The 55,989-nt window shown below is 66.6% G+C and carries 55 protein-coding genes and 1 pseudogene (2 of these 56 cut by a window edge); 34 read left to right on the top strand and 22 right to left on the bottom strand.

Annotation, left to right across the window (positions count from 1 at the left end; genetic code table 11):
- The 5 genes in view from QQW98_RS04935 to QQW98_RS04915 are tightly spaced (at most 45 nt apart) and all read left to right on the top strand, a layout consistent with a single transcriptional unit that may run on beyond the window.
- Positions 1-748 carry the 3' portion of a M23 family metallopeptidase gene (locus QQW98_RS04935; protein WP_290136427.1) on the top strand. 839 nt of this gene lie to the left of the window's left edge, so 748 of the gene's 1,587 nt are visible here — the last part of the coding sequence; its start codon lies beyond the left edge, outside the window; its stop codon occupies positions 746-748.
- Positions 749-793: 45 nt separating this feature from the next.
- Positions 794-1,786 carry a porphobilinogen synthase gene (gene hemB, locus QQW98_RS04930; RefSeq protein ID WP_290136426.1) on the top strand — a complete coding sequence of 331 codons (993 nt, stop codon included), beginning with the start codon at positions 794-796 and terminating at the stop codon, positions 1,784-1,786.
- Positions 1,779-2,369 carry a GNAT family N-acetyltransferase gene (locus QQW98_RS04925; RefSeq protein WP_290136425.1) on the top strand — a complete coding sequence of 197 codons (591 nt, stop codon included), beginning with the start codon at positions 1,779-1,781 and terminating at the stop codon, positions 2,367-2,369. Before hemB ends, QQW98_RS04925 begins: the two co-directional genes overlap by 8 nt.
- On the top strand, positions 2,366-4,579 hold the full coding sequence (locus QQW98_RS04920; protein WP_290136424.1) for a spermidine synthase: 2,214 nt from the start codon (positions 2,366-2,368) through the stop codon (positions 4,577-4,579). The genes QQW98_RS04925 and QQW98_RS04920 overlap by 4 nt, the downstream gene beginning before the upstream one ends.
- A 1-nt stretch (position 4,580) precedes the next feature.
- Positions 4,581-5,147, top strand: coding sequence for a gamma carbonic anhydrase family protein (locus QQW98_RS04915; protein WP_290136423.1), 567 nt, complete (start codon positions 4,581-4,583; stop codon positions 5,145-5,147).
- Positions 5,148-5,173: 26 nt separating this feature from the next.
- On the opposite strand, the gene QQW98_RS04910 is transcribed toward QQW98_RS04915, so the two are convergent.
- From QQW98_RS04910 to QQW98_RS04890, 5 genes are all read right to left on the bottom strand, one after another.
- Positions 5,174-6,769 (bottom strand): cisplatin damage response ATP-dependent DNA ligase, encoded by a 1,596-nt coding sequence (locus QQW98_RS04910; protein WP_290136422.1) that lies wholly within the window; start codon positions 6,767-6,769, stop codon positions 5,174-5,176.
- Between the two features lie 117 nt (positions 6,770-6,886).
- Positions 6,887-7,918, bottom strand: coding sequence for a ligase-associated DNA damage response exonuclease (locus tag QQW98_RS04905; RefSeq protein ID WP_290136421.1), 1,032 nt, complete (start codon positions 7,916-7,918; stop codon positions 6,887-6,889).
- A 37-nt stretch (positions 7,919-7,955) separates the two neighbouring features.
- A complete protein-coding gene (locus QQW98_RS04900; protein ID WP_290136420.1) occupies positions 7,956-9,692 on the bottom strand; it encodes a M1 family metallopeptidase in 1,737 nt (578 codons plus the stop codon).
- A gap of 100 nt (positions 9,693-9,792) precedes the next feature.
- Positions 9,793-12,180, bottom strand: a complete 2,388-nt coding sequence (clpA, locus tag QQW98_RS04895) for an ATP-dependent Clp protease ATP-binding subunit ClpA (RefSeq protein WP_290136419.1) — start codon at positions 12,178-12,180, stop codon at positions 9,793-9,795.
- 158 nt (positions 12,181-12,338) lie between these two features.
- Positions 12,339-12,554, bottom strand: a complete 216-nt coding sequence (locus QQW98_RS04890; RefSeq protein WP_290136418.1) for a DUF1192 domain-containing protein — start codon at positions 12,552-12,554, stop codon at positions 12,339-12,341.
- 109 nt (positions 12,555-12,663) lie between these two features.
- Here QQW98_RS04890 and QQW98_RS04885 point away from each other — a divergent pair, with 109 nt between their 5' ends.
- A complete protein-coding gene (locus tag QQW98_RS04885) occupies positions 12,664-13,665 on the top strand; it encodes an NAD(P)H-quinone oxidoreductase (RefSeq protein ID WP_290136417.1) in 1,002 nt (333 codons plus the stop codon).
- Between the two features lie 40 nt (positions 13,666-13,705).
- On the opposite strand, the gene QQW98_RS04880 is transcribed toward QQW98_RS04885, so the two are convergent.
- On the bottom strand, positions 13,706-14,410 hold the full coding sequence (locus QQW98_RS04880) for a hypothetical protein (RefSeq protein ID WP_290136416.1): 705 nt from the start codon (positions 14,408-14,410) through the stop codon (positions 13,706-13,708).
- Between the two features lie 175 nt (positions 14,411-14,585).
- Between QQW98_RS04880 and QQW98_RS04875 the strand changes: the two genes are divergently transcribed.
- Together QQW98_RS04875 and QQW98_RS04870 are read left to right on the top strand one after the other, a co-directional pair.
- Positions 14,586-15,284: a DUF1013 domain-containing protein gene (locus QQW98_RS04875; RefSeq protein WP_290136415.1), complete on the top strand. Its 699-nt coding sequence runs from the start codon at positions 14,586-14,588 to the stop codon at positions 15,282-15,284.
- Between the two features lie 89 nt (positions 15,285-15,373).
- The gene (locus QQW98_RS04870; RefSeq protein WP_290136414.1) at positions 15,374-17,071 is read left to right on the top strand and encodes a long-chain-fatty-acid--CoA ligase; all 1,698 of its coding nucleotides are present in this window, start codon (positions 15,374-15,376) and stop codon (positions 17,069-17,071) included.
- Positions 17,072-17,148: 77 nt separating this feature from the next.
- Here the strand turns inward: QQW98_RS04870 and QQW98_RS04865 are convergent, their stop codons facing one another.
- Complete coding sequence (locus tag QQW98_RS04865) at positions 17,149-17,547, bottom strand: bactofilin family protein (protein WP_290136413.1); 399 nt, start codon at positions 17,545-17,547, stop codon at positions 17,149-17,151.
- Positions 17,548-17,551: 4 nt separating this feature from the next.
- Complete coding sequence (locus QQW98_RS04860; RefSeq protein ID WP_290136412.1) at positions 17,552-18,628, bottom strand: M23 family metallopeptidase; 1,077 nt, start codon at positions 18,626-18,628, stop codon at positions 17,552-17,554.
- Positions 18,629-18,976: 348 nt separating this feature from the next.
- Between QQW98_RS04860 and QQW98_RS04855 the strand changes: the two genes are divergently transcribed.
- The 11 genes from QQW98_RS04855 (at position 18,977) to QQW98_RS04805 (ending at position 28,069) form a co-directional block, all read left to right on the top strand.
- Complete coding sequence (locus QQW98_RS04855; protein WP_290136411.1) at positions 18,977-19,639, top strand: nicotinate-nucleotide adenylyltransferase; 663 nt, start codon at positions 18,977-18,979, stop codon at positions 19,637-19,639.
- A 108-nt stretch (positions 19,640-19,747) separates the two neighbouring features.
- Positions 19,748-20,134, top strand: coding sequence for a ribosome silencing factor (gene rsfS, locus QQW98_RS04850; RefSeq protein ID WP_290136410.1), 387 nt, complete (start codon positions 19,748-19,750; stop codon positions 20,132-20,134).
- 44 nt (positions 20,135-20,178) lie between these two features.
- A complete protein-coding gene (locus QQW98_RS04845) occupies positions 20,179-20,601 on the top strand; it encodes a 23S rRNA (pseudouridine(1915)-N(3))-methyltransferase RlmH (RefSeq protein WP_290136866.1) in 423 nt (140 codons plus the stop codon).
- A 4-nt stretch (positions 20,602-20,605) separates the two neighbouring features.
- Complete coding sequence (locus tag QQW98_RS04840; RefSeq protein WP_290136409.1) at positions 20,606-21,826, top strand: murein hydrolase activator EnvC family protein; 1,221 nt, start codon at positions 20,606-20,608, stop codon at positions 21,824-21,826.
- A gap of 115 nt (positions 21,827-21,941) precedes the next feature.
- Entirely contained in the window at positions 21,942-23,303 is a 1,362-nt protein-coding gene (locus QQW98_RS04835) for a S41 family peptidase (RefSeq protein ID WP_290136408.1), read from the top strand.
- 24 nt (positions 23,304-23,327) lie between these two features.
- A complete protein-coding gene (locus QQW98_RS04830) occupies positions 23,328-23,804 on the top strand; it encodes a disulfide bond formation protein B (RefSeq protein WP_319023303.1) in 477 nt (158 codons plus the stop codon).
- Positions 23,801-24,331, top strand: coding sequence for a demethoxyubiquinone hydroxylase family protein (locus tag QQW98_RS04825; RefSeq protein ID WP_404800867.1), 531 nt, complete (start codon positions 23,801-23,803; stop codon positions 24,329-24,331). Before QQW98_RS04830 ends, QQW98_RS04825 begins: the two co-directional genes overlap by 4 nt.
- Positions 24,332-24,444: 113 nt before the next feature.
- Positions 24,445-25,089, top strand: coding sequence for a hypothetical protein (locus QQW98_RS04820; RefSeq protein WP_290136407.1), 645 nt, complete (start codon positions 24,445-24,447; stop codon positions 25,087-25,089).
- Positions 25,090-25,165: 76 nt separating this feature from the next.
- Positions 25,166-26,305 carry a non-hydrolyzing UDP-N-acetylglucosamine 2-epimerase gene (gene wecB / locus QQW98_RS04815; protein WP_290136406.1) on the top strand — a complete coding sequence of 380 codons (1,140 nt, stop codon included), beginning with the start codon at positions 25,166-25,168 and terminating at the stop codon, positions 26,303-26,305.
- 70 nt (positions 26,306-26,375) lie between these two features.
- A complete protein-coding gene (gene wecC, locus QQW98_RS04810; protein WP_290136405.1) occupies positions 26,376-27,683 on the top strand; it encodes a UDP-N-acetyl-D-mannosamine dehydrogenase in 1,308 nt (435 codons plus the stop codon).
- Positions 27,684-27,694: 11 nt separating this feature from the next.
- Positions 27,695-28,069 (top strand): hypothetical protein, encoded by a 375-nt coding sequence (locus tag QQW98_RS04805; protein ID WP_290136404.1) that lies wholly within the window; start codon positions 27,695-27,697, stop codon positions 28,067-28,069.
- Positions 28,070-28,079: 10 nt separating this feature from the next.
- Here QQW98_RS04805 and fabI read toward each other — a convergent pair whose 3' ends face one another.
- Genes fabI through QQW98_RS04790 form a run of 3 tightly spaced genes read right to left on the bottom strand, consistent with a single transcriptional unit; the run spans position 28,080 to position 30,839 of the window.
- Complete coding sequence (gene fabI, locus QQW98_RS04800; RefSeq protein WP_290136403.1) at positions 28,080-28,883, bottom strand: enoyl-ACP reductase FabI; 804 nt, start codon at positions 28,881-28,883, stop codon at positions 28,080-28,082.
- Positions 28,884-28,902: 19 nt separating this feature from the next.
- A complete protein-coding gene (locus QQW98_RS04795) occupies positions 28,903-29,874 on the bottom strand; it encodes a YihY/virulence factor BrkB family protein (protein WP_290136402.1) in 972 nt (323 codons plus the stop codon).
- The gene (locus tag QQW98_RS04790) at positions 29,874-30,839 is read right to left on the bottom strand and encodes a DnaJ C-terminal domain-containing protein (protein WP_290136401.1); all 966 of its coding nucleotides are present in this window, start codon (positions 30,837-30,839) and stop codon (positions 29,874-29,876) included. Before QQW98_RS04790 ends, QQW98_RS04795 begins: the two co-directional genes overlap by 1 nt.
- A 191-nt stretch (positions 30,840-31,030) precedes the next feature.
- On the opposite strand from QQW98_RS04790, the gene pdxH reads away from it, so the two are divergent.
- From pdxH to QQW98_RS04775, 3 genes are read left to right on the top strand one after another with little or no spacing between them, the layout of a single operon-like run.
- Positions 31,031-31,657, top strand: a complete 627-nt coding sequence (pdxH, locus tag QQW98_RS04785; RefSeq protein ID WP_290136400.1) for a pyridoxamine 5'-phosphate oxidase — start codon at positions 31,031-31,033, stop codon at positions 31,655-31,657.
- The gene (locus QQW98_RS04780; protein WP_290136399.1) at positions 31,630-32,607 is read left to right on the top strand and encodes a cation diffusion facilitator family transporter; all 978 of its coding nucleotides are present in this window, start codon (positions 31,630-31,632) and stop codon (positions 32,605-32,607) included. Before pdxH ends, QQW98_RS04780 begins: the two co-directional genes overlap by 28 nt.
- The gene (locus tag QQW98_RS04775; protein WP_290136398.1) at positions 32,604-33,398 is read left to right on the top strand and encodes a PhzF family phenazine biosynthesis protein; all 795 of its coding nucleotides are present in this window, start codon (positions 32,604-32,606) and stop codon (positions 33,396-33,398) included. Before QQW98_RS04780 ends, QQW98_RS04775 begins: the two co-directional genes overlap by 4 nt.
- On the opposite strand, the gene QQW98_RS04770 is transcribed toward QQW98_RS04775, so the two are convergent.
- A complete protein-coding gene (locus QQW98_RS04770; protein WP_290136397.1) occupies positions 33,383-34,519 on the bottom strand; it encodes a serine hydrolase domain-containing protein in 1,137 nt (378 codons plus the stop codon). The two genes, QQW98_RS04775 and QQW98_RS04770, sit on opposite strands and share 16 nt — an antisense overlap.
- Before the next feature lie 32 nt (positions 34,520-34,551).
- Between QQW98_RS04770 and QQW98_RS04765 the strand changes: the two genes are divergently transcribed.
- Positions 34,552-34,908 (top strand): hypothetical protein, encoded by a 357-nt coding sequence (locus QQW98_RS04765; RefSeq protein WP_290136396.1) that lies wholly within the window; start codon positions 34,552-34,554, stop codon positions 34,906-34,908.
- On the opposite strand, the gene QQW98_RS04760 is transcribed toward QQW98_RS04765, so the two are convergent.
- The gene (locus QQW98_RS04760; protein WP_290136395.1) at positions 34,909-35,844 is read right to left on the bottom strand and encodes a hypothetical protein; all 936 of its coding nucleotides are present in this window, start codon (positions 35,842-35,844) and stop codon (positions 34,909-34,911) included.
- Positions 35,841-37,022, bottom strand: a complete 1,182-nt coding sequence (gene mnmA, locus QQW98_RS04755) for a tRNA 2-thiouridine(34) synthase MnmA (protein ID WP_290136394.1) — start codon at positions 37,020-37,022, stop codon at positions 35,841-35,843. Before mnmA ends, QQW98_RS04760 begins: the two co-directional genes overlap by 4 nt.
- A gap of 135 nt (positions 37,023-37,157) precedes the next feature.
- Here mnmA and QQW98_RS04750 point away from each other — a divergent pair, with 135 nt between their 5' ends.
- From QQW98_RS04750 to QQW98_RS04720, 7 genes are all read left to right on the top strand, one after another.
- Entirely contained in the window at positions 37,158-37,475 is a 318-nt protein-coding gene (locus QQW98_RS04750) for a hypothetical protein (protein WP_290136393.1), read from the top strand.
- Entirely contained in the window at positions 37,472-37,771 is a 300-nt protein-coding gene (gene sciP, locus QQW98_RS04745) for a CtrA inhibitor SciP (RefSeq protein WP_290136392.1), read from the top strand. The genes QQW98_RS04750 and sciP overlap by 4 nt, the downstream gene beginning before the upstream one ends.
- A gap of 176 nt (positions 37,772-37,947) precedes the next feature.
- Positions 37,948-38,211 carry a GlsB/YeaQ/YmgE family stress response membrane protein gene (locus QQW98_RS04740; RefSeq protein ID WP_290136391.1) on the top strand — a complete coding sequence of 88 codons (264 nt, stop codon included), beginning with the start codon at positions 37,948-37,950 and terminating at the stop codon, positions 38,209-38,211.
- Positions 38,212-38,443: 232 nt separating this feature from the next.
- Complete coding sequence (locus QQW98_RS04735) at positions 38,444-39,655, top strand: efflux RND transporter periplasmic adaptor subunit (protein ID WP_290136390.1); 1,212 nt, start codon at positions 38,444-38,446, stop codon at positions 39,653-39,655.
- A gap of 7 nt (positions 39,656-39,662) precedes the next feature.
- Entirely contained in the window at positions 39,663-43,106 is a 3,444-nt protein-coding gene (locus QQW98_RS04730) for an efflux RND transporter permease subunit (RefSeq protein WP_290136389.1), read from the top strand.
- A gap of 9 nt (positions 43,107-43,115) precedes the next feature.
- A complete protein-coding gene (locus tag QQW98_RS04725) occupies positions 43,116-44,369 on the top strand; it encodes a DUF445 domain-containing protein (protein ID WP_290136388.1) in 1,254 nt (417 codons plus the stop codon).
- Positions 44,366-44,899 (top strand): GNAT family N-acetyltransferase, encoded by a 534-nt coding sequence (locus QQW98_RS04720; RefSeq protein ID WP_290136387.1) that lies wholly within the window; start codon positions 44,366-44,368, stop codon positions 44,897-44,899. Before QQW98_RS04725 ends, QQW98_RS04720 begins: the two co-directional genes overlap by 4 nt.
- Here QQW98_RS04720 and QQW98_RS04715 read toward each other — a convergent pair.
- The 4 genes and pseudogenes from QQW98_RS04715 to sucC form a co-directional block, all read right to left on the bottom strand.
- Positions 44,894-45,502, bottom strand: a pseudogene (locus QQW98_RS04715) (TIGR00645 family protein). The gene QQW98_RS04720 and the pseudogene QQW98_RS04715 sit on opposite strands and share 6 nt — an antisense overlap.
- Positions 45,503-45,800: 298 nt before the next feature.
- Positions 45,801-46,730, bottom strand: coding sequence for an electron transfer flavoprotein subunit alpha/FixB family protein (locus QQW98_RS04710; protein WP_290136386.1), 930 nt, complete (start codon positions 46,728-46,730; stop codon positions 45,801-45,803).
- A gap of 102 nt (positions 46,731-46,832) precedes the next feature.
- Positions 46,833-47,579 (bottom strand): electron transfer flavoprotein subunit beta/FixA family protein, encoded by a 747-nt coding sequence (locus QQW98_RS04705; protein WP_290136385.1) that lies wholly within the window; start codon positions 47,577-47,579, stop codon positions 46,833-46,835.
- Positions 47,580-47,791: 212 nt separating this feature from the next.
- Positions 47,792-48,991, bottom strand: coding sequence for an ADP-forming succinate--CoA ligase subunit beta (sucC, locus tag QQW98_RS04700; RefSeq protein ID WP_290136863.1), 1,200 nt, complete (start codon positions 48,989-48,991; stop codon positions 47,792-47,794).
- Between the two features lie 136 nt (positions 48,992-49,127).
- On the opposite strand from sucC, the gene QQW98_RS04695 reads away from it, so the two are divergent.
- Positions 49,128-49,913: a 3'(2'),5'-bisphosphate nucleotidase CysQ gene (locus QQW98_RS04695; protein WP_290136384.1), complete on the top strand. Its 786-nt coding sequence runs from the start codon at positions 49,128-49,130 to the stop codon at positions 49,911-49,913.
- Between the two features lie 67 nt (positions 49,914-49,980).
- Here QQW98_RS04695 and QQW98_RS04690 read toward each other — a convergent pair whose 3' ends face one another.
- Complete coding sequence (locus tag QQW98_RS04690) at positions 49,981-50,679, bottom strand: OmpA family protein (RefSeq protein ID WP_290136383.1); 699 nt, start codon at positions 50,677-50,679, stop codon at positions 49,981-49,983.
- Between the two features lie 140 nt (positions 50,680-50,819).
- On the opposite strand from QQW98_RS04690, the gene QQW98_RS04685 reads away from it, so the two are divergent.
- The 3 genes from QQW98_RS04685 to QQW98_RS04675 are packed head-to-tail and all read left to right on the top strand — an operon-like array spanning position 50,820 to position 54,580.
- Positions 50,820-52,124 carry a hemolysin family protein gene (locus QQW98_RS04685; protein ID WP_290136382.1) on the top strand — a complete coding sequence of 435 codons (1,305 nt, stop codon included), beginning with the start codon at positions 50,820-50,822 and terminating at the stop codon, positions 52,122-52,124.
- A gap of 36 nt (positions 52,125-52,160) precedes the next feature.
- A complete protein-coding gene (locus QQW98_RS04680; RefSeq protein WP_290136381.1) occupies positions 52,161-53,096 on the top strand; it encodes an ABC transporter ATP-binding protein in 936 nt (311 codons plus the stop codon).
- Positions 53,093-54,580, top strand: coding sequence for an ABC transporter permease (locus QQW98_RS04675; RefSeq protein ID WP_290136380.1), 1,488 nt, complete (start codon positions 53,093-53,095; stop codon positions 54,578-54,580). The genes QQW98_RS04680 and QQW98_RS04675 overlap by 4 nt, the downstream gene beginning before the upstream one ends.
- 51 nt (positions 54,581-54,631) lie before the next feature.
- Here QQW98_RS04675 and QQW98_RS04670 read toward each other — a convergent pair whose 3' ends face one another.
- The 3 genes in view from QQW98_RS04670 to ileS are tightly spaced (at most 8 nt apart) and all read right to left on the bottom strand, a layout consistent with a single transcriptional unit that may run on beyond the window.
- Positions 54,632-55,048, bottom strand: a complete 417-nt coding sequence (locus QQW98_RS04670; RefSeq protein ID WP_290136379.1) for a DUF3035 domain-containing protein — start codon at positions 55,046-55,048, stop codon at positions 54,632-54,634.
- On the bottom strand, positions 55,045-55,587 hold the full coding sequence (gene lspA, locus QQW98_RS04665) for a signal peptidase II (RefSeq protein ID WP_290137079.1): 543 nt from the start codon (positions 55,585-55,587) through the stop codon (positions 55,045-55,047). The genes QQW98_RS04670 and lspA overlap by 4 nt, the downstream gene beginning before the upstream one ends.
- An 8-nt stretch (positions 55,588-55,595) precedes the next feature.
- Positions 55,596-55,989: the 3' end of an isoleucine--tRNA ligase gene (gene ileS, locus QQW98_RS04660; protein WP_290136377.1), read on the bottom strand. The gene runs 2,618 nt beyond the window's last position; the window shows 394 of its 3,012 coding nt (coding positions 2,619-3,012); the start codon falls outside the window, past its right edge; the stop codon is at positions 55,596-55,598.

Here is a 55,989-nt window from a genome sequence, read left to right as displayed (position 1 = left end):
CGCCGGCCGCATCGGTTCGGGCGACACGTTCGACATGGTGATCGATTACAAGCGCGCCGAAACGGGCGAGACCCAGACCGGCCAGCTCCTTTTCGCCGGGCTCTTCGGCGCCGACGGCAAGCCGCGCGCGCGGCTGATGCGCTGGGGCAGCGAGGGCCGTTTCTTCGAAGCTTCGGGCGTCGGCGAGCAGCGCGAAGGCCTCGTCGCCCCCGTATCGGGCCCGATCAGTTCCAATTACGGCATGCGCCGCCACCCGGTGCTCGGCTATCGCCGGATGCATGCGGGCATGGACTTCAAGGCAAGCTACGGCACGCCCATCGTCGCCGTGACCGATGCCACCGTGACGTCGGCCGGGCGCGCCGGGGGTTGCGGCAACGCGGTGCGGCTGGACCACGGCAACGGCCTGTCGACCCGCTATTGCCACATGAGCCGGATGGCCGTCAGTCGCGGGCAGCGGGTCCGGCGCGGGCAGGTGATCGGCTATGTCGGCTCGACCGGCCTCTCCACCGGCCCGCACCTCCATTATGAAATGTACAGCGGCGGGCGTGCCATCAATCCGGCCAGCGTCCGCTTTGTCACCCGCGCCCAATTGAGCGGCAGCGAGCTCGAGGCATTCCGCAGCAAGCTGACCGGGCTGATGCGGATCGAGCCGGGCTCTGCGCTCGAAAGCCTTGCCCCCGCCAAGCCCGCCGATACCGCACCGGTGCGTGAAATCGACCGGGTGCAGAAAGCCCGCGAGATCGGCTGACGCGCGCTTGTGCACCTGTGCCGATTGCGGCAGGAACCCGCCAGCATGACCCGCAGCTTTCCCAACACCCGCCTTCGCCGCACGCGCGCCCATGGCTGGAGCCGTGCGATGGTGCGCGAAACTACCATGACCAGCGCCGACCTCATCTGGCCGCTGTTCGCCACCGAAGGGGGCGAGGAGCAGCCCATCGCCAGCCTGCCCGGCGTCTCGCGCTGGCCGCTGGCCGATCTTGCCAGGCGCGCGAAAGAGGCCGTGGATCTCGGCATTCCGTGCATCGCCCTGTTCCCGAACACGGCACCGGACACGCGCAGCGAGAACGGGGCGGAGGCCTACAACCCAGACAACCTCATGTGCCGCGCGATCAAGGCCGTGCGCGATGCCTGCGGCGACGATATCGGCATCCTGACCGACGTCGCGCTCGATCCCTATACCAGCCACGGCCAGGACGGGGTGCTGGACGCGTCGGGCTACGTCGCCAACGACGATACGGTCGCCATCCTCGTCGACCAGGCGATCGTGCAGGCGGAGGCCGGGGCGGACATCGTCGCTCCGTCCGACATGATGGACGGACGCATTGGCGCCATCCGCGTGGCGCTGGAAATGGCCGGCCACCACAATGTCCAGATCATGAGCTACGCCGCCAAATATGCGAGCGCATTCTACGGGCCGTTCCGCGATGCCGTTGGCAGCGGCGGGCTGCTGAAAGGCGACAAGAAAAGCTACCAGATGGACCCGGCCAACGGTGACGAGGCGATGCACGAAGTCGCGATGGACATTGCCGAAGGCGCGGACAGCGTGATGGTGAAGCCGGGCCTCGCCTATCTCGACATCGTCTGGCGGGTGAAGCAGCGCTTCGAAGTGCCGGTGTTCGCTTACCAGGTGAGCGGCGAATATGCGCTGATCGAAGCCGGCGCGGCGGCCGGGGCGGGCGACCGCGACGCGCTGCTGGTGGAAAAGCTGCTCAGCTTCAAGCGCGCCGGGGCGAGCGGCGTCTTGACCTATCACGCCCCGGTCGCGGCGCGCATCCTCAATGGCTGAATCGGCAAGCGATGCTTTCCGGCACGAGACCGAACGACTGTTGCTGCGCGACTGGCGCGAAGACGACTGGCCGCGTTTCTGGCAGCTGACCAACACGCCCGCCGTCATGCGCTGGCTCGGCGACGAGGCTGACGAAGCCACCAAGGCAGGCGCGCGGGAGCGGCTGGAAGGCTACCGGCGCGACCACGGCCACACGTTCTGGGTGCTGGAGCGCAAGGACGACGGCGGCCACCTGTCCGGCGAAATGCTCGGCTTTTGCGGCCTCAAGCGCTCGAATGTCGAAGGGGAAGCGGTCTTCGGCATGATGGAGGTCGGCTGGCGGCTGCGCGAGGATGCGTGGGGCCACGGCTATGCCAGGGAGGCCGCGATCGCTTCGCTTGACCTCGGCTTCGATCGCTTCGGCGCGGACGAGATCGTCGCCCTGACCGTGGACGGCAACACCGCCAGCTGGGGCCTGATGAAGCGATTGGGCATGACCCGGCGCGAGGATCTCGATTTCGAGGATCCGCGCTGGGGGCCGCACCTCAACCCGTCGATCGTCTATTCCATCACGCGTGACGCTTGGCAGAGCCAAACGCGATGACCGGAAGGGCGCGGCTCCTCTTCGTGGTCACGATCCTGACGGGCAGCTTCCTGCTGTTCCTCGTCCAGCCGCTGGTCGCGCGCATGGCGCTTCCCCTGCTGGGCGGGGCGCCGGCCGTCTGGAACAGCGCGATGCTGGTTTACCAGGCTTTGCTGCTGGGCGGATATGCCTATGCCCACGCCCTGTCGCGGCTGGCGCTGCGCAAGCAGGCGATGGTGCATGTCGCGCTGCTCGGCCTCGCGGCGCTGACCCTGCCGATCGCGCTTGCCGACCTGCCGCCGCCCGCGCCGGGCTGGGAGCCCGTGTGGGTGCCGGGCCTTTTCCTCGCCACTATCGGCCCGCTGTTCTTCGTGGTCTCCGCACAAGCGCCGCTGATGCAGCGCTGGTATGCCGCCGATGCGGAGGCGGGCGATCCGTACTGGCTGTACGCAGCATCGAATATCGGCAGCTTCACCGGCCTCCTTGCCTATCCGATTCTGCTGGAGCCCTGGTTCCCCATCGCGCAGCATTCGATGCTGTGGGCGGCGGGCTACGGCCTTCTGGCGGTTCTGGTGGTGCTGGTCGCCCGCTCGCGCTGGAACGCGGCCCCGGCAACAGGGCAAGGCGCAGTGGCTCCGGAGGAAGGAGCGGGCGAAGCGCCGGGTGCGAAGACAATCCTGCTCTGGCTCGCGCTTGCCGCCGTGCCGTCGGGCCTGATGCTTTCGACCACCACGCACCTGACGACCGATATCGTCGCCATGCCGCTTTCATGGGTCCTGCCGCTCGGGCTTTACCTGCTCAGCTTCACTTTCGCCTTTGCGGAGCGTAGCAGCCTTGCGAACACCTGCGTGCGGATCGCGCCGCTGACGCTGCTCCTCGCCGGATCGCTGGCGATGGTCAGCAACGGCCACGGCACGCTGTCGGTCGCGATTGCGACGCTGCTCCTGATGTTCATCCTCGCCATTGCGCTGCACCGTCGGCTCTACTGGCTGCGCCCCGCGCCGGAGCGGTTGACGCTGTTCTATCTCGTGATGAGCGCGGGCGGCGCGCTGGGCGGGCTGTTTACCGCCCTTATCGCACCGGTCGCCTTCGACTGGGTGTGGGAGCATCCGATCCTGCTCCTTGCCGCCGCGGCGTTGCTGCCCATCGTGCCTTTCTTCGACTGGATGGGGCGGCTGGGCATTGCGAAAGACCGCCGCCGCACGGCCATTCTGGCCGTGATCCTGGTGGCGGCGATCATCGGCGTGTGCATGATCCTGGCCCTGCAGCGGGGGCACGACAATCTGGTGCTCCTCGGCACGGTGGGCATGGCACTATGCGGCATCCTGGTGATGGAGCGGCGCTGGGCGCTGCTGCTGGTCTTCGCCGCGCTGATGATCGCGCGCGGCGGGTTCGAAACGATCGAGACCAGCGTCGCGGGCCTGCGCGAACGCAGCTATTTCGGTATCTATACGCTCAAGGACAATCCGGCGGAGCGCACGCGGTCGCTCCTCCACGGCACGACCATCCACGGGCTGCAATATACCGATCCGCAGCGGCGGAATAAGCCGACCAGCTATTACGGCCCGTCGTCCGGCGTCGGCCTGGTGCTGTCGGCAGCGCCGCAGATCGTCGGCGGGGATGCGGCGGTGGGGGTGGTCGGGCTCGGCACCGGGACACTCGCCTGCTACGCGCGGCCGGGGCAGGACTGGACCTTCTTCGAGATCGACCCGGTGGTCGCCGAATACTCGCGCGACGGGACGTTCACTTTCCTGCACGATTGCACGCCGGATGCCTCGATCCACATCGGCGATGCGCGGCTGGTGCTGGAAGACCTGCCGCCGGCGAGCTTCGACGTGCTGGTGATAGATGCTTTCAGTTCGGACGCCATCCCGCTCCACCTGCTGACGACCGAGGCGCTGGAAATCTACGAACGCGCGCTGAAGCCCGGCGGGATCGTGCTGTTCCACATCTCCAACCGCTATATCGACCTGCAGCCGGTCTTCGCCGCCCATGCCGGGGAACAGGGTTGGGGCGCGCTGCTGCGCGACGGGCGCGGCTCCGGCAGCGACGCCACGACATCGTCGTTCTGGATTGCCGCGGCCCGCACGCCCGAACCGCTGGCGAGGATGCTCCAGGCCCATCCGCAGGAGCAGTGGGTCAGCCTGCCCGAGCCGGCCAGCCGCCCGTGGACGGACGATCACGCCTCCATCCTGCCTTTCATCATGTGGCGGAATGTGCTCGGTAGGTAGGATGACAGCACCCCAGCCCGGCACCCGCATCATCCCCATCCACGGCAAGAGCCCGCGCATCCACGACAGCGCGTTCATCGCGCCCGGCACCACGATCATCGGCGATGTCGAGATCGGGGAGGACAGTTCGGTCTGGTACAATTGCGTGCTGCGCGCCGATGTCAGCCGCATCGTGATCGGCGCGCGCACCAATGTGCAGGACGGCAGCGTGCTCCACTGTGATCCGGAACGTCCGGGCGATCCCGACGGCAGCCCGCTGCTGATCGGCGACGACGTGCTGATCGGCCACATGGCGATGATTCACGGCTGCCGGATCGAGGATCGCGGTTTCGTGGGTCTGGGCGCCATCGCCATGAACAAGGCGGTGATCGGCAGCGATGCCATGCTGGCCGCCGGCGCGATGCTGACCGAAGGCAAGGTCATGGGCACGCGCGAATTGTGGGGCGGCCGCCCGGCGCGCAAGATGCGCGACCTGGACGATGCGGCCATCGCCGGCATGCGCATCGGCGTCGCCCATTACGCCGAGAACGCAAAGGCGCACCGCAAGGCCATCGACGCCGCCGGATAAGTTGCGCAAGGCGACTTTGCCGCGGCTCAATCGCGGATCAGGGCGCGCAAGGCCTCGATCCGGTCGGCTTCGTGCACCGGCTTGTCCCAGCGGATGCGGTGGATGCGCGGGAAACGCATGGCGAGGCCGGACTTGTGGCGCTTGCTTTCGTGCACGCTGTCGAAGGCGACTTCGAACACCAGGCTCTTGTTGGTTTCGCGCACCGGGCCGAAACGGTTGGTGGTGTTCTGCCGCACATGGCGGTCGAGCTTCTTCAGCTCGTCGTCGGTGAAGCCGGAATAGGCCTTGCCGACGGGCAACAGCTCCCCGCCTGCATCGGGATCGCCGTCCCAGCAGCCGAAGGTGTAATCGGAAAAGAAGCTCGATCGTTTGCCGCTGCCGCGCTGGGCGTACATCAGCACGCAATCGATCAGCAGCGGATCGCGCTTCCATTTGTACCACAGGCCGGTGCGGCGCCCGGCGACGTAGGGGCTGTCGCGGCGCTTCAGCATCAGCCCTTCGATCGCATCGTCGCGCGTACCCTCGCGGATTTTCGCCAGCGCGTCGAAATTCTCCGCTTCGACGATGCGCGAGATATCGAAATGCGTGTCGGGCAGGCGCGCCATGAAAGTTTCGAGCCGGGCGCGGCGCTGCTCCCAGCCCTTATCGCGCAAGTCCTCGCCATCCAGGATCAGCGCGTCGTACAGGCGCACGAAGGCGGGGCTTTCGCGCAGCATCTTCTTGCTGACCGTCTTGCGACCCAGACGCTGCTGGAGCGCGTTGAAGCTAGCCGCGCCGCCTTCCGCACCGCCTTGCGTGTCTCCCCGCACCAGCAATTCCCCGTCGAGCACCGCCGGGATCGCCAGGGCATCGACCATTTCCGGGAAAGTCGCGGAAATATCGTCCCCGCTGCGCGAATAGACCCGCGTTTCGCCGCCCGCGTGGACCAGTTGCACGCGAATGCCGTCCCACTTCCACTCCGCGGCATAGTCGGCAAGGTCGACGACCGTGTCCTCCAGCGGATGGGCGAGCATGAAGGGGCGGAAGGTCGGCAGGTTGGCGATGTCAGGCGGATCCGCGCCATCGGCGGCCCAAGCGAACAGCTCCGCATAGGGAGGCTGCAGCCCGTGCCAGTACTCCTCGACATCCTCCACCGATACGTCGAACGCCTGCGCGAACGCGACCTTGCCGAGGCGCGAGGACACGCCGATCCGCATCGCGCCAGTGGCAAGCTTCAGCAGGGCATAGCGGCCCGAGATATCGAGCCGGTCGAGCAGTTTCGGCAACTCGGTCATCACGTTGGCGCGGGTCATCTTGCCAAACAAATCAACGGTTTCGCCGACCGACGGTGACTTCGTGCCGTCATGTGCCGGCGCAGGCCACAGCAGGCTCGCCGTTTCTGCCGTATCGCCCACGAAATCGCGGCTGAGCGTCCACAGGACCGGATCGACCCGCTCTTTCATCACGTTGCGGATGGTGCTCGATTTGACCGCGGGGAAGTCCAGCCCGTCGGTCAGCGCGGTCAGTGCCCAGCCGCGATCGGGATCGGGCGTGGCGCGCAAATATTCCGCGATCAGGCGCAACTTCTCGTTGCGGCTGCGGGTATAGACCAACCGGTCGATCAGGGCGGCGAACTCTTCCATCAGATCGCTTCGAGACTGGGTGGCTGTGCTTCGACAGGCTCAGCACGAGCGCGGCAGAACGAGGAAAACCGGAAAAATTTCCGCTCATCCTGAGCTTGTCGAAGGATGTCGCGCAACCTAGTCATCCTCGTCATCGTAACCGACCAGCGCCAGGGCCCGGGCGCGGCGCTGGTGCAGCTGGTGCCAGCGCAGCAGCGCTTCCTCGCGCCCGTGGGTGATCCAACTTTCGACCGGATCGACTTCCTGGATCGTGCGGGTAAGCTCGTTCCAGTCGGCATGGTCGGAGATGACCAGCGGCAGCTCCACGTTGCGCTGGCGCGCCCGCTGGCGGACCATCATCCACCCGCTCGCCATGGCGGTAACGGGATCGGGCAGGCGGCGGCTCCAGCGGTCGTTGAGCGCGGATGGCGGGCACACGATCACGTGGCCGCGCATTGCGTCCTTGTCCGCATCGCTCACCAGCTTCAGGTCGCCGAGTGCGACCCCGTGATCCTCGTACAGGCGGCACATCCGTTCCATCGCGCCGTGGAGGTAGATGGTCCGGTCGTGGCCCGCGGCGCGCAGTTCGGCGATCACGCGCTGCGCCTTGCCCAGCGCATAGGCGCCGACGAGCACGCAGCGATCGGGATTCTCCTTAAGCGCCGTCAGGATCTTGCCGATTTCCTGCTCGACCGGCGGATGGGTGAACAGCGGCAGGCCGAAAGTCGCTTCGGTGATAAGGATGTCGCACGGGGTGACTTCGAAAGGCGGGCAAGTGGGGTCGGCGCGGCGCTTGTAGTCGCCGGTGCAGATCACGCGTTCGCCCGCATGCTCGAGCAGGATTTGCGCGCTGCCGAGGACGTGGCCGGCGGGGATGTAGGTCGCATCGACCCCGCCTTTCAGCCGGATCGTCTCGCCATACTCGATCGGCACGGCCCGGTGCGGAATTTCCCCCGCATCGTCTTGCGCCCCGGTGCGATAGCGCAACTCCATGATTGCCAGCGTTTCGGGTGTGGCGACGGTCTCGCCATGCCCGCCACGCGCGTGGTCGGCATGGCCGTGGGTGACCAGCGCGTGCGGTACCGCCTTCGACGGGTCGATCCACGTGTCCGCCGGGACCACGTGGATGCCCCACGGCTCGGGCCGGATCCAGGAGAACGGTGCTGCCATCTCCCGGACAAGCGGGCGGTGGCAGCGATGGTTCCTGTCAGCCGCCGCGGCGCATGCCGCGCTGCTGCATCATCCAGGTCTGCCATTCGTCGATGGCTGGGCTGAAGCGCAGCACCTTGTTCATCGGATCGAGCACGTAATGCATGCTGTCGGAACCGAGCGAAATGCTGCCGGTGCCGCCCGTCATGGGGACGGTTTCCAGCCGGCCGTCGAAGCGCACTTCGACCGGCATCGGGAAGGGCTCGCCGCTTTCCCGCTCCCAAGCGAGCTCCAGCGTGCCGCCGTTGCGCGTCGCGGTGAGGACGGGAAGGGCGGCTTCGCGCAAGTAGGCGTCGAAAAACCAGTCGAGATCGCGCCCGCTTTCCTCTTCCGCGATACGCTGGAAATCGTCCGTGTCGGCGAATTGCGGCACGAAATTGCCCGGGCGCGGGTCGGGGCGCCCATAGACGATGCGGCGGATGGTGGTGAAGAACGCCTCGTCGCCGATCAGCTGGCGCAGCGTGTGCGCCATCTCGCTGCCCTTGCCATAGATGTCGCGGCCCCAGCCGGCTTCCTCGTCAAGATAATGCGCGCTCGTGATCGGTGCTGCCGGCACGACCGGCGACCGGTTGAGCAGGCCCTGCCGCTGGGTGACGAGCGCCGCCTGGTAGGCCGCCTCGCCGTCGCGCCATTGCAAGAACAGGGGCTGCATGTAAGTGCCCAGCCCCTCGTGCAGCCACATGTGGTTGGGCGCGGTGTTGGTCAGTTGGTTGGCGAACCACTCATGGCTGAACTCGTGCTGCGCCAGCCAGTCGTACCCTTGCGGCGATGGCTTGAACTCATTGCCGTAGGCGTTGATCGTCTGGTGCTCCATGCCGAGATGCGGCGTTTCGGCCAGGCCCACCTTCTCGTCGGCAAAGGGGTAGGGTCCGATCATCTCCTCGAAGAAATCGAGGTAGCTCTTCATTTCCTCCAGCAGTTCCGCTGCATCCTCGCCGTGGCCGGGCAGGTGCCAGAACTTCAGCGGGATCGTGTTGCCGAAGCGGCTGGCATATTCGGTGCTGGCCAGTTCGTAGGGCCCGATGTTGAGCGCTACCGCATAGGTGTTCGGGTTGCGGGTGGACCAGTTCCAGCTCGTCCAGCCGTCTTCGGTCGAGCTGCCCACCAGCTTGCCGTTGCCCGCCGCGGTCAGGCCTTCGGGAACTACGATGGTGCTGTCGAGCCGGCCGATTTCCTTGATCGGGTGGTCGATGCACGGCCAGAAGAGGTCGCAGCCGTTCATCTGCACCGCCGTGGCGATCCACGGCGCGCCTTCAGGGGTTTCGCTCCACACGAAACCACCGTCCCACGGGGCGCGGCGCGCGACATGCGGTGCGCCGTTCCAGGCGATGGTGACCTTTGCGGTCTGGCCGGCGCGCAAGGTTCGGCCGAGGTCGATGGACAGGAACCCGCCATCGTTGGTCCAGCGCCCAGGGCGGCCGTTCACCGTGACCGAGGTGATGGCGAAACGGGGGTCGAGGTCGAATTCGGCGCGCTGCAAGGGCGCGGTCGCCTTCACCGTGTAATCGGCCATCCCGTCGATCGTGCGGGTCGCCGGGTCGACTTTCAGCATCAGGTCGAGATGCGGCAGATCCGTCGCGGCTTGCGCTGCGGTGAGCGCGAAGCCGCTGGCCGAGGTCCGCTCCGCCAGCGGGGGCGCCTGCAATTCGGCGGGCGTATCCTGCGCGGCGGCAGGCAGGACAGTGGCCGGCAGGGCGGCAGTGGCCAGGAGGGCCGGCAAAAGGACGTGGCGCAAAGAAAATCTCCCCCGAAAACGAATTCGGGGGAGACCTTAATGCTGCTGCCGATCCGGCGCAAACCGCGCTCGACGAGCGTCGCTCTGCGCCGGCGCAGCGTCAGTCCTGCGTATCGGTGCAGCCGTCGTCGCCGCCAATATCCTCGCCGGTGGCATCGGCGGCGGGCTTCGTCTTCGGCGCGGCCTTCTTCTTTGCCGCCGGCTTGCGCTTGGGCTTGGGAGCAGACGGGGTCAGCTCGAAGGCGAGCTTGTCGTCCTTCACGCTCACCGCGACCTCACCGCCGTCGGACAATTTGCCGAACAACAGTTCTTCCGCCAGCGGCTGCTTGACCTTTTCCTGGATCAGGCGGGCCATCGGCCGGGCGCCGAACAGCTTGTCGTAGCCGCGCTTGGCCAGCCAGCCGCGCGCATCGGCATCGAAAGTGATGTCCACGTTCTGCTCGGCCAGCTGCAGTTCCAGCTGGAGGACGAACTTGTCGACCACCCGGCTGACCGTGTCGGTGCCCAGATAGGCGAAGGGCACGATGGCATCCAGGCGGTTGCGGAATTCCGGCGTGAAGAGCTTCTTCACCGCTTCCTCGCCCGCATCGGCCTTCGACACGTCGCCGAAGCCGATCCCGCGCGTTTCCATCATCGCCGCCCCGGCGTTGGTCGTCATGATCAGCACGACGTTGCGGAAGTCCACCGTCTTGCCGTGATGGTCGGTCAGGCGGCCGTTATCCATCACCTGCAGCAGGATGTTGAACAGGTCCGGATGCGCCTTCTCGATCTCGTCGAGCAGCAGGACGCAGTGCGGGTTCTGGTCGATCGCATCGGTCAGCAGGCCGCCCTGGTCGTAACCGACATAGCCCGGAGGCGCGCCGATCAGACGGGAGACGCTGTGGCGCTCCATGTATTCCGACATGTCGAAGCGCTTGAGCTCGATCCCCATGATGCTGGCGAGCGAGCGGGCGACTTCGGTCTTGCCGACGCCGGTCGGGCCGCTGAACAGGAAGCTGCCGATCGGCTTGTCCGGATCGCGCAGGCCCGCGCGCGACAGCTTCATCGCGCTGGATAGCACCTCGATGGCCTTGTCCTGCCCGAAGACGAGCCGCTTGAGGTCCTTTTCCAGCCCTTCGAGCGCCTTCTTGTCGTCGGTGCTGACCGATTTCGGCGGGATGCGCGCCATCGTCGCGATCACGGCCTCGATCTCGCGCGCGGTGATCTTCTTCTTGCGGCGGCTGGGCGGGACCAGCATCTGCATCGCGCCCACTTCGTCGATCACGTCGATCGCCTTGTCGGGCAGCTTGCGGTCGTTGATGTAGCGGGCCGACAGCTCCACCGCGGTCTTGATCGCGTCGGGCGTGTATTTGACCTTATGGTGATCCTCGAACGCGCTGCGCAGGCCCTTCAGGATTTCCACCGTATCCTCGATCGTCGGTTCGTTGACGTCGATCTTCTGGAACCGGCGCAGCAGGGCGCGGTCCTTTTCGAAGTGGTTGCGGAATTCCTTGTAGGTGGTCGAACCGATGCAGCGGATGCTGCCGCTCGACAAAGCGGGCTTGAGCAGGTTGGAGGCGTCCATCGCCCCGCCGCTGGTGGCGCCGGCCCCGATCACCGTGTGGATCTCGTCGATGAACAGCACTGCTTCGGGCATGCTCTCGAGCTCGTTCACGACCTGCTTCAGCCGCTCCTCGAAATCGCCGCGATAGCGCGTGCCGGCGAGCAGGGCGCCCATGTCGAGCGAATAGATCACTGCGTCCTGCAACACTTCGGGCACGTCGCCTTCCACGATCTTGCGGGCAAGACCTTCGGCAATCGCGGTTTTCCCGACGCCGGGATCGCCGACGTAGAGCGGGTTGTTCTTGCTGCGGCGGCAGAGGATCTGGACCGTGCGATCGACTTCCGGCCCGCGGCCGATCAGCGGGTCGACCTTGCCGTCTTCCGCCTTCTTGTTGAGGTTGACGGTGAACTGGTCGAGCGCGGTTTCCTTCTTGCCGGCCTTGGCATCCGCCTCGTCCATCGCGTCTTCGTCCGCGCCTTCGGGCGTGCGGCTTTCCAGCTGCTTGCCGCCCTTGCCGATGCCGTGGCTGATGAAGCTGACGGCATCCAGCCGGCTCATGTCCTGCTGCTGCAGGAAATAGACGGCGTAGCTGTCGCGTTCGGAAAACAGCGCGACCAGCACGTTCGCGCCGGTGACGGTGTCCTTGCCGGAAGACTGAACGTGCAGGATGGCGCGCTGGATCACCCGCTGAAAGCCGGCGGTCGGCTGCGGATCGCTTTCGCCCTCCACTTTCAGCGACTGGTATTCCTGGTCGAGATACTGGCGCACCACGCCGCCCAGTTCGCCGAGGTCGACGCCGCAGGCTTTCATCACCTCGACGGCATCGTCATCGTCGATCAGCGCCAGCAGCAGGTGCTCCAGCGTGGCATATTCGTGGCGTCGGTCGCTGGCTGCGGCGAGCGCGTTGTGGAGGGACTTTTCGAGGCTTTGTGCGAAACTTGGCATTACCTATCCATAGGTCTGACGTGGAAAGCGTTCCTGTCGGGGCGTGCTTAAGCCCGATGGTGAATCGCCGGGAGTAGAATGGCAGGGCGGCCTGAACGGCGCCTGCATCGTTAACGACAATATGGGGTGCCGATCGGCAATTTCGAGAGGGGCGGCGCTCATCCCTCGCCGGCGGGCTTCCCGCCGCCGAAAAGCGCGTCGGCGGCCTTCATATGGGCCGATGCCTTGTCGCGGTGCGCCTCGACGCGGGCGATCTCCGCTTCCAGCAGATGGATCCGCGCGTCGAGCTCGTGCCGCGAATAGCTGTCCAGATCCTCGCGCCGAAGCTGGTCGGCGGCATCGCCCTTGCGGCGGGGCAGGTCGTCTTCGTCCATCGCCAAGGAAACTTGTGACCGCCCCGGGATTCTGTCAATGGCAGGGCAGCGGCAAGCGGGGGATGCTTGACCGCGACAAGATGGGCCGCGAGCAGATGGGGTGGGGGCGATGTCCGACACGATGACCGATACGATGACCGCCATCGGTTACGACGCGCCGGGCGAGCCGCAAGTCCTGCGGCCCGAAGAGCTCGACATGCCGCGCCCCGGACCGGGCCAGGTGCTGGTCCGCGTGGCGCATGCCGGGGTCAACCGCCCCGACGTGGTCCAGCGCAAGGGCTTCTACCCGCCGCCTCCCGGTGCGCCGAAGACGCCGGGCCTCGAAATCGCGGGCGAAATTGCGGAGCTGGGCGACGGGGTGGCGCAATGGTCGGCCGGCGACCGCGTCTGCGCGCTGGTCCCGGGGGGAGGCTATGCCGAATACTGCCTTGCCCACGCGGGCCATTGCCTGCCGGTGCCCGCCGGACTGCCCCTGCACGAGGCGGCGGCCCTGCCGGAAACGCTGTTCACCGTGTGGCACAACGTCTTCCAGCGCGGCATGGCGAAGGATGGGGAGACGATCCTGGTCCACGGCGGCACCAGCGGCATCGGCACCACCGCGATCCAGCTTGCCAATGCGTTCGACATAGAGATCATCGTCACCTGCGGCAGCGACGAGAAATGCGCCGCCGCCCGCCGCATCGGCGCGGCCCATGCGATCAATTACAAGACGACCGATTTCGCCGCCGAGGTGGAGCGGATTACCGAAGGCGCCGGCGTGCACATGGTGCTCGACATGGTGTCGGGCGATTACGTGGCGCGGAACATCAAGTGCCTGAAGCCCGGCGGTCGCCATGTGACCATCGCGGTGCAGGGCGGGCTGCAGGCGGAAATCAACATGGCGCAGGTGATGCAGAAACGGCTGGTCCTGACCGGATCGACGCTGCGCCCGCGCGACGACACGTTCAAGGTGCTGCTCGCGAACGATATCCGCGAAAATGCCTGGCCGCTGGTCGAAGACGGGTCGCTGCGCCCGATCATGGCGAAACGCTTCCCGCTGGCGGAGGCCGCGGCTGCCCACGCCTATATGGAAAGCGGCGATCTCGTCGGGAAGATCGTCCTCGACGCCTAAGTATTGGGCCTTGGGTAGCGGGGCCTGAGAGCGGGGCGGCTTACCAGTCGCTGGGTTCGGGCGAGGCGCCCTTTGCCGAATCGCCGCTGACGAATTCGCCGCGCGGTTCGCTTACTTCCACTTCGGTGCCCTCGACTTCGCGGAATTCCGGCCGCGACATCGCTTCGTCGCCGTTGTCCCAGCGCGACGGGCCGCCATCGTTCCAGCCCGGTCCCTCGCCGAAGCCGCCGCTCTCCGCGAGCGCGACGGCGCGGCGGATCTGCTCGGGATCGGTGGCAAGCGCGGTCAGGGCGATGGCCCGGTCGAGGCCGTCGCTCGCCTTGCTCGGCGGCTGTCCGGTTTCCAGCGCGCGCTCCATCCTGCGCAATTGCGAATGGAGCGCGTTGCGGACCAGGCTTTCGCTGAGGACCTTTTCCTGCCCTTCGATCTCCGCCCGGATGGGGGCGATGTCGACCGTCATGGCGACGGTGGCGGATTGGGGCCCGGTTTCCTCGATCGTCAGGACGATATGCGAATCGGCGTTTCCGTTCCGACCCTTGATGAGGTAGGACACGGTGTTGCCGTCCGTGGTCTTTACCACCGGAGGCGAAGTCAGCAGGCCTTCGAGGTTGATCCGCCCGTCCACGCGGGCAAGCGTTTCCTTCACGACCGGGGCAGAACGCTCGATCGTCACGCTGCTCGATCCGCCCCCGCACCCTGCCAGCAGCGCCGCCGCTGCCAATGCCAATCCTGCAACCCCTTTCATAGCCCGTCCCCTTTACCGGCCATCCGATTCCATGCGGGGCAGGGTAGGCGCGAAGGGTTAAACGGCGGTTAGCCCACGGCCCGCTTGCCGATGCGGGCAAATCCGCCTACATGGAGGGCCAACGTGGCCGCTCCGAAAGGGGCGGCCCTTCTATTTTGCGCCGGAGAAGACACACGTGTCCCAAGCAACCCCGCTGATGCCGCACGCGACCGCCCAGTGGCTGGTCGACAACACCGCCCTCACCTTCGAACAGATCGCCGAATTCTGCGGCCTGCATATCCTCGAAGTGCAGGCGATGGCGGACGACCTGGCCAGCAGCAAGTACACCGGCCGCGACCCGGTCCACTCGGGCGAACTGACGCATGAGGAGATCGAAAAGGGCCAGAACGATCCCGAACACGCGCTGGTGATGCAGCGCGCGCCGGTTTCGGTCAGCCGTACCAAGGGCCCGCGCTACACGCCCGTGTCGAAGCGGCAGGACAAGCCGGACGGCATCCAGTGGCTGCTCAAGAACCACCCTGAAGTCTCCGACGCGCAGATTTCCAAGCTGATCGGCACCACCCGCAACACCATTGGCGCCATCCGCGACCGTTCGCACTGGAACATCCAGAACATCCAGGCGAAGGATCCCGTGACGCTCGGCCTGTGCTCGCAGCGCGAGCTTGATGCCGTGGTCGCCAAGGCGGCGAAGAAGGCCGGCCTCGAAGCGGCACAGGAAGATGTCGGCAAGGCCGCCGACGAGCGCAGCGCGCTGATCGAGGAACTGAAGGCGGAACGCGAGCAGGCGGTGAAGGATGCCGCCGAAGCCGCGCAGGAAGCCGAGGCCGAAGCATGGCTCGCCCGCAAGCGCGAGGCCGAAGACGGCGAAGCCTGAGGGCGCTTTCCGACTGAAATTCGCGAAAATCGAGCGGCGGCAGGCCTTTGCGCTTGCCGCCGCCGTTCCGTCGTGCAACTTTAATTGACATGACTGTCAATAAGGCCGCGCCCGAACATCCTGCCGCATCCGATTACCAGCATCCCGGTAACTGGGACCTGGACCTGCCGCCGCTCACCATGCCGGAGATGTTCCTCGGCAGCGCGGCAAGGCGCGGCGATGCGCCGCTGGCGGATTTCATGGGGCGGCGCTTCTCCTATTCGGACATGGCGCGCGAGGCGCGGCGCTTCGCCGCCGGCCTGGCGGAGCGCGGAATCGGCAAGGGCGACCGCATCGGCTTGTTCCTGCCCAACGTGCCGATCTACATCGCCGCCTATTACGGCACGATGATCGCCGGGGCGATCGCAGTGAATTTCTCGCCCCTCTACACGGTCGAGGAATTGTCCGACCAGGTCGAGGATTCGGGCATCACCCTGCTCGTCACCATCGACAGCGCCGCGGTTCTGCCAACGGCGCTCAAGGTGCTGGACGCATCGTCGCTCAAGGGCCTCGTCGTCGGGCGGCTGGCCGATGCGCTGCCCACCGTGAAGAGCCTTGCACTGCGGCTGCTCGGCCGCAAGCAGCTGACCGCGATCCCCGACCGCGCCGATGTGCACCACTGGGCGGATTTCCTTGGCTCGCAGGAAGCGGATCCGGTCGCGCTGGACGCCGAAACCGACCTTGCGCTGCTGCAATATACCGGCGGCACCACCGGGCGGCCCAAGGGCGCAATGCTCAGCCACCAGAACCTGACCGCCAACGCGCGGCAGGTGAACGCGATCGACCCGTTCGATCCGGAAGACCCCGACGTGATCTTGGGCGTGCTGCCGTTCTTCCACGTCTTTGCCAACACCTGCGTCCTCAACCGCACCGTGCTGAAAGGCGGGATGATCGCCATGCTTCCGCGCTTCGATGCGAAACAGGCGCTCAAGACGCTGGAGCGGGTCAGCGCGACCAGCTTCCCCGGGGTGCCGACGATGTACCAGGCGCTGCTCGACCATCCGCAATTCGCGAAGACCGATTTTACCTCGCTGCGCATCTGCATTTCGGGCGGCGCCCCGATGCCTGCGCCGGTGCAGGAGAAGTTCGGCGCGGCCACCGGTGCGCGGCTGGTCGAAGGCTATGGCCTCACCGAAAGTTCGGGCGTGGTCTCGACCAATCCCTACGAAGGCGAGAACCGTAGCGGCACGATCGGCCAGCCGCTTCCGGCGACCCGCGTGAAATTGCTCGACAAGGAAAATGCGGAGCTGGACGCGCCGGCAGGCAAGCCGGGCGAACTCGTCATCGCCGGGCCGCAGGTCATGTGCGGATACTGGAACCGGCCCGATGCGGACGAGACCGCATTCGCCAGGCGCGGCAACGACACGTGGCTGCGCACCGGCGATGTCGCGGTGATCGACGCGCAGGGCTACCTCCAGATCGTCGACCGCATCAAGGACATGATCTCCGTCGGCGGGTTCAAGGTGTTCCCGAGCCATATCGAGGACGTGCTGCTCGAACACCCGGCGGTGAAGGAGGTGCTCGCGCTCGGCATTCCGGACGATTATCTCGGCGAGGTGCCGGCAGCCTATGTCACGCTGCAGCACGGCGACGACGCGGAGATCAGCGCGGACGGCCTGCGCGAGTGGACCAACGCCCGCGTCGGCAAGCACGAGCGGCTGAAGCTGGTGGAGATCCGTGCCAGCCTGCCCAAGACCATGATCGGCAAGCTCGACCGCAAGGCCCTGCGCGCCGAAGTGCTGGGTTAATCGGTCCAGACAAGGAAAAACCCCGCCGGGTTGCGGCGGGGTTCCTCTCCAACTCGTGGAACTGGTGCTGCGGCGGTTCAGCCGGCCAGTGTGATGTGCGGCTTCTCGTCGCTGCCGCCTGCCTGTGGCGCGGTCTTGGCTGCCACCGGCTGGGATCCGGCCTGCGCGAAGGTGCCCTGCACGACAGCGCCCTGTTCGATGGTCAGCGAATCGTAATGGACATCGCCTTCGATCCGCGCCGAGCGCAGGATCGCGAGGTCGCGCGCCTTGATCGTGCCGCGCACCGTCCCGGACAGGCGTGCCGTTTCAGCCTCTACGCCGCCGACGATCTCGCTGCCTTCGCCCTGCACGATGGAAGCGCAGCGGATGTCGCCTTCGACCTTGCCATCGACATGCAGGTCGACCGACGCGTCGATATCGCCGCGGACGGTGACATCGGCGCCCAGCACCGAGAAGGTGGAATTGCCGCTCGCCATGGTCCTAGCGCTCCGCTGCGGTGCGGGCGCGGCCGGCCCGTCGGACTTTTTCGAGAACATCGGGGGCGGTCTCCAGGAAGGGGCGCGGGTCGACCGCGCGATTGTTGATGCGCACTTCGAAGTGAAGGTGCGGGCCGGTCGAACGGCCGGTGCTGCCGATCGCGCCGATGCGGGTCCCGGCCTCGACCGCCTGGCCGACGCGTGCGCCGAAGGCGGACATATGGGCATAGCGGGTCATCAGGCCGTTGCCGTGGTCGACTTCAACCACCTTGCCATAGCCCGACTTGGTGCCGACGAAGCTGACGCGGCCGGCGGCGGCGGCATAGATGGGCGAGCCCGTGGGGCCCTTGAAATCGAGCCCGCTGTGCATTGCGCCTGCGCCGGTGAACGGATCGCGGCGATAGCCGTAGCTGGAGGAGACCATCGGACCCTTGGTGGGCGAGACCTGCGGGATGGCGCGCAGCCCGTCTTCCAGGGCGCGCATGCGGGCAAGGCTGAGGCCGAGGCGCTCGAAGCGCGGATCGACGTCGCCGGCGGAAATGAACGGACCACCCTGTGCGGTCTGCGCGTCGGCGAGCATGGCGCGCGGGTTGAGGCCGAGTTCGCGGATCGCAGCCTCGGCTCGGCGGGCGCGCTGGTCGGCGAAGCGGGTCATGCGTTCCGCCAGCGCGATCTGGCGCGCTTCGATCTTCGCCAGCGCTGCGGCTTCCGGGATGGACGCGCTGATCTTGTCGACCAGTTCGGCGGCTTCGGTGCTGGAATCGCTGACCGTGTCGGCTTCCGACTTCACGTCGTCGGGCAGGGCACGGCTCATCTCCTCGAGGAAATCCTGCCGGCGCTCCAGCGTCTCGGCGACCTCGTCCACGTTTTCGCGATAGGCTTCGATGCGGCTGCTGGCGGTGGCGACTTCCGCCTCGCGCTCCAGCAAATGCTGCTTGTTCGCCTGCTGCATGTACTGGTCGATGGCCATGTAGCCCATCGAACCCAGCCAGGCGCTGGTGGCGACCACCGCAACCGATGCGGCGACCATTTGCAGCTTTGAACTGATCTTGATGAAGCGGACCTGTCCCTCGGATCGCATGAAGAACTCGCGATCCGGAAACCAGCTCCGCAGGCGGTCTTTGATGCCGCCCTTGGCTGAGTTTTTCAAAGCAACCCCACGTTGTGATTACGTCCCGTCGGCGGGGCCGGTAGCATGGTTTCGGGCGTGGAGTCGGTCGGGCATGGTCACTTTCGGACGAATCGAAGCTGTTCCGCGACGAATTGTTCAAATCCGACATTTTCTGTGGGAACCATCCGCTGGAAACGTTCACATGGTTGCTATCCGGTTCACTTTCTCTCCCCCGAATTCGCCAATCGGCGGGCCCTTTGCTAGGTCCGTCGCGAAGCCGCCTTGCGGAGGAGCCAGTCGCTTGATTCCCAATCGGAAATGCCTGTGAAATGCGCGTCGGGCCAATGGACTGGCTTGCTCGGCGGCAGCTTCAATCCGGCACATGGCGGCCACCGGCGAATTACCCGATTCGCCATGTCGGCCCTCGATCTCGACGAGGCGTGGTGGCTCGTTTCGCCCGGAAACCCGCTGAAACCGAAGGCCGGGATGGCGCCGCTCCACGCGCGCGTGGCCTCGGCGAAGCGCCAGGCGCGGCGCGCGCCGATCAGGGTCACGGCGATCGAGCGGCAGCTTGGTTCCCCTTATACAGTGGACACGCTGCGCACACTGGTGCGGCACTATCCCAAGCGGCAATTCGTGTGGCTGATGGGGAGCGACAATCTCGCCCAGTTCCACCGCTGGCGCGACTGGCGGGGGATCGCGCGGACGATGCCGATTGCGGTCATCGCCCGCCCCGGCTATGACGGGGATGCCCTCGCGAGCCCCGCGATGGCCTGGCTGCGGCGCCACCGCGTGACTGCCGCCGGTTTGCGCGAAGCCTGCCAAGGGAGCCTGCCCGCCCTCGTGTACCTGCGGTTCGATCCGGACACTCGCTCGGCAACGGCTATCCGCCGCTCGAACCCGTACTGGCACCGGCAATATGCAGGCAGTACCCCGCGCGATTCACTGACATTCGATCCGATCGGAGGCGCTGCGGAATGAGCGCCCCTATCGCTCGCGACTCCACATTCCCGACCGGAGGCCTATATTTCCGCGATGAATATTGCGCATACCACCGAAACGGGCGCCCACGGCGCCGGCACCGCCACCATGACTGATACTGCGGCCGGAACCGACCCGATCGAGGCCGAGGCGGGATCGCTGCACGAGCTCGTCATCCATTCGTTGGACGAGGACCAGGCGCAGGAAGTCGTCTCCATCCCGCTCGAAGGCAAGAGCTCGATTGCCGACCATATGGTGATCGCTTCGGGTCGCTCGACGCGGCAGGTCGCCTCGATGGCCCAGAAGCTGGCGGAGCGGGTGAAGAAAGGCGGCTTCGGGCCGGCGCGGATCGAAGGCTTGCCGGCTGCCGACTGGGTGCTGATCGATGCGGGCGACGTAGTCGTCCACCTCTTCCGCCCGGAAGTGCGCAGCTTTTACAACCTGGAACGCATGTGGGGCTTCGGCGAAGAAGGCCCCACGATGGGCCGCGCCTGATTTCCTGAGCCTTTTACGATGAACTGGGGGAAACCCGCGCCGTGATGCAATTGCACGTCGTTGCGCGGGGCAAGATTGCCCGTTCTCCCGAAGCGGAACTCGTCGATCGCTATGCAAAGCGGATCGCCTGGCCTCTGAAACTGACCGAATTGCCGGAAACGGGCGGCAAGGTGGCCGAGCCGCCGAGCCCGTTCCGCACCGTCCTGCTCGATGAGCGCGGGCGCGACCTTTCCTCCGAAAAGCTCGCCGACGTGCTCGGCCGGTGGCGCGACGACGGGGTACGCGAGGCGCGCTTCGTGCTCGGCGCGGCGGATGGCCATTCCGATGGCGAGCGGGCGGAGGCCGACCTGCTGCTCGCTTTCGGCAGCGCGACCTGGCCGCACCTGCTGGCGCGGGCGATGCTGCTGGAACAGCTTTTCCGTGCCACCTCGATCCTTGCAGGCCATCCCTATCATCGGGCAGGGTAGCGCCATGTGGCGCACCGTCCTGTTCCTTGCCGTTATCGCCGCGCTGGCCGCAGGCGGGTGGAGCTTGCGCGCCGATGCGCAAGGCACCGGTGTCGCCAACGCGGGCGACGCGCGCGAAGCACTCGCCCGCGCCCGCGAACAGGGTCGCACCGCCGCCGCGCGGGCGGAAAAGCTTGAGGCCGAGGCTGCGAGTGCACGGGATGCCGCCGCCCGCACCGCACGCGAAAGCGCGGCGCTGGCGGCCCGGATCCAGCAAAGCGAAGCGCGCATCGCCGCTGCTGAAGCGCGGCTCGCCCTTCTGGCCCGCGAGCGCGCCCTCCTGCGCGGGCGACTGGCGGAGCGGCAGCAGCCGGTCGTGCGTTTGACCGGCGCCTTGCAGCAATTCGCCCGCCGCCCGGTCGCGGTGTCCGTCCTGCGCCCCGGATCGCTGAAGGAAGCGGTGTACCTGCGCGCGATGCTCGCTTCCACCATTCCCGAAGTCTCCGCCCGCACGGCGGACCTGCGCGCCGAAATCGAGCGCGGCCGCGCGCTGGAGCGCGAGGCACGGCAGGCTGCCGGCGTGATGCGGGCGGGCGAAAGCGAGCTTGAGGAAAGGCGGCAGGAACTCGCCGCGCTGGAAACGCGCCAGCGCCTCGCCTCGCGCGACAAGACGGGCGCTGCGGCGCGCGAATCGGACCGCGCGCTGGCACTGGCCGAAGAAGCCCGCAGCCTCGATGCGCTGGTCGGCCGGCTGGAAGATGCCGGCTCCCTGCGCGCAGACCTGGCCGCACTTCCCGGCCCGCGCCTCCGTCCGCGCCAGCCGGAACTGGCAGAGGCGTCCGCGCCCGCCACTGCCTCGCCCTCGCCGGAAAGCGCAAGCGTGGGAGTCCCCGGTTACCAGTTCCCCGTGTCCGGCCCGATCACCACCGGCTTCGGCGCGGTCCGCGGCGGGGTGCGCAGCGACGGGCTGACATTCTCCGCTCGCGACCGCGCGCAAGTGGTCGCCCCAGGCCCGGGGCGGATCGCCTTCGCCGGCCCCTATCGCGGTTACGACCGGATCGTGATCATCGAGCACGCGGGAGGGTTCACCAGCCTCGTCACCGGCCTGCTGACGCTCTATGTCGAGACAGGCGAAGAGGTGGTGGCCGGCGCGCCGCTCGGCCTTGCCGGGACCGGGGCGGGCAATGTCACGCTGGAACTGCGTAAGGATGGCGAGACGGTAAATCCGCTGTCCCAGATCCGGTAATCGCCCACGCCTTCCTGCCCCTTTCGTGTCCCGCATCGGGCCGTCCCGGCGCTTCATCGATGGCGGGGAACGGATAAGCTGGCATTAAGCTCGGCCGCGCTATATCCTTCCGCCCATGGCAAAGACCTTCTCCGCGCGTAAACTCGCTGCCGTCGCCCGCACCGCCGCTCTCGTGACAGCGGTCGCGCTGGTTCCCGCCACCACGGCCAGCATCGCCCAGGTCGATGCCCGCGCGGGCAGCGAATTCAACAAGATGTTCGCGGTCTACCAGCGCATCAAGGCATCCTATGTGGAGCCGGTGGAGGACGAGGTCCTGGTCCGCGGCGCGATCGACGGCATGCTTGGCGCGCTCGACCCGCACAGCGGCTATATCGACGGCCAGGCCATGGAGCGGATGAACCAGCTGATCGACGGCAATTACCAGGGCCTCGGCATTTCCATCCAGATGGAAGACGGCGCGGTGAAGGTCGTCTCGCCCTTCAAGGGCAGTCCGGCCGAAGCCGCCGGCATCAAGGCGGGCGATTTCATCACCCATGTCGAAGGCGAGCTCATCTACGGCGAGGATATCGACTATGCCGTCGGCAAGATGCGCGGTCCTGCCGGCACGCCGGTCAACCTGACCATCGTACGCGCCGGCCGCGACGAGCCGATCGAGCTGACCGTGACCCGCGGGCTGATCGAACTGGAGCCGGTGACCCACGAACTGATGGCGGGCGGCATCGGCGTGGTTTCGGTCAACGAATTCAGCCGCGATGTCGGGTCCGACGTGTTCGAAGCCGTACGCCGGATGGAAAAGGAAAACGGCAGCAAGCTGAGCGGCCTCGTCCTCGACCTGCGCCGCAACCCGGGCGGCTCGCTGGACGAGGCGGTGACTCTGTCCGACCTGTTCCTGACCGAAGGCCAGATCGTGTCGCAGCGCGGGCGCAACCGGCAGGACAACGCCGTCTACCGCGCCGAAACCGCTTTCCGCGGCGACGTGGCGGCCGACGTCCCGATGATCGTGCTGATCGATGCGGGCTCCGCGTCCGCCAGCGAGATCGTGGCCGGCGCGCTGCAGGACCAGCGCCGCGCGGTCGTGATGGGCGAACGCAGCTTCGGCAAGGGCAGCGTCCAGTCGCTGCTGCCGCTGACGCGCGACACCGCGCTCAAGCTCACCACGGCGCGCTATTACACGCCCTCGGGCCGCAGTGTGCAGGAAGGCGGGATCGAGCCGGACATCAAGGTGCCGCAGCTGTCCGATCCGGACGCCGCCCAGCGCGCGCGCTTCCAGCTGCGCGAAAGCGATTTGCGCGGGCGCCTGATCAACGAAGTCGACCTCGACGAGCGCGAGCTCGAGCGCGACCGCGCGCAGGATCCGCGTTTCACCCAGACGGCAGAGGAACTCGAAGCCGCCGGGATCGACGATTTCCAGCTCGACTACGCGATCAAGACCCTGCGCCGCACCACCGGTACCGCCACCGCACGCCGCGGTAACTGATCGGTGGCCATGGGGCGGACGGGGTTGGAAACGCCGCGGGAAAAGCTTGCGCGTCGCCTGGCGCTCGGCGTGCCTGCATTGCTGCTGGGCGGCGCATTGATCGGCGAACATGTTTTCGACCTCTACCCGTGCGAAATGTGCTGGTGGCAGCGCTGGCCGCATCTTGCCGCCATCGCGCTGGCGCTGGTCGGGGCATTCGCGCCCTATCGCCGGTTCTGGATCGCCATGGCGGCGGGCGGCATCCTTACCTCGGGCCTGATCGGCGGGTTCCATGCCGGGGTCGAATACGGCTGGTGGGAAGGAATCACCGGCTGCGCCACCTTCACGCCCGACCTGTCCGGCTCGCTCGACAGCCTGAATGCCGCGCCCACCACCCGCTGCGACCAGGCGGCGTGGACGCTGGCCGGGATCAGCCTTGCGGGGTTCAACTTCCTGATCTCGTGCGTTAGCGCCCTGACGATCTTTGCCCTGCTGCTGGGCGGAAAGGCGAAAGCTGCATGACGATGGGACGTGACGAGGAACTCGACCGGATGATCCGCGTCGACCAGGCGGGCGAATTCGGCGCCACGCGGATTTACGAAGGCCAGCTCGCCGTGATGGGCAGCCGCGGACCGCAATCGGCCGAAATCCGCGCAATGGCCGCGCAGGAGGAAGGCCACCGGGAGAAATTCGATGCGCTGATGGCCCGCCGCGGAGTGCGCCCCACCGCCCTGCAGCCGTTCTGGAACGTCGCCGGCTTCGCGCTCGGCGCCGGGACCGCCTTGCTCGGCCCCGAAGCGGCGATGGCATGTACCGCCGCCGTCGAAACCGAAATCGACAAGCATTACTCCGACCAGCTCGACCGGCTGGCAGAGCGGGGCGACGATCCCGAACTGTCCGCCATGATCGAGGAATTCCGCGAGGACGAGCGCGAGCATCGCGATGCCGCGATCGCCCACGGTGCGGAAAGCGCGCCGGCCTATCCGCTGTTGTCCGGCGCGATCCGGCTGGGCTGCAAGATCGCCATCCGCCTGTCGGAGCGGATCTGACTGCCCGTATCGCCGGAACTGCCATGGGGCCTCGCGCGCTGTTTCAGCACAGGTTCACGGGGCATCGCGCCCTATTCACGCAACGGCGACCTATTCGCCACGGAGATTACGCCATGATCCGCCCGCTGCTCGCCCTCTCCGCCGCCGCCATCGGCGCCGCCGGCCTGTCCGCCCCCGCCGCGGCGCAGGACGGCGACGTGAAGATCAACCAGATCTACATCCAGGAAGGGGAGGAATGCCCCGCCTCGACCGACGAGATCATCACGGTCTGCGGCGTGCTGGAAGATCCCTACCGGATCCCCGCCAACCTGCGCCGCAGCGACAGCCCGCAGAACGAATCCTGGGGCGAACGGGCGAAAAGCTTCCAGATGGTCGGCGAATTCGGGATCATGAGCTGCAGCCCGACCGGCTCAGGCGGCTGGACCGGCTGCACGCAAAAGATGATCGAGGAAGCCTATGCCGAGAAGCGCAATTCCGATGGCGTGTTGTTCAGCCAGCTGATCGAGGAAGAGCGGCAGAAGCGCCTCGCCACGATCGATGCGGAAGCGGCCGAGGAACAGGAGCGGGTCGAAATGATCGAACGCGAATACGAAGCGCGCCTCGCTGCCGAGCGCGGCGAGCCCCTCCCAGACGAAACGCCCGATACCGGCATGATCGACCCGTCGCAGCCGGTCGAGCTGGACGCAAACGGCGGACCGGCGGAAGTCGATGCGGATGGCAACGCGGTGGACCCGGCCAGCACGCAGTTCATCGGCTGACCGCGGGTCAGGACCAATGGCAAGGCAAACCGCAGGGCAAATGTGCCCTTAACCAATCCGCGCTATGGCCCCGGCCATGACCCCTGCCATTATCCCGGCCACCACCAAGCGCATCCTCACGATTTTCGGCACGCGGCCCGAAGCCATCAAGCTGTTCCCGCTGGTCCATGCGCTGGACGCGGACGACCGCTTCGACAGCCGCGTCTGCGTCAGCGGGCAGCATCGCGCCATGCTCGACCAGGTGCTGGATATCGCCGGTATCGCACCACATCACGACCTTGCGGTGATGCAGCCCGACCAGTCGCTCGATGCGCTGACCGCGCGGCTGCTGACGGGCATCGGCGACGTGCTCGACGCGGAACAGCCGGACTGGGTGGTGGTGCAGGGTGATACGGCAACCGCCATGTGCGGCGGGCTGGCCGCCTATTACCGCAAGATTCCCGTGAGCCATGTCGAGGCGGGCCTGCGTTCCGGCGACCTGTATCATCCGTGGCCGGAAGAGGTGAACCGCAAGATCATCGGCAGCTTTGCCGCGTTGCACTGCGCCCCGACGGAAACGTCGCGCGATGCGCTGCTGCGCGAAAACGTCGATCCGGAAAGTGTCCATGTGACGGGCAATACGGTGATCGACGCGCTGCACTGGATCGTGGACCGCGTGGAGCAGGAGCCGCAGCTGGCCGCCGGCCTGGCGGATCTCGAACGGCGTTTCGCGGGCAAGCGCATCATCGGCATGACCAGCCACCGGCGGGAGAATTTCGGTGGCGGCATGGCATCGATTGCCGAGGCCGTGAAGAGCCTCGCCGCGCGCGCTGACGTCGCCGTGATCTTCCCCGTCCACCTCAATCCCAACGTGCGCAGCGTGATGAACGATGCGCTGGCGGGCCTCGATAATGTGGCGCTGATCGAGCCGCTCGATTACCCGCATTTTGCGCGCCTTCTCGACATCGCCGACCTCATACTGACCGACAGCGGCGGGGTGCAGGAAGAGGCGCCCGCGCTCGGCAAGCCGGTGCTGGTCATGCGCGAGACGACCGAACGGCCCGAAGGCGTGGCGGCGGGCACGGCGAAACTGGTCGGCACCGATGCCGACACAATCGTTGCCGAAGCATCGCGCCTGCTGGACGACGCGGAAGCCTATGCGGCCATGGCGCGGGCGCACAATCCCTTCGGCGACGGCAAAAGCGCGCAGCGCATCGCCGACCTGCTGGCGGAATAGGGCGCATCCTTACCGTTTAATTTACCTCATTCTGCGATTGATCCTCCCGAACAAACGGGAGTTTTTGGTAATGCGCGGAGAAACCGCACCCACCGTCTGCGTCGTCGGCCTCGGCTACATCGGCCTGCCTACGGCCGCGATCATCGCCCGCAGCGGGATGGACGTGACCGGCATGGATGTGTCGCGGATCGTGGTCGATACGATCAATCGCGGCGAAATCCATATCGAGGAAGTCGATCTCGACGGGCTGGTGCAGGCGGTGGTCAAGAACGGCAAGCTGCGCGCATCCACCGAAGTGGTGCCCGCAGACGTCTTCGTGATCGCGGTGCCGACTCCCTTTGCCAAGGATGGGCACCACACGCCCGACCTGTCCTATGTCGCAAGCGCCGCCCGTGCGGTCGCTTCGGTGCTGAAAGCAGGCGACACGATCATCCTTGAATCGACCAGTCCGATCGGCACGACAGAGACGATTCGCGATCTCGTGGCCGAAGCGCGGCCGGACCTGGCGATGCCGGGCCTGGCCGATGGCACGCCCGACATCGCGATCGCCTATTGCCCCGAGCGCGTGCTGCCGGGGAAGATCCTTGAAGAACTGACCCATAACGACCGCTCGATCGGCGGGATCACGCCGCGCTGTGCGCGCAAGGCGCTGTCCTTCTACAAGCGTTTCGTGCGCGGCACCTGCGTCACCACCGATGCCCGCAGCGCGGAAATGACCAAGCTGGTCGAAAACGCCTATCGCGACGTGAACATCGCCTTCGCCAACGAATTGTCGATGGTGGCGGACGCGATGGACATGGATGTGTGGGAGGTGATCCGCCTCGCCAACCGGCATCCGCGCGTGAACATCCTGTCGCCGGGCCCCGGCGTCGGCGGCCACTGTATCGCGGTGGACCCGTGGTTCATCGTCCACGGCGCGCCGGAGCAGACGCCGCTGATCCGCACCGCCCGCGGTGTGAACGACGGCAAGATCCACCACGCGATCCGCCAGGCGAGCGCGCTGGTCGATGCCCATCCGCACGCAAAAATCGCCTGCCTCGGCCTCGCCTTCAAGGCGAATATCGACGATTTCCGCGAAAGCCCCGCTCGCCTCGTCGCGGCAACGCTGGCGCGGCGTTACGGTGAGCGTGTCAAGGTGGTGGAGCCTTACGCAGAGAAACTGCCGATCGAATTCACCGACACCGGGGCGGAGCTGGTCGACATCGATACCGCGCTCGAAACCTGCGACGTGCTGGTGGTGCTGGTCGACCACGACCTGTTCCGCTCCGTGCCGCTGGAGGAACGCAGCGCCAAGGCGGTATACGACACGCGCGGCATCTGGCCTGACCAGCCGGCTGCGCAAACCCCTGCGATTGAGGAGCGGCGCGCGGCAGGCTAAGCCCTGCCGCCATGCTGGATGCGATCTTCATCCTCGGCATCGCGGCCGGGCTCTACGTACTCGTGCGGGTCGGCTGGCCGGATTTGCTGCGGCTGGTGAAGGGCACGCGGCGCGCCTTCGGCACGGTGTCGAGCCACGTGCTGGAAGACGGCGGCTTCCTGGCCGTGATCTCTTTCGAGGACGGCAGCATCCGGCGCGAGACGCGGGCCGCCTTCAATTCCGCCGTGCCCGACCCGCCGCTGGGTGCGAAGGTGCTGCTGCAATGGCCCGCCGGATACCCGCAGCTGGCGCGGCCGCGCGCGCCCTTCAAGACCGGCGTGTTCTATGTCTTCGCATTGGTGTGGATCGCGCTGTTCTACGACCTGCTGACGGGCAAGCTGCTTTAGCGACGCGCGCCTAGTCGAGCGCGATATCGGGCGCGTCTTCCTGCTTCATGCCGACCACGTGGTAGCCTGCATCGACATGGTGCGTTTCGCCGGTCACGCCGCTGGACAGGTCGGACACGAAATACAGGCCCGACCCGCCGACATCGTCGATCGTGACGTTGCGGCGCATGGGCGAATTCAGCTCGTTCCATTTCAGGATGTAGCGGAAATCGCCGATTCCGCTGGCGGCAAGCGTCTTGATCGGGCCGGCGCTGATCGCGTTCACGCGGATGTTCTGCGGGCCGAGGTCGTTGGCAAGATACTGCACGCTGGTTTCCAGCGCCGCCTTGGCCACGCCCATCACATTGTAATGCGGGATCACCTTCTCCGCGCCGTAGTAGGTCAGCGTTACGATGCTGCCGCCATCGGTCATCAGCGGCGCGGAGCGCTTGGCTGCGGCGACGAGCGAATAGGCGGAAATGTTCATCGTCATCAGGAAATTGTCGAGGCTGGTGTCGACATATTTCCCGCGCAGTTCCGACTTGTCGGAAAAGCCGATGGCATGGACGAGAAAATCCAGCTTGCCCCAGCGCTGCTCAATGGCGGCAAAGGCGCGGTCCATCGCGTCCATGTCGGAGACGTCGCAGGGGATCAGGAAATCGCTGCCGACCTGCTCGGCAAGCGGTCGGACGCGCTTCTCCAGCGCCTCCCCCTGGAACGAGAAGGCCAGTTCCGCGCCGTGCTCGTGGCACGCCCTGGCGATCCCCCATGCCAGCGACTTGTCGTTCGCCAGCCCCATGATGAGGCCGCGCTTGCCAGCCATCAAACCGCCCATATTCGCTCCGTACCCTTGGTCATGCCGCCTGCGCCGCTACCGCCTGTTCCTCGGGCGTTTCGGCCAGCGCTGCGTTCAATTGTGCGCCCACGACCATCCCTAGGCCCACCAGCCAGAAAAAGAAAAGGGCGATCATCGCCCCGGCAAGGCTGCCGTAGGTGAGATCGTAGGTGAACAGGTTGGCGAGCACCGGGGGCAGGGCGAGCGTCACCGCAACCCACCATGCCGTAACGACAAGCGCGCCCGGCCACTTGGGATAGCGCCGCACGCGGTAATGCGCCGGGGTGAGCGAGTAGAACAAGAGGTAGATCGACAGGAACAGGCCGAGCGCGGGCACGAAACGCGACAGGGCGAGGCTGGATATCAGGTCGGTCAGCCACGGGCTGGTCGCCTCGACAGCTTCGCTGATGGCGCCGATCATCACCTGCAACAGCAGCGAGACCATCAGCAGAACGACCGCACCGACAATCACGCCGCTGGAAATGAGGCGGTAGCGCCAGAAGCTCAGCGTCGCCTCCGTGCCATAGGCGCGGCGCAGGATGTCGCGGATGGTCTCGATCAGGCTACCGACCGTCCACAGGCCGAAGAAGCCGCCCGCCCACAGCAGCCAGCCGTTGCGGGCATCGACCACGTTGCGGGCGACCGGCTCGATCACGTTGGCGACCACCGGAGGCAGGGCGAACAGGATCGCATCGATGGCAGCGGCGCGGTCCCCGTCTTCGCCCACCAGGGTGAACAGCGCCGCGCCCAGGATGAAGAAGGGAAAGATCGCCAGCATGGCCATGTAGGCAAGGTTGCCTGCATGGATGAAACCGTCGTTATAGGTGCCGACGATTACGCGCTTGAATATGTCCCGGCCGCGCTCGATCGGGCCGCGATGCTTCTCCAGCCGGTGCATGAGCGCCGCCCGGCGGCGGCCTTCGGGCGTATGGTTGGGAACCGGCGGCCCGGCGTGAGGCTCTTCCTCCTCGCGGATCGCCTCGCTCGCCATCAGGCGGTAAGGTCCTTGCGCACGTCGCGGCCGTCGGTCCAGTCGCCGAGGCGGTCCTTCAGGGCGGAGACATCGTCGGGCAGCTGGATTTCCAGTGTGACGAGCTGGTCACCGCGCCCGCCCGATTTCTTCGAGAAGCCCTTGCCCGACAGGCGCATCACCGTGCCGCCATTGCTGCCCGGCTTGATCGTCAACATCACCGCGCCATCCACGGTGGGCACCCGGACCTTCGCGCCGTTCACCGCTTCGTCGAGCGTGATGGGCAGGTCCATGCGGATATTGTCGCCGTCGCGGCGGAAGAAGCGGTGGCCGTCGATGCCGATGGTGACGAGCGCGTCGCCGGCGCCGCCCGGCCCCTGCTCGCCTTTGCCCTTGAGGCGCATCTGCGTGCCGTCCTCGACCCCGGCGGGAAGCTTGAGGTCGATGGTCTTGCCGTCGGACAATGTGATGCGCTGGTCCTTGCGCGCGGCCGCATCGACGAAGGGGACGCGCAGCCGGTACTGCACATTCGCGCCGACCGGCGGGGGCCGCCGCGTGCCGGCGCTCTGCCGGCCGAAGCCGCCGCCTGCGCCCCGGGCGCCACTCCCGCCGCCGAACAGCCCTTCGAACAAATCGCCCAGGTCCACGCCTTCCGCGCCGAAATCCTGCGCGCGGAAACCGCCCTGCCCACCGGGACCGCCAGGCCTGCCGCCGCTGGGATTGAAGCCGCCGCCGAACCCGCCACCGGCGAACGGATTAACCGGCTCGCCATTCGCGTCGATCTCGCCCCGGTCGAAGCGCGCGCGCTTGTCCGCATCGGACAGGAGGTCGTAGGCGTTGGTGACTTCGCTGAATCGCTCCGCCGCTTGCGGATTGTCGGTGTTGCGGTCGGGGTGGAGTTCCTTCGCCAGCTTGCGATAGGCGGACTTGATGTCCTTCTCGCTGGCGGAGCGGGATACGCCCAGTGTGGTGTAGGGATCGGCCATGGTGTGTTAGTTAGGCAACCCACTCGCGCGCGGCAAGTGGCCTCGAGCCGCTTCCGGGCCTCTTGCGGGCGCCGCCTCGTGGCTGCGGCCTTTCCTCAGGCGAAGGGGGTGGTAAGGGGGTGCCATGATCCTCTTGCGACAACGCGTTATCCCGTTTGCGGGTCCCACGGCCACGGGGCAAGGGTTTTCCCGTGTCGGCTAGCGCGGCAGGCATTCCCGCCGCCGATCCCTTCGGCACGTTCGACGCGTGGCTCGCCGAGGCGAAGGACAGCGAGCCGAACGATCCCAATGCCATGGCGCTTGCCACCGCCACGCCGGACGGGGCGCCATCGGTGCGGATGGTGCTGCTGAAAGGTCACGGGCCGGATTGCGGCACGGGCGGCGGTTTCGTGTTCTACACCAACGCGGAAAGCCGAAAGGGGGGCGAAATCCTCGCCAACCGCCAGGCCGCGATGCTGTTTCACTGGAAGAGCCTGCGCCGCCAGATCCGCATCGAAGGCCCGCTGGAACAGGTGAGCGACGCGATGGCAGACGAATATTTCCATTCGCGCCACCCGCAATCGCAGATCGCCTCCGCCGCATCGGACCAGTCGCGCACCCTGCCTTCGCGCGAGGTCTATATGCGCCGCGTCGCCGAGCTGGAGGAGCGTTACGGCGCCGACGGCCCCGTGCCGCGCCCGCGGCACTGGACCGGTTTCCGCCTGTGCCCGACGCGGATCGAATTCTGGCAGGACCGCGAATACCGCATGCACGAGCGGCGCGTGTTCGAACGCGGCGGGCCGGATGTGGAATGGACCAGCCGGATGTTGTACCCGTGACCGCGCGCGCGCCAGCCGAAACGAGCCTCGCCAAGAGTGCGGCGGCAGCTTCGATCACCGTTGCCGTGGTGCTGGTGTCGCTCAAGGCGTGGGCTACGTGGAAGACGGGATCTGCCGCCATGCTCGGCAGCCTTGCCGACAGCGCGCTCGACCTCGTCGCCAGCCTCGTGACGCTATTCGGCGTCTGGTACGCCTCCCAGCCCGCGGACAGGGAGCATCGCTTCGGCCACGGCAAGGCGGAATCGATCGCCGCGCTGGTGCAGGTCATGCTGATCGCACTCAGCGCCTTCGGCATCCTTCTGCGCAGCACGCAGCAATTGCTCGCCGGCGCGAGAGTGGAGGCGCCGGCGGAAGGCATCGGCGTGTCGGTGGTGGCGATCGTGCTGACTTTCGCCCTGCTGGCGTGGCAGCGCTATGTCGTGGCGCGGACCAATTCGGTCGCGATCAAGACCGACCATGCCCATTACCAGAGCGACCTGCTGCTCAACCTTGCGGTGATCGCGGCGCTCGCGCTGGATAGCTATGCCGGGATCACCGGGGCGGACCCCGTTTTCGGCCTCGCCATCGCTGGCTGGCTGGGGTGGAATGCGTGGCAGGCTTCGCGCGAGGCTCTGGACCACCTGCTCGACCGCGAATGGCCCGAGGCGAAGCGGCGCCGGTTCGTGGAAGTCGCCGCGCGCCATCCGGAGCTCGCCAATCTCCACGACCTGCGCACGCGCACCGCCGGCCATGTCGATTTCGCGCAGTTCCACGTCGACTTGCCGGAGGAAATGACCGTGGGCCAGTCGCACGACATCATCGAGCGGGTCGAGGAAGACCTGCTGCGCGAATTCCCAGGTCTGGAGCTGTTCATCCACATCGACCCCGCGGGCCATGTGGACGAACCGGGCAACACGCTGGTGGAACAGGATGAATTTGCCGCGCTGGCCAGCGGCGAGGACGGCGCATGAAACTGCCGTACACCCACGTCAATGCCTTTGCCGACCGGCCCTTCACCGGCAACCAGGCGGCGGTGATGCCGCTGGAAAGCTGGCTCGACGACGAGGTGCTGCAGGCCATCGCGGCGGAGAACATGTTCGCCGAAACCGCCTTCGTCATCCCCGATGCGGGCGGAGAGACCGATTACGAATTGCGCTGGTTCACCCCGACCGAGGAAGTGCGGCTATGCGGCCATGCTACTCTGGCGAGCGGTCACGTTCTGCTGGGGCAGGATGGCGGCGACCGGGTGACCTTCCGCACGCGGCTGGCCGGCAATCTCGAAGTACGCCGGGTCGATGCGGGCTACGAAGTCGGCTTGCCGCTGATCGAAACCGCGCCGGAGCCGTGGGACGAGGCGGTCCGCCTGCTGGGCGTGGAGCCGCAGGAAGTCTGGCGCAACGACACGCGATACAACGTCTTCCTTTACGACAGCGCCGAAACGGTACGCGCGCTCGATCCCGACCTGCGCGGCCTTGGCGCATTGGGGAACGACCAGTTCATCTGCACCGCGCCGGGGGAAGGGAGTGACGTCCTCAGCCGCGTGTTCGTGCCGGGCGGCGGGGTGGACGAAGACAGCGTCACAGGCTCCGCCCATGCGGTGCTGACCCATTTCTGGACCGAAAGGCTGGAACGCGACAACTTCACCGCGCACCAGGCGAGCGCGCGGAGCGGTACGCTCACCTGCCGCCGCGACGGCGCGACGGCATGGCTCGGCGGCAATTGCGTGACGGTGGTCGAAGGAAGCTTTTACCTGGAAGGGTAAAGCTCGACGATGTCGCCCAGCGCCTTCACCAGCGGCGCGCGCTCGGCATCCTGCGTCTTGCCCAGCCGGACCACCGTCAGCCCCTGGTCGGGCGAGACGATGACATACTGGCCGAGGTGGCCGACCATCGAGAACAGCGTGTCCGCACCGGTGCCGGGGAACAGCACCGGATCGCCATTGGTCGGCTTGCGGTTGAGCCAGGTCTGCGCACCGTACTGCTCCTCGCGCGGGGAGGGGCGCGTCATGAACTCCACCCACGCCTTGGGCACCAGCTGCACCCCGTCGGCCGTGCGCCCCTTGCGCCGCAGGAATTCGCCGAACTTGGCCCAGTCGCGCGCGGTGGCGTGCATCAGGCTGCCGCCGATCAGCGTGCCGCCCGCATCGAATTCGGGCAGCATGGAATCCATACCGAGCGGACCGAACAGCTGTTCGCGCAAGTAACCCGCGACCGCCGCGCGCCGTTCTTCGGGGCTCGCATCCTGTCCCGCCAGCACCCGCGCGGCGATATCGGCGAGGATGACCGTGGTGTTGGAAGAATATTCGAACTTCGCGCCCGCGCCCGCTTCCGGCGGCTGCGCCTCGGCCCAGGCGGCCATGTCGTCGCGCCCGTCGAGGAACAGCATGCGAACCTCGTCCGATTCGTAGACCGGATCGCCCGCTTCCGTGTGGCGCAGGCCGCTGCGCATCTGCAGCAGCTGGCGCAGGGTGATGTCCCCGCGCGGGTCGCCTGTACGGCGCCAGGCCGGGATCGGCGGTCCGCGGTCGAGGTCGAGCTTGCCTTCCGAAACCAGCATGCCGATCAGCACGGCGGTGACCGTCTTTGCCATCGACCAGGAAATGAAGCGCGTTTCCGGCCCGTAGCCTTCGCCGTACCGCTCCGCCGCCAGCTCTCCATTGGCGACGACGATAACCGCGCGGGTTTCCGCCACCAGCGGATCGCTGAACAGGTCGTCTACCTGCCGCGCCAGCTGCTCGCGCGGGGCGCCGGCATTGTCGGTGACGGCGGCCAGCGCCTCTTCGGTCAGCGGCGCGGGGCCCGTTTCCGCCTCGGGAGAACAGGCGGCCAGCAGCAGGGCTGGCGCGAAGGCGGTGGCGGCGATAGGGGATAGGCGGCGCATCATTTCGGGGCGCTTCATTGGCGAGAGCAGGCAGGATGGCAACCGCAAAGCGCACACGAAAGACGGACAATACGCGCAGTCGTATCTGGCCTTACCTGTTCGTGGCAGTGCTGGTCGCCGTGGGCGCGGCGTGGCTCACCTATGAAGACACGGCGAAGGGCTATGCCATTGCCGGCACGTCCTATGGCGCGCGGGTGGCGTGTTCCTGCCGCTATGTCGGCGGGCGCTCGCTGGGCGATTGCGAAAAGGATTTCGAGCCCGGCATGGAGCTGATTTCGCTGAGCGAGGATGCGGAGGCGAAAAGCGTCACCGCCAGCTTCCCGCTGCTCGAAAGCCAGACCGCGACCTATCGCGAAGGCTATGGCTGCGTGCTGGAAAGCTGGGACGGCTGACTACTCTGCCAGCAAGCGTTCGCGGAATCCATCGGGAAGCTTGCAGCCGGGATTGTGGAGATCGTACGGCAACGGGGCGGGCGGGGAATTCGGCTGGCACGGTTCTGCCGGACGTCCGGCGGGCGTTGCAGCCTGCTTGGCGCGGCAGATCGCCTCGGCTTCCTGCCGCGCCGCCTCGTATCGCCGGTAATCGTCGCCCTGCGCCTCCAGCCGCTCCAGCGTTTCGGGCGAACACCACGCTTCGCGCGTCACTTGCGCGATATTGACCATGCGCTTCACGCCGCAGGCCTTCGCCAGCCCTGCCGGCGCTGGGATGTAATCGGGACGCGAGCAGCCGTGGCCTTCGTAAGTCCCGCCCCGCTCGCCCACCCGGATGCGGTATTGCGCCTCGCCTTCCGCCAGGCCGATGGCGAGGTAGCCTTCGGGATCGCGAAACGCTCCGGCTCCGGCGATCAGCGCCAGTGCGGGCGGCGCGCCCCTGTCGTCGATGAAAAGAAGGCACCCGTCGCGCAATTCGAGATGGCCTTGCCACATCGCCGGCCCTTCCAGCGTGCAGGTGATGACGCCGTCCTCGGGCGGATTGAGCCATGTGCGGACGGGGAAGGCGGCGAAGAACCGGGCGACATCGTGCGCAACGAGCGGGTCCGGGTATCGTCCCAGTGTCGAGCCGGGCGGCGGCTGAGTGGCGAGAGCCTGCGGGGCATCGGTCACTGTGCCGTACCCATTGGCGCCCAGCGTCATCCCTTTCGTCGGCGCGCTGTCCGCCTCGCCCGCGGGCACCTCCCACCGGGTTTCATAGCGCGGCGGTTCGTAGGCCTGCTGTCCGATTCCGGACCGGGGCAGGAAATAGAGCGCGAAGGGCAGGGCGAAGAACAGGCCGAGCAGGACGAGCGCGGCGGGCGGCACCTGCCCCGGCCTGCCGCGCCAGAAGCTCAAGCGGCGAGCGCCCGCGCCGCGGATTCGGTCGCGTCGATCCAGCCGCCACCGACCACCCGGTCGCCGGCATAGATCACCGCCGCCTGGCCCGGCGCGACGCCGTATTCGGGCGTCTCGAAAACGATGCGGATGTTCGCGCCGCCGCCGATCGCGCCGTCCAGCGTGACCGGCACCGGCTTCGACAGGCTGCGGACCTTGGCGGTCAGCGGCGCATCGGGCAGCGCGCCGATGCGGTTGGTTTCCACCACCGTGGCGGCGGTCACGGCGAGCAGGCGCTTGGGCCCGACCTTCAGCTCCGCCTTTTCCGCATCCACGCCAACGACATAGAGCGGTTCGGCCTGACCGCCGATCTCCAGCCCGCGGCGCTGGCCAACGGTGAAGTGGATGATGCCCGGATGGCGGCCCAGTTCCTCGCCCGTTTCGGCGTGGACGATCGGCCCGCCGCGCGCGCCTTCGGGCCGCATCTTCGTGACGATCCTGGCGTAATCGCCGTCGGGCACGAAGCAGATGTCCTGGCTGTCGGGCTTGGCCGCGTTGCGCAGGCCGTAGGCGTCGGCCAGCGCGCGCACCTGCGCCTTGGGCAGTCCGCCCAGCGGAAAGCGCAGGTAGTCGAGCTGGTCGTCGGTCGTCGCGTAAAGGAAATAGCTCTGGTCGCGCGCGGGATCGGCGGCGCGGTGCAATTCGGGGCCGCCCGCACCCATCACGCGGCGGACGTAGTGTCCGGTCGCGAGGCAATCGGCGCCCAGATCGCGCGCCATCTTGAACAGGTCGGTGAACTTGGGCCCCATGTTGCAACGGATACAGGGGATCGGGGTGCGCCCGGCGAGATACTCGTCGGCGAAATTCTCGACCACGTCTTCGCGAAAGGCGCTTTCATGGTCGAAGACATAGTGCGCGATACCCAGCCGGTCCGCCACGGCGCGCGCGTCGGCAATATCGTCGCCCGCACAGCACGCGCCCTTGCGCCCGGTGGCCGCGCCATAGTCGTACAGCTGCAGCGTGATGCCGATCACTTCCGCCCCGCTCGCATGGGCCAGCGCGGCGACGACCGAGGAATCGACCCCGCCCGACATGGCGACGACGATGCGGCAGTCGGCCGCCGCGCGCGGCAGGTCGAACAGCGCGGCAGCGTCTTCGGCACCAAGGCCGGCGGCAGGAATCGCAGGATTTGCGGGCATGCAGGCCCCTTACACCAGCGAAGGGGCCGCGCAAAGGGGGTGCGATGCGCGCGCTATCCGCCGGCCTTGAACTCTCAAGGAAGGGTAAAGCGCCATTTTACAAGTTCTTGACCTCTAGCGGGTAACAGCAGGGTCATGAACGAAGCCAACCACGATTCCTTCACGGCGATCGATGCGCCTGCGCTCGCCGACGAGGAGGCCCTGCGCCCGATCGCCTGGCCGGAGCTGACTGCGCGCCTCGCCGCCCAGCGGGAGCTGGCGCTGCTGATGCGGCCATCGGGTTGGCGGCGCCCGACCAGTTTCGGCAAGCTTGGCTCGCTGGACGACATCGTGCCTGCCGAACATGGCAAACGGCAAATTAACCAACACGCTTTATCAAATGGCAAAATCACGGGTGGCATTGCTGCCTCTCACCCGACAACGGCGGCCACCGGCGACCGAGGATACGAATGATCGAGAACCAGAAAATCCGCCCCGAACACGTGATTGGCCCGCTCGGCGAGCCGCTCTCGCTCAAGGACCTGCCCAAGCCGAGCACGAAGCGCTGGGTGGTGCGCCGCAAGGCGGAAGTCGTCGCGGCCGTAAACGGCGGCCTGCTGACGATTGACGAGGTGCTGGAACGCTACAACCTCACCCTGGAAGAGTTCGCCTCGTGGCAGCGCGCGGTCGATCGGTCCGGCATGCAGGGCCTGCGGGTCACGCGCATCCAGCATTACCGCGATCTCTACGATCGCCAGCTCAAGTACTGATCCGGGCCGCGCAGGCGGCATAATCCGACTGATCCGGCCTGCCGCGCGTCCTGCGCGGCGGGCCGTTTCCGTTCTCCTCCCGAAATGTTGCGCGACGAAATCGGGAACGTCTGCGGGACAATGCCGTTTCACCCGGCATAGGCCATGCAGGCCATAATAATAAACAGGAGGTACGTATGGGTTGGATTATTGCAATTATCGTCGGCGGTGTGGCCGGCTGGCTCGCGAGCATGGTGATGAACCGCGACGCATCGATGGGCATCATCTGGAACGTCATCGTCGGCTGCATCGGCTCGGTTATCGGCAATCTGATCGCCAACCAGTTCGGCGTTGCCGGAAGCGTGCAGGAATTCTCGCTTACGGGCCTGCTCGTCGCGATCCTCGGCGCCATCGTGCTGCTCGCCATCGTGAACCTGATCCAGCGCGGTCGGGTACGCTAACACACATTCTCTAGCTGTTTCGGCAGCTTTGGCAGGGGCGGTCCGGCAGTGCGCCGGGCTGCCCCTTGTCTTGCGCCCTGTGGCCGTTTCACGTCACTTGTCGAGGGAGTTGCACCCCCGGTCGGGGCGGCGATTGCTCAGGCAAACCACCCGGGCTAAGCGCGGAATGTTGCTTGCCGGGGGTGCTATATTAAGATAACACACGGCCCGATCCGCCATGGGGCACTAAGAGATGAATTACGAAACCGGCGTGGAAAAAGATAAATGGCGCCCGCAGCACGAGATTGCCGCGGATACGGACAGCCGTGTCGAAATCGACACTACCGACGATGCGGACCGGCGCAAGCGGCGGCGGATCATCATCATCGCCGTCGTTATCGCGCTGCTGGCGGCCATCGCTGCCTATGCCATGATCAAGGGCGGCGGCGCCCCCGCCGACACCGGCAATGCCGAAGAAGCCCCGGCAGTGACCGTCGTCGCGCCGGGCCGGACCACCATCGAAGGCACGCTGAGCGCGACCGGCACCATCGCCGCGCGCCGCGAAACCAGCGTCGGCGTCGTCGGTGAAGGCGGCCGCGTCGTATCCGTCAACGCCGATGCCGGCGACTGGGTGCGCCAGGGGCAGGTGCTCGTGAGCATCGACCGCTCCGTCCAGAACCAGCAGGCCGCTGCCGCCCGTGCCCAGATCGGCGTGGCGCAGGCCGATCTCGACCTTGCGCAGAGCAATCTCGAACGCGCCCTCAAGCTGGTCGAGCGCGGTTTCATCTCCACCGCCGATGTCGACCGCCTCACCGCAACGCGCGATGCGGCCCGTGCCCGGGTGCAGGTCGCCCGCGCGCAGCTGAACGAATTGCAGGCCCGCAACGCCCGCCTCAACATCTATGCCCCGGTCTCCGGCCTCGTCCTGTCGCGCAGCGTCGAGCCCGGCCAGACGGTTAGCGCCGGCACGCCCTCGCTCTTCACCATCGCCCGCGGCGGCGAAATGGAAATGCTGGCGCAGGTGGGCGAGGCCGAGCTGGCCCGCATCGCCACCGGCACCGCCGCCACCGTGCAGCCGGTCGGGACCGACCGCGAATTTTCCGGCCAGGTCTGGCAGATCGCGCCGACCATCGACCAGCAGAACCGGCAGGGCACGGCGCGCATCGCCCTGTCTTATAACGAGGCGCTCAAGCCCGGCGGCTTTGCCACCGCGACCATCAACAGCGGCACGCTGGTCGCGCCGCTGCTGCCCGAAAGCGCGGTGATGAGCGACGACGAAGGCAGCTACGTTTTCATCATCGGCGAGGACAACAAGATCGTCCGCCGCGCGGTGGAAACCGGCCTGATCACGCAGAACGGCGTGGCTATCGCCTCCGGCCTCAGCGGCACAGAGCGTGTCGTGCTTCGCGCCGGCGGCTTCCTCAACGAAGGGGAGACCGTGCGTCCGGTCGCCCCGCGCCGGTGATCGCAACGTGAATTTCCGCAACATCTCCGCCTGGTCGATCCGCAACCCGGTCGTCCCGATCGTCCTGTTCGTGGCGCTGACATTTGCCGGCATCCTCAGTTTCAATCGGATGGAAGTGCAGAACGACCCGGACGTCGATTTCCCGGTCGTCATCGTCGGCATTTCGCAGCCCGGCGCCGCGCCGAGCGAGCTCGACACGCAGATCACCGAAAAGGTGGAATCCTCGGTCAGCACGGTCGAGGGCGTGGACCTGATCGAATCGCAGGTCAGCGAAGGCTTCAGCCAGACGGTCGTGCGCATGCAGATCGGCGTCGACGTGAACGTCGCGGTGAACGAGGTGAAGGCGGCGGTCGACCAGATCCGCGGCGACTTGCCAGACGGCATTCTCGAGCCGCGGGTTTTCCGCGTCCAGAACTCCAGTCGTCCCTTCGCCAGCTACGCCGTGGAATCGGAAGACATGACGATGGAGCAGCTCAGCTGGTTCGTCGACGATGTCGTGTCGAAGCGGCTACTGGCGGTGCCCGGCATGGCCTCTGCCGGCCGGCGCGGCGGGGTCGACCGTGAAATCCGCGTCATCCTCGACCCGGCACGCATGCAGTCGCTCGGCGTCACGGCGGCGCAGATCAACTCGGTGCTGCGGCAGAGCAACCTCGATGCCGGCGGCGGCCAGGCGGAAATCGCCGGCTCGCGCCAGTCGGTCCGTGTGCTCGGCAATGCGGAAACCGCCTACGAGCTCGGCCAGCGCAATATCTCACTGGGCGGCGGCCGCACGATCAAGCTGACCGATGTCGCCGACGTGACCGATGGCAACAGCGAAATCACCTCCATATCCAAGGTCAACGGCAAGCCCGTGGTCACGTTCGGCCTGACCCGCGCGAAGGGCGAATCCGACGTCAGCGTCTATGACGCGGCGCAGGAAGTCATCAGGCAGATCGAGGAAGAGAACCCCGGCGTCGACATCGTCGAGCTCGATAACGAGGTGCAGTACACCAAGGGGCAGTATTCCTCCTCCATGGCGGCCATGATCGAAGGCGCCGTGCTGGCGGTGATCGTGGTGTTCTTCTTCCTGCGCGACTGGCGCGCGACGATCATCGCGGCGCTCGCCATTCCGCTTTCGGCGATCCCGACCTTCTGGTTCATGGACCTGCTGGGCTTCACGCTCAATTCGCTCAGCCTGCTGGCGCTGGGCCTCGTCGCCGGGGTGCTGGTCGACGATGCGATCGTGGAGATCGAGAACATCGTGCGCCACATGCGCATGGGCAAGACGGCTTACCAGGCCAGTATCGACGCGGCGGACGAGATCGGCCTCGCCGTGGTCGCCACCACCTTCTCTATTGTCGCGGTGTTCCTGCCGGTCGGCCTGATGCCCGGTATCGCGGGCGAGTTCTTCAAGAATTTCGGCCTCACCGTGGTGGTCGCAGTGCTGATGAGCCTTGCGGTCGCGCGCATGATCACGCCGATGATCGCGGCCTATTTCCTGAAATCGCACGGCCATGCCGACCACGCCAACGGGCCGTGGATCGACCGTTACGACCGGCTGTTGCGCTGGACGCTGGACCGCAGCGGCGCCGAGCGCATCCGTGCCGGGCTGGAGAAAGTCCACGCGCGCTGGTGGCAATACCCGTTCGGCATCGTGATTTTCACGGTTATCGGCCTCGTCTTCGCAGGCATCACCGGCTTGCTCTACTACCACAGCAACCAGTTCCTGCAGCCGATCATCGGCCTCGGCCTGATCCGGATGTTCCTGCTGCTGATCCTCGCCGCCGTCATCGCGTGGTACGTCACCAGCGGCTTTGCGTGGGTGCTGCGCAAGGTCATCCTCGGCATCTTCGGTTCGACCCGCTTCGGCGCGTGGTACCGCTGGCGTTCGGGCCGGTTCCGGGCGCGCTTTGCGGACAACCGGGTCAAGGTGATGGGCGTGGGCCTGATGTCCTTCGTCATGACCATCCTCGCCATCACGGCGACGCCGGTGCAGTTCTTCCCCGACGTGAACCTCGACTTCAGCCGCGTGCGCATCTCGATGGTGCCCGGCACCACGCTGGAGCAGACCGAAGCAGTCGCCGACCAGGTCGAGGACATCCTGAAACAGCAGCAGGAGGTCGAGGACGTCCTCGTCAATGTCAACGAAGGCGATGCCAACCTCAATGTCACCCTGCGCGAAGACCGCGTGCGCAACAGCCAGGATTTCGAGCGCGAGACGGCGCTGCTGTTCTCCGACATCGCCGATGCGCGGGTGAGCTTCCAGAACAATCAGGGGCCGGGCGGCGGTTCTGGACGTGACATCACTGTTTTGCTGCAGGGAAGCGATCCCGAATTGCTTTCGAATACCGCGCAGCTGGTAGTCGAAGAGATGCGCGGGCTCGATGTCGTGCGCCAGCCGCGGGTCGAGGCCGACTTGCAGCGGCCCGAACTCATCATCACCCCGCGCGCCGACCTTGCCGCTTCGCTCGGCGTGACCACCGTTGCGCTCAGCCAGGCCATCCGAATCGCCACCATCGGCGAAACCGACCAGTCCGCCGCGCGCTTCTCCCTGTCCGACCGCCAGGTGCCGATCCGCGTGATGCTGCCCGAAAGCGGACGCGGCAATCTCGACACGATCCGCAATCTCCCGGTGCCCACCGCGACCGGCGGCTCCGTGCCGCTGGAGCGGGTGGCGGAAATCAGCTTCGGGGCCGGACCAACCGAAATACAGCGCTACGACCGTCAGCGCCGCGTCTTCATCGGCGCGGACCTTGCGCCCGGCGCCGATCTCGGCACCGCGACCCAGCGGATCAACGCCCTGCCCGCGATGCAGAATCTGCCGACCGGGGTCAGCACCCAGGCGGCCGGCGGCGAGGAGTTCCTGGCCGATCTGATCGCCGATTTCCAGACCGCGCTCGTTACCGGTATCCTGCTGGTCTTCGCGGTGCTGGTGCTGCTGTACCAGCGGCTAATGAGCCCGCTGGTCAACATGGGTTCGCTGCTGCTCGCGCCGCTGGGCGGGATCATCGCGATCAACCTGATCGGCCAGCAGATCTCCATGCCGGTGTTCATCGGCATCCTGCTGCTGTTCGGGATCGTCGCGAAGAATTCCATCCTGCTGGTCGACTTCGCGATCGAGGAGATGGCGCAGGGCGTGCGCAAGTTCGATGCCATCATCGATGCGGGCCGCAAGCGCGCCCAGCCGATCGTGATGACCACGGTGGCGATGGGCGCGGGCATGGTCCCGACTGCCGTTTCCATCGGCGCGGACGGCGCATGGCGCGCGCCGATGGGTACGGTCGTGATCGGCGGGCTGCTGCTATCCACCGTGCTAACGCTGCTGATCGTCCCAGCGGGCTTCAGCCTGGCCGACGGCATCGAAAAACGCATGGGGCCATGGCTAAGCCAGCGTTTCCTGAGTTACAGGAAAGGTGATGATACCCGGACCATACAAACTCGCGCCGAAGACGGACTTCAGCCGGCCGAATAGGCCGCGGCCATGACCGCCGCCGCTTCGCCCCTGTTGCAGGACCGCGCCCGAAGGATGCGGATCGCCGCCACCGGCATGCTGGTGGTAATGGCCGCCGTCTTCCTCGTCTCCGGCCGGTTCGAAGGCGCGCACTGGGCATGGGGCTATGTCCATGCCTTTGCCGAGGCCGGCCTTGTCGGCGGACTGGCGGACTGGTTCGCGGTCACCGCGCTGTTCCGCCGCCCGCTCGGCCTGCCGATTCCGCACACGGCGATCATCCCGGAGAACAAGGACCGCATCGCCGACACGATGGCGGTCTTCCTGCGCGAGAATTTCCTCATCCCGCAGGTCGTGGCGCGGCGGATGAAGGACATGAACCTCGCCGGGGCGGCGGGCAATTTCCTGTCCGAACCGGGCCGGGAAGGACCATCGCGCATCCGTGCGGGCGCGACCGAGCTGTTCGCCGAACTGCTCGAATCGCTCGATCCCGAACGGCTCGGCACGCAGGTCCGCTCCGGTCTCGCCAGCCAGCTCGAACGGATCGAAGTCGCGCCGTTGTTCGGGCGGATGATGGAAGTCGCCATGGCCGACCGCAAGCACCTGCCGCTCGTCGACAGCACCATCCGCTGGGCCGGGCTGGTCCTGGAAGACAACGAGACGATGGTGCGCGACATGATCCACGACCGGGCGAATGCGCTGTTGCGCTTCACCGGGCTGGACGAGCGGCTGGCCAATTCCGTGCTCGACGGGCTTTACAAGCTGCTGGCCGAAGTGCTGGTCGATCCCAACCATCCGCTGCGCGACAAGCTGGAAGAGGGGCTGGAAACCCTCGCCCGCGACTTGCAGCATGACGAGGATTTCCGCGCCCGCGTGGAGAAGCTGAAGAACGAGCTGATCGCCAACCCGGCGGTGGCGGAATGGTGGCAGCGCGTGTGGGAGCGGATCCGCCAGAGCCTGATCAAGCGGGCGCGCGATCCGCAAAGCTCGCTCGGCGCGCAATTCGCCGAAAGCCTCGACGATCTCGGCAACGCCCTGCGCGAGGACGAACGCCTGCAGTGGCAGATCAACCGTTTCGCCCGCCGCACCGCCGTGGGCGTCGCCACCCGCCACGGCGACCAGATCGTGCAGCTGGTGTCGGAAACCGTACGCCGCTGGGATGCGCGCACGCTGACCGACCGGCTGGAAGGCGCGGTCGGGCGCGACCTGCAGTTCATCCGCATCAACGGCACGCTGGTGGGCGGCCTCGTTGGCCTGACGCTACACGGGCTGACGCAACTGTGGTGAGCGCGCCGTTCCTTGTGACCGAGCGGCTGGAGCTATGGCTGCCCGAGGCCGGCGACTGGCGCGAAACTCACGAAATCATCTCGCATCCGGAAACCGCGCGCTACCTCGGCCCGCCGAGCGAGCCTGCGCGCACTTTCGAACGTTTCCAGAAGAACGGCGGGAGCTGGCTGCTGCACGGTTACGGCATGCTGCTGGTGCGTGAAGCGGGCGAGCGGCGGATCATCGGCCAGGCCGGCATCTTCCACACCTTCCGCGATATCGGGGAGGATTTCGACGACGGCCCGGAAGCCGGCTGGATCATGCGGCCCGAAGCGGGCGGGAAAGGCCTCGCATCGGAAGCGATGCGCGCGATCTACGCGTGGTTCGATACCGAGTTCGGCCGCCGCAGCGTGTGCATGATCACTCGCGGCAATGCAGCCTCGGTAAAACTCGCCGAAACGCTCGGTTTCACCCTTATGCGGTCCATCGAAAAGGACGGCGACACGCTCGACCTGTTCGAACGCCGCGCAGCCCGCGCCGACACCCTATAGCTTGTTCGTCTGCTTCTCGATCATCTTGGAGCTGATCGTCAGCTTGTCCATGTAGGCAAGCAGCACGCCGCTGCCGACGAAGGCCATGTGGATCGTGACGAGCCAGAACAGCTGGTCCTGCTTCTCGCCGTTCACGATGCCGGGCTCCAGCGCCATGAAGTTCTTGAGCAGGTTGATCCCCGAAATCGCGACGATGGAAGCGACCAGCTTCAGCTTGGGGCCGGAGAAATCGACCTTGCCCATCCAGTCGGGCCGGTCTTCGTGGTCGGCGACATCCATCTTGGAGACGAAGTTCTCGTAACCCGCGAACAGCACCATCAGCAGCAAGTTGCCCGTCAGCGTGATGTCGATCGGCTAGAGCACGGCGAGCACCGCATCGGCCTCGCTCACGAACAGCGTATGGGTGACGATGTGCCAGCTTTCCTGCGCGAACTTGACGAGCAGCATGCCGAGCGCGCCGATCATTAGCAAGTAGAACGGTGCCATCAGCCAGCGGCTGGCAAACAGCGTCTTTTCGAGCAGGTCCTCCGCCCGCTCCAGCACCTGCGGCCGCGACCGCTTTACCTCGGTAGCACCCTCTACATCGATCTTTTCGTGACGCATTGTTGCGAAACCCCCGTAACCCTGTCGGGGCGGGGTTAGCGCGGTATGGTTAACGAGCGGGAATCGAAGGCTAGCGATTGCCGTCGCGCTACGTGAGAGTGCTTACGTAGGTGTTGTCGAACGGTCGCCCATTAAAGTCCACAGCAGGCACTATTCTCAGCGCCGCGCTGAAGCGGGCGCAGGAAATGCCGTCGCAGCGAGCGCGATGGACGTGAAAAAGATTATTGAGCGCATAGAAAAACCCCCGGTCCCCGCAGTAGTGGCGGGTCCGGGGGGTCAATCGTCAAGCTGTTGTAGTTCAGAGCTTTTCGGTCAGTTCCGGCACCGCCTTGTAGAGATCGGCGACGAGACCGATGTCGGCGACCTGGAAGATCGGAGCGTCTTCATCCTTGTTGATGGCGATGATGGTCTTGGAATCCTTCATGCCGGCCAGATGCTGGATCGCGCCGGAAATGCCGACGGCGATGTAGACTTCGGGCGCCACGATCTTGCCGGTCTGGCCGACCTGGTAATCGTTGGGCACGTAGCCTGCATCCACCGCGGCGCGCGATGCGCCGATGCCCGCACCGAGCTTGTCGGCGAGCGGGGTGATGATCTGCTCGAACGTTTCGGCATCCTTCAGCGCGCGGCCGCCGGACACGATGACCTTGGCGCTGGTCAGTTCAGGGCGCTCACTCTCGGCGATTTCCGCGCTGACGAAGCTCGACAGGCCGGCATCGCCGGTGGTCTCGACCGCCGAGACGCTGCCCGATCCGCCTTCCGCATCGGCCTTGTCGAAGGCCGTGCCGCGCACGGTGATGACGAGCTTCGGGTCGCTCGATTCCACCGTGGCGATGGCGTTGCCGGCATAGATCGGCCGGGTGAAGGTCTTGTCGCCTTCGACCGACAGGATGTCCGACACCTGCATCACGTCGAGCAGGGCGGCGACGCGCGGGGCGATGTTCTTGCCGGTGGTGGTGGCGGGCGCGAGGAAGGCGTCGAAGCCGTCCATCAGCTTGGCGACCAGCGGCGCGACATTTTCTGCCAGCGCGTGTTCGTAGGCGGCATCGTCGGCGAGGTGGACTGTGCCCACGCCCGCGATCTTCGCGGCCTGGTCAGCCACGGCGCTACAACCCGATCCGGCGACGAGGAGGTCGACGTCGCCCAGTTTCGATGCGGCGGTGACGGTCGCCAGCGTGGCGTCCTTCATTTCGCTGTTGTCGTGTTCGACCCAAACGAGAGTTTTCATGGTATCTTACCTCTGTTGTCCGTTCGCCCTGAGCTTGTCGAAGGGCGTTGGCGCGACCGTGCTTCGACAGGCTCAGCACGAACGGCGGTTGGGTGATTTGTCCTAGGCGATGCCCATGGCCTTCATCTTGGCGACCAGCGCATCGACGTCTTCGACCTTTTCGCCGGCCTGCCGCACGGGCGGCTCCGACACGTTGGTCGTGGTCAGGCGCGGCGCGATGTCGACGCCGAAATCCGCCGGGGTCTTGGTGTCGAGCGGCTTCTTCTTCGCCTTCATGATGTTCGGCAGCGAAGCATAGCGCGGCTCGTTGAGGCGCAGGTCGGTGGTGACGATCGCGGGAAGCGAAAGCTTCACGGTTTCCAGGCCTCCGTCGATCTCGCGCTTCACGGTAACGTAGTCGCCGTCGACCTCGACCGTGTTGGCGAACGTGCCCTGCGGCCGGTCCATCAGCGCGGCGAGCATCTGGCCGGTCTGGTTGCTGTCGTCGGAAATCGACTGCTTGCCCAGCATCACGAGGCCGGGCTGTTCGTCTTCGGCGATGGCTTTCAGGATCTTGGCGACCGCGAGGGGTTCGACCTCGTCATCGGTTTCAACGAGGATCGCGCGGTCTGCACCCATGGCAAGGGCGGTTCGCAACGTTTCCTGCGCCTTGGCCGGGCCGATCGACACGGCGACGATTTCTTCCGCCTTGCCGGCCTCTTTCAGGCGGATGGCTTCCTCGACTGCGATTTCGTCGAACGGGTTCATGCTCATCTTGACGTTGGCGAGGTCGACGCCGGACCCGTCGGCCTTGACCCGCGGCTTCACGTTGTAATCGATCACCCGCTTGACGGGGACGAGGATTTTCATGGGTGAAATCCCTTCTTTTCTGCGGTTGTGCGACCGTTTTAGCCGCTCGTTTAACGAATGATGCTGGAGGCTTTGCGTTCCGGATCGGCCAAGGTCAAGGGCGGCCCCCGCGCCCCCGCTTTACCGTAACGTCAACCGCGCATGGCCAAGGGGCCGGGGCTGGCCGGCGAATCGCACACGGGGGGATGGAAGCGCCCCGCAGGGCGCGCGCATCACGCGGCCTGCTTGACCTCGGCCACGATCTTGCGCGCCGCATCGCCAAGGTCGTCTGCCGCAACGATCGGCAGGCCCGAATTGTTCAGGATTTCCTTGCCCTTGTCGACGTTGGTGCCTTCGAGGCGGACCACCAGCGGCACGTCGAGCTCGACTTCCTTCGCTGCCACCACGATGCCTTCCGCGATCGTGTCGCAGCGCATGATGCCGCCGAAGATGTTGACCAGGATGCCCTCGACCGCCGGGTCCTTGAGGATGATCTTGAACGCCGCGGTCACCTTCTCGGTCGTCGCGCCGCCGCCCACGTCAAGGAAGTTGGCAGGAAACGCGCCATTGAGCTTGATGATGTCCATCGTCGCCATGGCAAGGCCGGCACCGTTGACCATACAGCCGATGTTGCCGTCCAGCTTGATGTAGGCGAGATCGTATTCGCTTGCTTCGACTTCGGCCGGGTCTTCCTCGGTCTCGTCGCGCATCGCCTCGATATCCTTGTGGCGGTAGAGGGCGTTACCGTCGAAGCTCATCTTGGTGTCGAGCACCAGCAGCTGGCCATCTTTGGTTTCGACCAGTGGATTGATCTCCAGCATCTCGCAATCGAGGTCCATGAACGCGGTGTAGAGCTGCTTCGCCAGCTTCTGGCAGGCCTTGTTGAGATCGCCTTCCAGCTTCAGCGCGAAGGCGACCGCGCGGCCGTGGTGCGGCATGAAGCCCTGCGCCGGGTCGATGGTGACGGTGGTGATCTTCTCCGGCGTTTCGTGCGCCACGTCTTCGATATCCATACCGCCTTCGGTGGAGGCGACCATGGCCACCTGGCCGCTCGCCCGGTCGACCAGCATGGCGAGGTAGTATTCGCTTTCGATGTCGACGCCGTCGGTGACGTAGAGGCGATTCACCTGCTTGCCTTCGTCGCCGGTCTGGATGGTGACCAGCGTGTTGCCGAGCATGTCCTTGGCGTCGGCCTCGACATCCTCGATGCTCTTGGCCAGGCGCACGCCGCCCTTGGCATCGGCGCTGAGTTCCTTGAACTTGCCCTTGCCGCGCCCGCCGGCGTGGATCTGCGCCTTCACGACATACAGCGGCCCGGGCAGCTTCTTCGCACCTTCGACGGCTTCCTCCACCGAGGTGGCGGCGTGGCCGGCGGGAATGCCGATGCCGTATTTCGCGAGCAGTTCCTTGGCCTGGTATTCGTGGATGTTCATGGCGGACTGGCCTTCCGGTTTGGATCGTGAAAGTGCGGCGCAGGGGGTGCGCTGCTGGTTTGCGGTGCGCTTAAGCATGTAGCGTGCGTGCTTGCAATGCGTTCCGGCGCGCGCCATCTGCCTCAGGGCAGGTCCCATGATCGACAGCATGCGTTTCGAACAGATCGTCCGCGAAGCCGGGCAGATCGCCAAGCGGCAATGGCCCGGTGACGGCCATCGCGTCGAATCGTGGGAAAAATCTCCCGGCAGCCCCGTTTGCGCCGCCGATATCGAGGTCGACAGCTTCCTGCGCCGCGAGCTGGCCGCACTGCTTCCGGCGACAGGCTGGCTGTCGGAAGAGACGGCGGACAAGCCCGCGCGGCTGACCAAGGGCCTGTGCTGGGTGGTCGACCCGATCGACGGTACGCGCGATTACCTGCGCGGGCGGCCCGGCTGGGCGGTCTCGGTCGCGCTGGTGAGCGGCGGACGCCCGCTGATCGGCACGCTCGTCGCGCCGGCACGCGACGAAGTGTGGAGCGCGACGGCGGGGAAGGGCGCGTGGCGCAACGGCGAGCGGCTGCGCGCCAGCAAGCGTACGAAGTTCGAAGGGGCGCGCATCCCGGCGGACAGCCTTCCGGCAGAAGACCGGATGCTGACCACCGTCGCCAAGCCCAATTCCATCGCCTTGCGCGTGGCGATGGTGGCGGCGGACGAGGCGGACATCCTCGCCACGCTGCGCTGGGGCTACGAGTGGGACATCGCCGCCGCGACGCTGATCGCGCGCGAAGCGGGCGCCGCGGTGAGCGACGCGTTCGGGAAGACGCTGGCCTACAACAAGCGCGATCCGCGAAGCTTCGGCCTGCTGGTCAGCGCACCCGGCATCCATGCCGCTGCGGCCGAGCACCTGGCGGACCGGGCCGGGCGCTACTCCCAGCCCACCTGATGGAAGGCGGCGCAAACGAAAAGGGGCCGGCCCGCGGGCCAGCCCCTCTCGATTTGGACCGGGCGTATTACTGGCTGCGCGCTGCGGCCACGTCGTCCTGGCTGATCGGGACGATCTTGATTTCCACGCGGCGGTTGAGCGGTTCCGACACGTTGTCGGCCGTCTTCACGCGCAGGTAATCGTACTGCTCGCCATAACCGGCGGTCGCCATGCGGTTGCGGGCGACGCCGCGCGCGGCAAGGTAGCTGGCCACGGCTTCGGCGCGCTGCACCGACAGGTTCTGGTTGAGGCTGGTCGAGCCGGTGGTATCGGTGAAGCCGTACACGTCGATCAGGCTGTTCGGATAGCGGACCAGCACGTCGGCCACGTCGTCGAGCGTCGCCCGGAAAGTCGGGCTGATGCTGGCCGAACCGGTGGCGAAGGTCACGCCGTCGGGAAGGCGGACGAGGATGGCTTCCTGGTCGCCCAGTTCTTCCACGTCCACGCCGGTGCCCTGCGCGATCTCGTCCAGTTCCTTGATCTGGTCGTCGAACTGCTTGCCGACCACGGCGCCCGCGGTGCCGCCAATGCCGGCGCCGATGATGCGGGCTGCGGTGCTGCCGCCGATCAGGTCGCCCAGCAGGTAGCCAAGCGTACCGCCGAGCACGCCGCCGGCGGCGGTGCGCGACCAGGTCTGCTTGCCGGTGTTCGGGTCGGTGACGCAGGCGGACAGCGAAACGAGCGAAAGCGCGGCGACCGATGCGGTCAGGGTCTTCTTGATTGTCATTATCTGTATCCCTCTTCAATCCTCGGGGCCGTGAGATATGGCCCGTTGCGACCCTGAAACTCGCGGAAACGGGGCCGGTTCCGGCAATTCAGGCAGCGCGAGGCTTTCGCAGGGCTGAATTTTCCGGCAGAGCGGGAAGCGTGACACCCTTTCCCTGGCCCGACCTCTTCATCATCGCCGGACTGATTCTCCTTAACGGGGTTTTCGCCATGTCCGAGCTTGCCATCGTGTCCGCGCGCACCGCGCGGCTCTCGATCGCGGCGGACAAGGGCAGCAAGGCGGCGCAGACCGCGCTCGCGCTGGCGGCGAATCCGGGCAAGTTCCTCTCAACCGTCCAGATCGGGATCACGCTGATCGGCATCATCGCGGGCGCCTATTCCGGCGCGAGCCTGGGCGGTCCGGTGGGTGAGCGGCTGGCCGGCCTCGGCATCGATGCCGATTTCGCGGACGATCTCGGCTTCGCGCTGGTCATTGCGGTGACAACCTACGCCAGCCTCGTCATCGGCGAACTGGTGCCCAAACAGCTCGCGCTTCGTTCGGCGGAAACCATCGCACTGGCCATGGCGCGTCCGATGTGGCTGCTTGCCCGGGTCGCCGCGCCGTTCGTGTGGCTGCTCGACAAGTCTTCGTCGATCATCGTCCACCTCCTCGGCATCCGGAAGAAGAGCGAACACGGGCTTTCGGCGCAGGAACTGCAGATGATCTTTGCCGAGGCAACGCGCACCGGCGTGATCGAGGAGGAAAGCGAGGCGTTGCTGGCCGGCGTGCTGAAGCTGCACGACCGCCCGGTGCGCGAACTGATGACGCCGCGGACAGAGCTCGACTGGCTCGACCGCGATGCCAGCGTGAAGGAAATCCGCAAGGCAATCGCCGCCAGCAACCATTCGCTGCTGCCGGTCGCCGCTGGATCGAGCGACGAGGTGCTCGGCGTGGTCAAGGTGCGTGAAGTGCTCGCCCTGTTGCTGGCAGATCAGGACGTCGATCTCGCCTCGCTGATGCGCAAGCCTTCGATCATTCCCGACCAGCTCGACGCGCTCGACGCGCTGCGCACGCTGCAGGACGCCGAAGTGCCGATGATGATGGTGCACGACGAATACGGCCATCTGGAAGGGATCGTCACCCCGGCCGACCTGCTCACCGCCATCGTCGGCGATTTCGCCAGCGTGCAGGACGAAGGCGAGGGCCCGATGATGGTGGAGCGGCAGGACGGCAGCTGGCTGGTATCCGGCGCATGCCCGGCCGATCGGCTGGCCGACCAGCTCTCGCTCGAACTCGCCGACGACCGCGAATTTTCCACCGCCGCCGGCTATGCGCTGTCGGTGCTGAAGAAGCTGCCCAAGGAAGGCGAACTGTTCCTCGACCAGGGATGGCAGTTCGAAGTGGTCGACATGGACGGCCGCCGGATCGACAAGCTACTCGTCACCCGCCGCGACGGGGGCGGCTGAACGCCGCAATCATCCGGACCATCGCAGGGGAGCCCGATGCCCATTCTCGAAATCGACCACGTGACCAAGCGCTTCGATGGCGTGACCGCCGTCGACGATCTCAGCTTCGCGGTCGAGCCGGGCGAAATCTACGGATTCCTCGGCGGGAACGGTGCGGGCAAGACGACAACATTGCGAATGGTGCTCGACATCATCCGCCCGACCAGCGGCCGCATCGCTGTGTTCGGCGAAGCGCCGGGTCGCCGCCATACGCACGAGATCGGCTTTCTGCCCGAAGAGCGCGGCCTTTACGGCACCATGAGCGCGATCGACACGATCGTCTATTTCGGGCGGCTGAAAGGCATGGAGCGCGCCGATGCCAAGGCCCACGGGCTCGAGCTGCTCGACCGCTTCGGGCTGGCCGACCGGGCGAAGTCGCAGATTTCCGATATGTCGAAAGGCATGGCGCAAAAGGTCCAGCTGGCGACATCGCTGGTGAACCGGCCGCAGCTGCTGATCCTCGACGAGCCGTTCTCCGGCCTCGACCCGGTCAACCAGGGCCTGCTGGAAGACGAGATCCTGCGCTCCGCCGGGACGGGCGCGGCCGTGGTCTTCTCGACCCATGTCATGCAGCACGCCGAACGCCTGTGCGACCGTCTGCTCCTGCTGGGCAAGGGGACCAAGCGCTTCGAAGGCACGCTCGAAAAGGCGCGCGGCGTGATGCCGTCGCGTATCTCCGCTGTCGCCCGCCAGTCGCTCGGCAGCATTGCCGGCGTCGCGTCCTCGCACGAGGCGCAGGCCGAAGGCGACGGCTGGACGCGCTACGATCTCGAGCTCGAACAGGGTGTCGCCGCCGCCGACGTGCTGGAGCGGATGTCCGGTGCGGGCGTGGCCTTGCGCGGGTTCGAAGTGCACCGCCCCTCTCTTCACGAGGTGTTCGTGCACCTGGTGGGTAGCGATCCCGAAACGCCCGCAGCGCAGATGGCCGCATGACCAACATCCTGCTCGTCGCCAAGCGCGAATTCCGCCAGATCGCCACGATGCGCAGCTTCTGGCTGACGCTGCTGTTTATCCCCGTCGCCCTGCTGCTCGGCCCCGTCATCGGCCGGGCGATGGATGATGACGAAGCGTCCCGCGTCATGTTCGTCGACCGGTCCGGCGGCGCGGCAGCGGCTGCGGTGGAAGAGCGGTTCGGCCGCGATTACGATCGGCAGGTGCTGCGCTCCCTCGCCCGTCATGCGCAGCGCTTCGACTTGCAGGATGCAGCGCCGGATGCCCCGTGGGCCAGCGCCGACCGGTGGTACACCGATGCCGACGTCGCAGCCTTCCGCGATGCGGGCGGGGTGGAAGGCGCGATTGCCGCCCTCGACCGTGTGATGGCGGAAGACACGCCGTCTTACGACCCGCCCGAACGCGACTTCGCCTTCGTCGATCCCCCGGCGACCCTGACCGGCGCGAGCGGGGAGGACTTCCAGCGAGAGGTCGATGCGCTGCTGGACGCGGAAGACGATAGCCAGGGCGCCGACATCGTCGTCCTTTTGGGCGAGGACTACGCGCAGAACCCGCAGGTGCGCCTGTGGTCGAACGAGCGCCCGCGCACCGATTTCGTCACCACGTTGCAGGACGAACTGACCACCGACCTCCGCAATCGCCTGCTGGCGCAGCAGGGCGTGTCGGCCGATACCGCTGGCCTGATCCAGCAGGCCGCACCGGCCATCGCCGTAACCACGCCCGAACCCGGCGGCGGCGCGCGCGAAGCGGTGCTGGTCCGCTCGATCATCCCGCTCGGCCTGTCCTATGTCCTCCTCATGAGCCTGCTGCTGTCGGGCAGCTGGATGTTGCAGAGCAGCGTGGAGGAACGCTCGAACAAACTGATCGAATCGGTCCTCGCCTGTGTCCGCGCGGACGAGCTGATGTACGGCAAGCTGATCGGCACGGTCGCCATCGGCCTGTCGATGGTGGCTGTATGGGTCGCCTGCGCCGCCGTGGCCGTGTTCTTCACGCAAGGCGCCATCGCCGACATGATCCGCCCCGCGCTGGCCCCGCTGACTTCGCCTTCCGTCGTGCTGGCGATGATCTATTTCTTCGTCGTCGGCTACATCATGATCTCGATCATCCTGCTCGCCATCGGGGCGATGTGCGACACGATGAGCGAGGCGCAGGGCTTCTTCATGCCGGTGATGCTCGCGCTGATGTTACCGGTCTTCTACCTTCTGCAGACAACGGTGATGGGCGGCGGCGGCTTTATAGAGCGGCTGCTGACGTGGATCCCGCTGTGGACGCCCTTCGCGGTGCTGGCGCGGCTGGGGACGGGGATACCGATGTGGGAAATGGCCGCGGTCGGCCTGCTGCTGGCCGCCTTCACCGCGCTGGAATTCATCCTCCTCGGCCGCCTGTTCCGCGCCAGCCTGCTGGCCCAGGGGCAGAAGCCGACGCTGAAAGTGCTGGCGGACCGCCTGCGCAGGGCGCAGGACTGATCCCGCAGGCGCTCAGCGTAAAGCCTGTTCCGGAGCCGATTGCAGAGGCGCTCAGGCGCCCGGAATGATCGCCTGCGCTTCGGCGCCCGCACCGGCGGGTGCGGCGATGATATCGCGCGTTACGGCGCCCTTGGCGACCGTGTTCGTTTCCTCGTCGCCCACGGCGCTGCGGATGCCCGGCATCGCGCGGCCCGCTTCGTTCAGGGCGCCGGTTTCCGCGTCACTGCGCGGGGCGGGGCCGCCGAACAGGGCCTCGAGCGCCTGCTGCGAGGCGGTGCCTTCGGCCGGGCGCGGGGCGCCGGGTGCGGGCGGTTCGAGATTGAAGTCGGGCGGGACCACCAGCGGCGCCTGGCGCTGCACGGCGAATTCGTCCGGCCGGTCGCGGTCCAGCACGTCGGTGCTGCCGCATGCGGCCAGCGAGGTGCTGCCGGCGGCGATCAGGGCGAGGGCGAGGGTGCGCTTGGTCATGTCGTCTCCTTTGGCGAAGCCTCGGAGGCCTCCGCCGCGTCGTCGTCCGGCTTCTCGCCCATGAACAGGCTGGTGGCAAGCAGGATGACGACGCCGATGGTGATGGCCGCGTCGGCCAGGTTGAAAATCAGGAAGGGGCGGAACGTACCGATGTGGAAGTCGGCGTAGTCGAGCACGTAGCCCCAGCGGAAGCGGTCGACGATATTGCCGAGCGCGCCGCCGAGGACGAGCGCAAGCGGCAGGATGTCGATGAAGCGGCGCTGGAAGAACATGTAGACGGCAACGGCGATGGCGATGGCGGCCGTCACGGCGACGAGGCCCCAGCGCATTTCCGGCGAATCCGCCTGCAGCATGCCCATCGACACGCCGTAATTGTGGACCCGCGTGAAATCGAAGAACGGGATCAGCTCCAGCTGGTCGCCGATGCGTTTCAGGCCGAGCGGGCCGTCGACCAGCCATTTCAGCCACTGGTCGACCACGAAGATCACCGCCGCGATGGCAAACCCGATCATCCGGTTGCGCGTGGTGTTGGCAGGCATGGGACCGCTCATGCCACCATCTCCGCGCAGCGACCGCACAGTGCGCCGTCTTCCGAAACCTCGGGCAACAGGCGCCAGCAACGGCCGCATTTGTGGTCGGTGGAGCGGGTGACGGTCACTGCCTCGCTATCGTCGCGGGTGACTGACGCAGTGATGAACAGCTCTGCCAGCTGCGCATCGGTGAAGCCGTCCGGCACGGCGGACGCGGGCACGGCGACATCGGCTTCGAGGCCGGAACGGATGGTCTTTTCCCGCCGCAAGGGTTCGATGGCTTCCATCACGCGTTCACGCAGGTCGCGCAGGGCGGTCCAGCGCGCGCTGTCGATGTCGCTCGCCGGCACTTCCGGCCATTCCAGCAGGTGGACGCTGCCCGCATCGGGGAAGCGGGTGCCCCAGACTTCC

This window comes from Alteriqipengyuania flavescens (assembly GCF_030406725.1).
GTDB lineage: Bacteria > Pseudomonadota > Alphaproteobacteria > Sphingomonadales > Sphingomonadaceae > Alteriqipengyuania_B > Alteriqipengyuania_B flavescens.
This window is presented reverse-complemented; position numbering and strand designations above follow the sequence as displayed.

Coding starts and splice junctions, on each gene's coding strand:
- hemB (WP_290136426.1), top strand. CDS start 794: ATGACCCGCAGCTTTCCCAACACCCGCCTTCGCCGCACGCGCGCCCAT.
- QQW98_RS04925 (WP_290136425.1), top strand. CDS start 1,779: ATGGCTGAATCGGCAAGCGATGCTTTCCGGCACGAGACCGAACGACTG.
- QQW98_RS04920 (WP_290136424.1), top strand. CDS start 2,366: ATGACCGGAAGGGCGCGGCTCCTCTTCGTGGTCACGATCCTGACGGGC.
- QQW98_RS04915 (WP_290136423.1), top strand. CDS start 4,581: ATGACAGCACCCCAGCCCGGCACCCGCATCATCCCCATCCACGGCAAG.
- QQW98_RS04910 (WP_290136422.1), bottom strand. CDS start 6,769: ATGGAAGAGTTCGCCGCCCTGATCGACCGGTTGGTCTATACCCGCAGC.
- QQW98_RS04905 (WP_290136421.1), bottom strand. CDS start 7,918: ATGGCAGCACCGTTCTCCTGGATCCGGCCCGAGCCGTGGGGCATCCAC.
- clpA (WP_290136419.1), bottom strand. CDS start 12,180: ATGCCAAGTTTCGCACAAAGCCTCGAAAAGTCCCTCCACAACGCGCTC.
- QQW98_RS04890 (WP_290136418.1), bottom strand. CDS start 12,554: ATGGACGAAGACGACCTGCCCCGCCGCAAGGGCGATGCCGCCGACCAG.
- QQW98_RS04885 (WP_290136417.1), top strand. CDS start 12,664: ATGTCCGACACGATGACCGATACGATGACCGCCATCGGTTACGACGCG.
- QQW98_RS04880 (WP_290136416.1), bottom strand. CDS start 14,410: ATGAAAGGGGTTGCAGGATTGGCATTGGCAGCGGCGGCGCTGCTGGCA.
- QQW98_RS04870 (WP_290136414.1), top strand. CDS start 15,374: ATGACTGTCAATAAGGCCGCGCCCGAACATCCTGCCGCATCCGATTAC.
- QQW98_RS04865 (WP_290136413.1), bottom strand. CDS start 17,547: ATGGCGAGCGGCAATTCCACCTTCTCGGTGCTGGGCGCCGATGTCACC.
- QQW98_RS04860 (WP_290136412.1), bottom strand. CDS start 18,628: ATGCGATCCGAGGGACAGGTCCGCTTCATCAAGATCAGTTCAAAGCTG.
- QQW98_RS04855 (WP_290136411.1), top strand. CDS start 18,977: ATGCCTGTGAAATGCGCGTCGGGCCAATGGACTGGCTTGCTCGGCGGC.
- rsfS (WP_290136410.1), top strand. CDS start 19,748: ATGACTGATACTGCGGCCGGAACCGACCCGATCGAGGCCGAGGCGGGA.
- QQW98_RS04845 (WP_290136866.1), top strand. CDS start 20,179: ATGCAATTGCACGTCGTTGCGCGGGGCAAGATTGCCCGTTCTCCCGAA.
- QQW98_RS04840 (WP_290136409.1), top strand. CDS start 20,606: ATGTGGCGCACCGTCCTGTTCCTTGCCGTTATCGCCGCGCTGGCCGCA.
- QQW98_RS04835 (WP_290136408.1), top strand. CDS start 21,942: ATGGCAAAGACCTTCTCCGCGCGTAAACTCGCTGCCGTCGCCCGCACC.
- QQW98_RS04825 (WP_404800867.1), top strand. CDS start 23,801: ATGACGATGGGACGTGACGAGGAACTCGACCGGATGATCCGCGTCGAC.
- QQW98_RS04820 (WP_290136407.1), top strand. CDS start 24,445: ATGATCCGCCCGCTGCTCGCCCTCTCCGCCGCCGCCATCGGCGCCGCC.
- wecB (WP_290136406.1), top strand. CDS start 25,166: ATGACCCCTGCCATTATCCCGGCCACCACCAAGCGCATCCTCACGATT.
- wecC (WP_290136405.1), top strand. CDS start 26,376: ATGCGCGGAGAAACCGCACCCACCGTCTGCGTCGTCGGCCTCGGCTAC.
- QQW98_RS04805 (WP_290136404.1), top strand. CDS start 27,695: ATGCTGGATGCGATCTTCATCCTCGGCATCGCGGCCGGGCTCTACGTA.
- fabI (WP_290136403.1), bottom strand. CDS start 28,883: ATGGGCGGTTTGATGGCTGGCAAGCGCGGCCTCATCATGGGGCTGGCG.
- QQW98_RS04795 (WP_290136402.1), bottom strand. CDS start 29,874: ATGGCGAGCGAGGCGATCCGCGAGGAGGAAGAGCCTCACGCCGGGCCG.
- QQW98_RS04790 (WP_290136401.1), bottom strand. CDS start 30,839: ATGGCCGATCCCTACACCACACTGGGCGTATCCCGCTCCGCCAGCGAG.
- QQW98_RS04780 (WP_290136399.1), top strand. CDS start 31,630: ATGGACCAGCCGGATGTTGTACCCGTGACCGCGCGCGCGCCAGCCGAA.
- QQW98_RS04775 (WP_290136398.1), top strand. CDS start 32,604: ATGAAACTGCCGTACACCCACGTCAATGCCTTTGCCGACCGGCCCTTC.
- QQW98_RS04770 (WP_290136397.1), bottom strand. CDS start 34,519: ATGATGCGCCGCCTATCCCCTATCGCCGCCACCGCCTTCGCGCCAGCC.
- QQW98_RS04765 (WP_290136396.1), top strand. CDS start 34,552: ATGGCAACCGCAAAGCGCACACGAAAGACGGACAATACGCGCAGTCGT.
- mnmA (WP_290136394.1), bottom strand. CDS start 37,022: ATGCCCGCAAATCCTGCGATTCCTGCCGCCGGCCTTGGTGCCGAAGAC.
- QQW98_RS04750 (WP_290136393.1), top strand. CDS start 37,158: ATGAACGAAGCCAACCACGATTCCTTCACGGCGATCGATGCGCCTGCG.
- sciP (WP_290136392.1), top strand. CDS start 37,472: ATGATCGAGAACCAGAAAATCCGCCCCGAACACGTGATTGGCCCGCTC.
- QQW98_RS04740 (WP_290136391.1), top strand. CDS start 37,948: ATGGGTTGGATTATTGCAATTATCGTCGGCGGTGTGGCCGGCTGGCTC.
- QQW98_RS04735 (WP_290136390.1), top strand. CDS start 38,444: ATGAATTACGAAACCGGCGTGGAAAAAGATAAATGGCGCCCGCAGCAC.
- QQW98_RS04725 (WP_290136388.1), top strand. CDS start 43,116: ATGACCGCCGCCGCTTCGCCCCTGTTGCAGGACCGCGCCCGAAGGATG.
- QQW98_RS04710 (WP_290136386.1), bottom strand. CDS start 46,730: ATGAAAACTCTCGTTTGGGTCGAACACGACAACAGCGAAATGAAGGAC.
- QQW98_RS04705 (WP_290136385.1), bottom strand. CDS start 47,579: ATGAAAATCCTCGTCCCCGTCAAGCGGGTGATCGATTACAACGTGAAG.
- sucC (WP_290136863.1), bottom strand. CDS start 48,991: ATGAACATCCACGAATACCAGGCCAAGGAACTGCTCGCGAAATACGGC.
- QQW98_RS04695 (WP_290136384.1), top strand. CDS start 49,128: ATGATCGACAGCATGCGTTTCGAACAGATCGTCCGCGAAGCCGGGCAG.
- QQW98_RS04690 (WP_290136383.1), bottom strand. CDS start 50,679: ATGACAATCAAGAAGACCCTGACCGCATCGGTCGCCGCGCTTTCGCTC.
- QQW98_RS04680 (WP_290136381.1), top strand. CDS start 52,161: ATGCCCATTCTCGAAATCGACCACGTGACCAAGCGCTTCGATGGCGTG.
- QQW98_RS04675 (WP_290136380.1), top strand. CDS start 53,093: ATGACCAACATCCTGCTCGTCGCCAAGCGCGAATTCCGCCAGATCGCC.
- QQW98_RS04670 (WP_290136379.1), bottom strand. CDS start 55,048: ATGACCAAGCGCACCCTCGCCCTCGCCCTGATCGCCGCCGGCAGCACC.
- lspA (WP_290137079.1), bottom strand. CDS start 55,587: ATGCCTGCCAACACCACGCGCAACCGGATGATCGGGTTTGCCATCGCG.